Annotated in this window: 49 protein-coding genes and 3 pseudogenes (2 of these 52 only partly in view); 21 read left to right on the top strand and 31 right to left on the bottom strand. The window is 55.7% G+C overall.

Translation table 11 applies throughout. The features are described 5' to 3' along the window. Both mutS and glsA read left to right on the top strand, forming a co-directional pair. Positions 1–571: the 3' portion of a DNA mismatch repair protein MutS gene (mutS, locus tag EBA31_RS03000; RefSeq protein ID WP_020825273.1), read on the top strand. Its footprint begins 1,985 nt before the window's first position; only the last 571 of its 2,556 coding nucleotides appear in the window; the start codon falls outside the window, past its left edge; its stop codon occupies positions 569–571. Positions 572–1,004: 433 nt separating this feature from the next. Continuing rightward, positions 1,005–2,009: a glutaminase A gene (gene glsA, locus EBA31_RS02995; protein ID WP_122077276.1), complete on the top strand. Its 1,005-nt coding sequence runs from the start codon at positions 1,005–1,007 to the stop codon at positions 2,007–2,009. A gap of 206 nt (positions 2,010–2,215) precedes the next feature. Here glsA and rpoS read toward each other — a convergent pair whose 3' ends face one another. The 4 genes and pseudogenes from rpoS to surE all read right to left on the bottom strand — a co-directional run bounded on the left by rpoS (position 2,216) and on the right by surE (position 5,967). Then, entirely contained in the window at positions 2,216–3,214 is a 999-nt protein-coding gene (gene rpoS, locus EBA31_RS02990) for an RNA polymerase sigma factor RpoS (RefSeq protein WP_044554227.1), read from the bottom strand. A gap of 54 nt (positions 3,215–3,268) precedes the next feature. Then, complete coding sequence (gene nlpD, locus EBA31_RS02985) at positions 3,269–4,261, bottom strand: murein hydrolase activator NlpD (RefSeq protein ID WP_162302863.1); 993 nt, start codon at positions 4,259–4,261, stop codon at positions 3,269–3,271. 325 nt (positions 4,262–4,586) lie between these two features. Next, positions 4,587–5,212, bottom strand: a pseudogene (locus EBA31_RS02975) (protein-L-isoaspartate(D-aspartate) O-methyltransferase). After that, on the bottom strand, positions 5,206–5,967 hold the full coding sequence (gene surE, locus EBA31_RS02970) for a 5'/3'-nucleotidase SurE (RefSeq protein ID WP_046374485.1): 762 nt from the start codon (positions 5,965–5,967) through the stop codon (positions 5,206–5,208). The pseudogene EBA31_RS02975 and the gene surE overlap by 7 nt, the downstream one beginning before the upstream one ends. A 107-nt stretch (positions 5,968–6,074) precedes the next feature. Between surE and EBA31_RS02965 the strand changes: the two genes are divergently transcribed. Beyond that, on the top strand, positions 6,075–7,355 hold the full coding sequence (locus EBA31_RS02965) for an acyltransferase (RefSeq protein WP_122077267.1): 1,281 nt from the start codon (positions 6,075–6,077) through the stop codon (positions 7,353–7,355). Between the two features lie 202 nt (positions 7,356–7,557). On the opposite strand, the gene truD is transcribed toward EBA31_RS02965, so the two are convergent. Genes truD through ftsB form a run of 4 tightly spaced genes read right to left on the bottom strand, consistent with a single transcriptional unit; the run spans position 7,558 to position 10,124 of the window. Further along, complete coding sequence (gene truD, locus EBA31_RS02960) at positions 7,558–8,604, bottom strand: tRNA pseudouridine(13) synthase TruD (RefSeq protein ID WP_122077263.1); 1,047 nt, start codon at positions 8,602–8,604, stop codon at positions 7,558–7,560. A 4-nt stretch (positions 8,605–8,608) separates the two neighbouring features. Beyond that, positions 8,609–9,082 carry a 2-C-methyl-D-erythritol 2,4-cyclodiphosphate synthase gene (gene ispF, locus EBA31_RS02955; RefSeq protein WP_122077260.1) on the bottom strand — a complete coding sequence of 158 codons (474 nt, stop codon included), beginning with the start codon at positions 9,080–9,082 and terminating at the stop codon, positions 8,609–8,611. Positions 9,083–9,092: 10 nt separating this feature from the next. After that, positions 9,093–9,800 carry a 2-C-methyl-D-erythritol 4-phosphate cytidylyltransferase gene (ispD, locus tag EBA31_RS02950; RefSeq protein ID WP_046374487.1) on the bottom strand — a complete coding sequence of 236 codons (708 nt, stop codon included), beginning with the start codon at positions 9,798–9,800 and terminating at the stop codon, positions 9,093–9,095. A 3-nt stretch (positions 9,801–9,803) separates the two neighbouring features. Further along, positions 9,804–10,124, bottom strand: coding sequence for a cell division protein FtsB (ftsB, locus tag EBA31_RS02945; RefSeq protein WP_020825266.1), 321 nt, complete (start codon positions 10,122–10,124; stop codon positions 9,804–9,806). Between the two features lie 417 nt (positions 10,125–10,541). Between ftsB and EBA31_RS02940 the strand changes: the two genes are divergently transcribed. The 3 genes from EBA31_RS02940 to EBA31_RS02930 all read left to right on the top strand — a co-directional run bounded on the left by EBA31_RS02940 (position 10,542) and on the right by EBA31_RS02930 (position 12,839). Next, positions 10,542–11,312, top strand: coding sequence for a basic amino acid ABC transporter substrate-binding protein (locus EBA31_RS02940; RefSeq protein ID WP_122077257.1), 771 nt, complete (start codon positions 10,542–10,544; stop codon positions 11,310–11,312). A 101-nt stretch (positions 11,313–11,413) separates the two neighbouring features. Next, the gene (locus tag EBA31_RS02935) at positions 11,414–12,133 is read left to right on the top strand and encodes an amino acid ABC transporter permease (RefSeq protein WP_122080580.1); all 720 of its coding nucleotides are present in this window, start codon (positions 11,414–11,416) and stop codon (positions 12,131–12,133) included. Next, positions 12,117–12,839 carry an amino acid ABC transporter ATP-binding protein gene (locus tag EBA31_RS02930; protein ID WP_046374489.1) on the top strand — a complete coding sequence of 241 codons (723 nt, stop codon included), beginning with the start codon at positions 12,117–12,119 and terminating at the stop codon, positions 12,837–12,839. The genes EBA31_RS02935 and EBA31_RS02930 overlap by 17 nt, the downstream gene beginning before the upstream one ends. A 52-nt stretch (positions 12,840–12,891) precedes the next feature. Here the strand turns inward: EBA31_RS02930 and EBA31_RS02925 are convergent, their stop codons facing one another. The 7 genes from EBA31_RS02925 to EBA31_RS27000 all read right to left on the bottom strand — a co-directional run bounded on the left by EBA31_RS02925 (position 12,892) and on the right by EBA31_RS27000 (position 18,580). Then, positions 12,892–13,209 carry a DUF3561 family protein gene (locus EBA31_RS02925; RefSeq protein ID WP_020825263.1) on the bottom strand — a complete coding sequence of 106 codons (318 nt, stop codon included), beginning with the start codon at positions 13,207–13,209 and terminating at the stop codon, positions 12,892–12,894. A gap of 85 nt (positions 13,210–13,294) precedes the next feature. Continuing rightward, entirely contained in the window at positions 13,295–13,924 is a 630-nt protein-coding gene (gene cysC, locus EBA31_RS02920; protein ID WP_122077254.1) for an adenylyl-sulfate kinase, read from the bottom strand. Position 13,925: 1 nt separating this feature from the next. Then, positions 13,926–15,353 (bottom strand): sulfate adenylyltransferase subunit CysN, encoded by a 1,428-nt coding sequence (gene cysN, locus EBA31_RS02915; RefSeq protein WP_020825261.1) that lies wholly within the window; start codon positions 15,351–15,353, stop codon positions 13,926–13,928. An 11-nt stretch (positions 15,354–15,364) separates the two neighbouring features. Then, positions 15,365–16,273, bottom strand: coding sequence for a sulfate adenylyltransferase subunit CysD (cysD, locus tag EBA31_RS02910; protein WP_020825260.1), 909 nt, complete (start codon positions 16,271–16,273; stop codon positions 15,365–15,367). Between the two features lie 9 nt (positions 16,274–16,282). Beyond that, positions 16,283–17,713: a siroheme synthase CysG gene (gene cysG / locus EBA31_RS02905; protein WP_122077251.1), complete on the bottom strand. Its 1,431-nt coding sequence runs from the start codon at positions 17,711–17,713 to the stop codon at positions 16,283–16,285. A 187-nt stretch (positions 17,714–17,900) separates the two neighbouring features. After that, positions 17,901–18,173: a hypothetical protein gene (locus tag EBA31_RS02900; protein ID WP_122077247.1), complete on the bottom strand. Its 273-nt coding sequence runs from the start codon at positions 18,171–18,173 to the stop codon at positions 17,901–17,903. After that, complete coding sequence (locus EBA31_RS27000) at positions 18,173–18,580, bottom strand: hypothetical protein (RefSeq protein WP_238387519.1); 408 nt, start codon at positions 18,578–18,580, stop codon at positions 18,173–18,175. Before EBA31_RS27000 ends, EBA31_RS02900 begins: the two co-directional genes overlap by 1 nt. Here EBA31_RS27000 and EBA31_RS02895 point away from each other — a divergent pair. Continuing rightward, positions 18,485–19,525 carry an aminopeptidase gene (locus tag EBA31_RS02895; RefSeq protein ID WP_238387494.1) on the top strand — a complete coding sequence of 347 codons (1,041 nt, stop codon included), beginning with the start codon at positions 18,485–18,487 and terminating at the stop codon, positions 19,523–19,525. The two genes, EBA31_RS27000 and EBA31_RS02895, sit on opposite strands and share 96 nt — an antisense overlap. A 61-nt stretch (positions 19,526–19,586) precedes the next feature. Here EBA31_RS02895 and EBA31_RS02890 read toward each other — a convergent pair whose 3' ends face one another. From EBA31_RS02890 to cysJ, 3 genes are all read right to left on the bottom strand, one after another. Beyond that, a complete protein-coding gene (locus tag EBA31_RS02890; protein WP_020825257.1) occupies positions 19,587–20,321 on the bottom strand; it encodes a phosphoadenylyl-sulfate reductase in 735 nt (244 codons plus the stop codon). 70 nt (positions 20,322–20,391) lie between these two features. Continuing rightward, on the bottom strand, positions 20,392–22,107 hold the full coding sequence (gene cysI, locus EBA31_RS02885; protein WP_046374493.1) for an assimilatory sulfite reductase (NADPH) hemoprotein subunit: 1,716 nt from the start codon (positions 22,105–22,107) through the stop codon (positions 20,392–20,394). After that, positions 22,107–23,906: an NADPH-dependent assimilatory sulfite reductase flavoprotein subunit gene (cysJ, locus tag EBA31_RS02880; RefSeq protein WP_041414210.1), complete on the bottom strand. Its 1,800-nt coding sequence runs from the start codon at positions 23,904–23,906 to the stop codon at positions 22,107–22,109. Before cysJ ends, cysI begins: the two co-directional genes overlap by 1 nt. Before the next feature lie 437 nt (positions 23,907–24,343). Here cysJ and queD point away from each other — a divergent pair, with 437 nt between their 5' ends. Continuing rightward, complete coding sequence (queD, locus tag EBA31_RS02875; RefSeq protein ID WP_020825254.1) at positions 24,344–24,703, top strand: 6-carboxytetrahydropterin synthase QueD; 360 nt, start codon at positions 24,344–24,346, stop codon at positions 24,701–24,703. Between the two features lie 29 nt (positions 24,704–24,732). Here queD and queE read toward each other — a convergent pair whose 3' ends face one another. Then, the gene (queE, locus tag EBA31_RS02870) at positions 24,733–25,404 is read right to left on the bottom strand and encodes a 7-carboxy-7-deazaguanine synthase QueE (protein WP_115060067.1); all 672 of its coding nucleotides are present in this window, start codon (positions 25,402–25,404) and stop codon (positions 24,733–24,735) included. Between the two features lie 321 nt (positions 25,405–25,725). On the opposite strand from queE, the gene EBA31_RS02865 reads away from it, so the two are divergent. From EBA31_RS02865 to hutH (EBA31_RS02830), 8 genes are all read left to right on the top strand, one after another. Next, complete coding sequence (locus EBA31_RS02865) at positions 25,726–27,072, top strand: aromatic acid/H+ symport family MFS transporter (RefSeq protein WP_046374496.1); 1,347 nt, start codon at positions 25,726–25,728, stop codon at positions 27,070–27,072. 464 nt (positions 27,073–27,536) lie between these two features. After that, the gene (gene hutU / locus EBA31_RS02860; RefSeq protein ID WP_122077240.1) at positions 27,537–29,228 is read left to right on the top strand and encodes a urocanate hydratase; all 1,692 of its coding nucleotides are present in this window, start codon (positions 27,537–27,539) and stop codon (positions 29,226–29,228) included. Next, entirely contained in the window at positions 29,225–30,760 is a 1,536-nt protein-coding gene (gene hutH, locus EBA31_RS02855; RefSeq protein WP_122077237.1) for a histidine ammonia-lyase, read from the top strand. The genes hutU and hutH (EBA31_RS02855) overlap by 4 nt, the downstream gene beginning before the upstream one ends. Positions 30,761–30,860: 100 nt before the next feature. Further along, positions 30,861–32,252: an amino acid permease gene (locus EBA31_RS02850; RefSeq protein WP_122077233.1), complete on the top strand. Its 1,392-nt coding sequence runs from the start codon at positions 30,861–30,863 to the stop codon at positions 32,250–32,252. 52 nt (positions 32,253–32,304) lie between these two features. Next, positions 32,305–33,270 (top strand): ABC transporter substrate-binding protein, encoded by a 966-nt coding sequence (locus EBA31_RS02845; protein ID WP_122077229.1) that lies wholly within the window; start codon positions 32,305–32,307, stop codon positions 33,268–33,270. 67 nt (positions 33,271–33,337) lie between these two features. Continuing rightward, a complete protein-coding gene (locus EBA31_RS02840; protein WP_122077226.1) occupies positions 33,338–34,183 on the top strand; it encodes a proline/glycine betaine ABC transporter permease in 846 nt (281 codons plus the stop codon). 5 nt (positions 34,184–34,188) lie between these two features. Then, complete coding sequence (locus tag EBA31_RS02835; protein WP_122077223.1) at positions 34,189–35,046, top strand: glycine betaine/L-proline ABC transporter ATP-binding protein; 858 nt, start codon at positions 34,189–34,191, stop codon at positions 35,044–35,046. A 10-nt stretch (positions 35,047–35,056) separates the two neighbouring features. Beyond that, positions 35,057–36,580, top strand: coding sequence for a histidine ammonia-lyase (gene hutH, locus EBA31_RS02830; protein ID WP_122080579.1), 1,524 nt, complete (start codon positions 35,057–35,059; stop codon positions 36,578–36,580). A gap of 35 nt (positions 36,581–36,615) precedes the next feature. Here the strand turns inward: hutH (EBA31_RS02830) and EBA31_RS02825 are convergent. The 8 genes and pseudogenes from EBA31_RS02825 to rlmD all read right to left on the bottom strand — a co-directional run bounded on the left by EBA31_RS02825 (position 36,616) and on the right by rlmD (position 47,774). Further along, a pseudogene (locus EBA31_RS02825) lies at positions 36,616–37,805 on the bottom strand (methionine gamma-lyase). Positions 37,806–37,851: 46 nt separating this feature from the next. Then, positions 37,852–38,223, bottom strand: a complete 372-nt coding sequence (locus EBA31_RS02820; protein ID WP_122077220.1) for a hypothetical protein — start codon at positions 38,221–38,223, stop codon at positions 37,852–37,854. Positions 38,224–38,233: 10 nt separating this feature from the next. Next, complete coding sequence (locus EBA31_RS02815) at positions 38,234–39,424, bottom strand: FAD/NAD(P)-binding oxidoreductase (RefSeq protein ID WP_122077217.1); 1,191 nt, start codon at positions 39,422–39,424, stop codon at positions 38,234–38,236. 297 nt (positions 39,425–39,721) lie between these two features. After that, positions 39,722–41,017 (bottom strand): phosphopyruvate hydratase, encoded by a 1,296-nt coding sequence (gene eno / locus EBA31_RS02810; protein WP_020825242.1) that lies wholly within the window; start codon positions 41,015–41,017, stop codon positions 39,722–39,724. 203 nt (positions 41,018–41,220) lie between these two features. Beyond that, positions 41,221–42,858 (bottom strand): glutamine hydrolyzing CTP synthase, encoded by a 1,638-nt coding sequence (gene pyrG / locus EBA31_RS02805; protein ID WP_020825241.1) that lies wholly within the window; start codon positions 42,856–42,858, stop codon positions 41,221–41,223. A gap of 375 nt (positions 42,859–43,233) precedes the next feature. Further along, positions 43,234–44,028 carry a nucleoside triphosphate pyrophosphohydrolase gene (mazG, locus tag EBA31_RS02800; RefSeq protein WP_116691278.1) on the bottom strand — a complete coding sequence of 265 codons (795 nt, stop codon included), beginning with the start codon at positions 44,026–44,028 and terminating at the stop codon, positions 43,234–43,236. 155 nt (positions 44,029–44,183) lie between these two features. Then, positions 44,184–46,415, bottom strand: coding sequence for a GTP diphosphokinase (gene relA / locus EBA31_RS02795; protein WP_020825239.1), 2,232 nt, complete (start codon positions 46,413–46,415; stop codon positions 44,184–44,186). Positions 46,416–46,424: 9 nt separating this feature from the next. After that, the gene (gene rlmD, locus EBA31_RS02790) at positions 46,425–47,774 is read right to left on the bottom strand and encodes a 23S rRNA (uracil(1939)-C(5))-methyltransferase RlmD (RefSeq protein WP_122077214.1); all 1,350 of its coding nucleotides are present in this window, start codon (positions 47,772–47,774) and stop codon (positions 46,425–46,427) included. A gap of 68 nt (positions 47,775–47,842) precedes the next feature. Here rlmD and barA point away from each other — a divergent pair. Then, positions 47,843–50,574, top strand: a pseudogene (gene barA / locus EBA31_RS02785) (two-component sensor histidine kinase BarA). Positions 50,575–50,633: 59 nt separating this feature from the next. On the opposite strand, the gene degP reads toward barA, so the two are convergent. Both degP and dgt read right to left on the bottom strand, forming a co-directional pair. Beyond that, a complete protein-coding gene (gene degP, locus EBA31_RS02780; protein WP_020825236.1) occupies positions 50,634–52,073 on the bottom strand; it encodes a serine endoprotease DegP in 1,440 nt (479 codons plus the stop codon). Positions 52,074–52,263: 190 nt separating this feature from the next. After that, the gene (dgt, locus tag EBA31_RS02775; protein WP_020825235.1) at positions 52,264–53,781 is read right to left on the bottom strand and encodes a dGTPase; all 1,518 of its coding nucleotides are present in this window, start codon (positions 53,779–53,781) and stop codon (positions 52,264–52,266) included. 129 nt (positions 53,782–53,910) lie between these two features. On the opposite strand from dgt, the gene mtnN reads away from it, so the two are divergent. The 4 genes from mtnN to EBA31_RS02755 all read left to right on the top strand — a co-directional run bounded on the left by mtnN (position 53,911) and on the right by EBA31_RS02755 (position 56,509). Further along, the gene (gene mtnN, locus EBA31_RS02770; protein WP_020825234.1) at positions 53,911–54,612 is read left to right on the top strand and encodes a 5'-methylthioadenosine/S-adenosylhomocysteine nucleosidase; all 702 of its coding nucleotides are present in this window, start codon (positions 53,911–53,913) and stop codon (positions 54,610–54,612) included. A 1-nt stretch (position 54,613) separates the two neighbouring features. Beyond that, positions 54,614–55,420, top strand: coding sequence for a vitamin B12 ABC transporter substrate-binding protein BtuF (btuF, locus tag EBA31_RS02765; RefSeq protein ID WP_122077211.1), 807 nt, complete (start codon positions 54,614–54,616; stop codon positions 55,418–55,420). Continuing rightward, complete coding sequence (locus EBA31_RS02760) at positions 55,420–56,034, top strand: TRIC cation channel family protein (protein ID WP_020825232.1); 615 nt, start codon at positions 55,420–55,422, stop codon at positions 56,032–56,034. The genes btuF and EBA31_RS02760 overlap by 1 nt, the downstream gene beginning before the upstream one ends. A 226-nt stretch (positions 56,035–56,260) precedes the next feature. Further along, complete coding sequence (locus EBA31_RS02755) at positions 56,261–56,509, top strand: hypothetical protein (RefSeq protein ID WP_115060077.1); 249 nt, start codon at positions 56,261–56,263, stop codon at positions 56,507–56,509. A gap of 58 nt (positions 56,510–56,567) precedes the next feature. On the opposite strand, the gene erpA is transcribed toward EBA31_RS02755, so the two are convergent. Together erpA and clcA are read right to left on the bottom strand one after the other, a co-directional pair. Continuing rightward, on the bottom strand, positions 56,568–56,912 hold the full coding sequence (gene erpA, locus EBA31_RS02750) for an iron-sulfur cluster insertion protein ErpA (RefSeq protein ID WP_004950184.1): 345 nt from the start codon (positions 56,910–56,912) through the stop codon (positions 56,568–56,570). Between the two features lie 89 nt (positions 56,913–57,001). Next, positions 57,002–57,671 carry the 3' portion of a H(+)/Cl(-) exchange transporter ClcA gene (clcA, locus tag EBA31_RS02745; RefSeq protein WP_048762936.1) on the bottom strand. It continues 770 nt past the right edge of the window, so 670 of the gene's 1,440 nt are visible here — the last part of the coding sequence; its start codon lies off the right edge, out of view; it ends in the stop codon at positions 57,002–57,004.

The following is a 57,671-nucleotide window of genomic DNA, read 5'->3' as shown; positions in this document are numbered from 1 at the left end:
TCTGGCCTCCGGCCGCTCCACCTTTATGGTGGAGATGACAGAAACCGCCAATATCCTGCATAACGCCACCGAACACAGCCTGGTGCTGATGGACGAGATTGGCCGCGGCACCTCGACCTATGACGGTTTATCCCTGGCCTGGGCCTGCGCCGAAAATCTGGCCAGCCGCATCAAGGCCATGACTTTGTTCGCCACCCATTACTTTGAGCTGACCACCCTGCCGGAAAAAATGGAAGGCGTGGTTAACGTGCATTTGGATGCGCTTGAGCACGGTGACACCATCGCCTTTATGCACAGCGTGCAGGACGGTGCCGCCAGCAAAAGTTACGGGCTGGCGGTTGCCGCACTGGCCGGGGTGCCACGTGAAGTGATCAAACGCGCGCGCCAGAAATTGCGTGAACTGGAAGCCATCTCCAACCACACCGCCAGCGGTACCGTTGACGCCACCCAAATGACGCTGCTGAACGAGGAAACCTCTCCGGCGGTTGAAGCGCTTGAGGCCCTGGATCCGGATTCACTGTCTCCGCGCCAGGCGCTGGAATGGATTTACCGCCTGAAGAATATGGTCTAACTCGACGCATAAACGGCAAACGGTGAGCATCACGCTCACCGTTTTTATTTAATAAGGTTTATCGTTATTGTTACACAATGAAAGTAACAATGTTTCATATCCTGTTTTTGATTCGCCATGACTATTAGCCAATGTGTATTAATTAAAATAATCAATTGGACGTGATGCAAGTCGAAGCGAATAATTAGGCCTCAATATATCCAGTCAGTTGATAATGTGGGATCGCCCGCTGCTACTGCATTGGAGACAGCACAACCTTTCCTACGGTGCTCTGCACCACCACGCTGTTATTAAAATTCTTTTAAAACAGTACCGCTATAGCTGCATGTATTTACATCAATAAAGCATTCTCACATTCACAATACCCATTGTAATACTCACGTCAGTAACTTCATTTAATACAAACACCTATCCATCCTGTAGGAGTCATTTTATGAAACCTAAGCTTTTTGCTATACTTTTTTCCATTCCGTTCATTTCCCTGACAAGCACCGGTGCCTTAGCTGCGGACTCTCCCGATTATGCTGCCATTGTGCAATCGGCTTATCAGAAATTTAAAAATGATAATCGTGGTAAGGTGGCCGATTATATTCCTGCATTGGCGGCTTACAGTGATAAGAATTACGCTATCGCGATTGCCACTATAGATGGAAAACTCTACACAGCCGGGGATACACAAAAAACATTTCCACTGGAATCATTAACCAAAATATTCTCTTTATCTATCGCATTAAATCAACATGGCGCAGACAAAGTACTGAATGAACTGGGCGCCAACTCAACCGGATTACCCTTTAATTCCGGCCTTGCCATCGAACTGCGTCCAGAGCGTCCGCAGAACCCATTGGTTAATGCCGGCGCCATTAGCACCGTCAGCTTTATCAATGCGAAAAATGCCAACGATCGCTGGCAGCAGATTATCGATAATATGAACGCCTACGCCGATGCTAAATTGAGCATTAATCTGGAGGTTTATCATTCCGAATCCGTGACTAACCAGCATAACCAGGCGCTGAGTCGCTTGATGATGTCTTATGGCCGCATGTACAGCAACGCAGACGAAGCGCTCGATATCTATACCAAACAGTGTTCGGTCAGTGCCACCACTGAGCAACTGGCCAAGATGGGGGCCGTATTGGCTAACGCAGGGAAATCTCCCTACACCGGCAAGCAGTTACTGCAGCAACAATACGTCCCTAACGTGCTGACAGAAATGGCGATTGCAGGTCTCTATGACGGCTCAGGCCAATGGCTATACAACGTGGGTGTCCCAGCCAAAAGCGGTGTTGGCGGCGGTATGGTCGCAGTGGTCCCAGGCCAATACGCCATTGCAGTCTACTCACCCCCCCTGGATAAAGCCGGCAATAGTGTCCGTGCACAGGAAGCAATCAGTTACGTCGCGCACGCAACCAAAGCTAACCTTTACGACTCTCACTGATCTCATTCCCGTCGTGCCTGCGCATCGGCGACTTCTAAGAATGTTCTATAGGCTGACAGAAAAAAGTTCACATTGACCCTCACCCACCAAGTCGGTGAAGGTTTTCTCTAAACACGGCCTTTATCCGCATCAGGGGTATTCGTTAGAAAAAAAACGGCGAGCATTATGCTCACCGTTTTTATTTTGATGCGGTTCAACTGCCGACGTTACTCGCGGAACAGTGCCTCGATACTCAGGCCCTGCATCTGCAGTATTTCACGCAGGCGGCGCAAACCTTCAACCTGGATCTGACGTACTCGCTCGCGAGTCAGGCCAATTTCGCGGCCCACATCTTCGAGCGTCGCCGCTTCGTAGCCCAACAGGCCAAAGCGACGCGCCAGCACCTCACGCTGTTTGGCGTTCAGTTCGAACAGCCATTTCACGATGCTCTGTTTCATGTCATCGTCTTGCGTGGTGTCTTCCGGTCCGTTGTCTTTCTCGTCTGCCAGAATGTCCAGCAACGCTTTCTCCGAATCCCCACCCAACGGCGTATCCACAGAAGTGATACGTTCGTTCAGGCGCAGCATGCGGCTGACGTCATCCACCGGCTTGTCGAGTTGCTCTGCAATCTCTTCAGCGCTCGGTTCATGATCCAGTTTGTGAGAAAGCTCGCGCGCGGTGCGCAAATAGACATTCAGTTCTTTAACTATGTGGATAGGCAAGCGAATGGTACGGGTTTGGTTCATGATCGCCCGTTCAATCGTCTGCCGGATCCACCAGGTAGCGTAGGTCGAGAAACGGAAACCGCGTTCTGGGTCAAACTTTTCCACTGCGCGGATCAGTCCGAGGTTGCCCTCTTCAATCAGATCCAGCAGCGCCAGGCCGCGGTTGCTGTAACGGCGGGCGATTTTCACCACCAGCCGCAGGTTGCTTTCAATCATTCGGCGGCGGGACGGCACGTCACCGCGCAGTGCACGCCGCGCAAAATAAACCTCTTCCTCTGCGGTAAGCAGCGGAGAATAACCGATTTCGCCCAGATAGAGCTGCGTCGCATCCAATACGCGTTGGGTCACGCCTTGTGACAACAACTCTTCTTCCGCTAGATCATTCTCACTGGCCTCTTCTTCTACCAGTGCTTTTTCGTCGAATGATTCCGCTTCCGTTGCGTTCTCGTCGAAATCCGCATCATCATGTAACTCGTTAACTTTCAGCGTATTTTGGCTCATATGCTGCTCCTACCCGTGATACCGCGAGCAGAATAACAGCGTATTCTGCCCAATCTATCGCTGCGGAAGATAACGCAGCGGGTTTACGGATTTCCCCTTGTAACGAATTTCAAAATGCAAACGTACTGAACTGGTTCCGGTGCTACCCATGGTGGCTATTTTTTGACCCGCCTTCACTTCTTGTTGTTCCCGGACCAGCATTGTGTCGTTGTGAGCGTAGGCGCTCAGGTAATCATCATTGTGTTTGATGATGATTAGATTACCGTAACCCCGTAAAGCGTTGCCTGCGTACACTACACGACCATCGGCGGTAGCGAAGATAGGCTGCCCACGAGACCCGGCGATATCGACACCTTTATTCCCACCTTCTGATGAGGAAAAGTTATCAATAATCTTCCCGTCAGTCGGCCATCTCCAGGTACTTACCGGAGCGCTGTTGCTGACGGTGCTGCTCACTGGAGGAGCAACAACCGGTGCGGTAACAGGGGCTGTTGCGGTAGTTGCCGCCACTGCGCCTGCTGCAGGTAACATCTTACCTACATTCTGTTTACCCGAATTATCAGAATACGCGTTAGTTGATTGAGAATCAACCGTTGCAGTTTGTATCTGGGAGGTCGATGGCGGCTTAGGTACGCCGCCGCTGGTTGCGTCTGTCGCCGCCAGCATACCGCCATTTCCGCTAGCCGAACCATTACCAAGCTGAATGTTTTGACCCACATTCAGGCTGTAGGGTTCAGGAATATTGTTACGCTGAGCCAGGTCACGGTAATCATTTCCGGTGATCCAGGCGATGTAAAACAGCGTGTCTCCGCGCTTAACCGTATAGGTATTACCGCTGTAGCTCCCTTTGGGGATCGAAGTATAACTGCGGTTGTAAACAATGTGCCCCTCAGAGCCCACCTGCGCCCCAGCATTGCTGGATGCAGCGGCTCCGGCACCACCGCCGTCCACGCTACTGATAGGGGCCGATGTCGACGCAGTGTTTGTACAACCCGCCAACCACAAACTTACCATCGTACACACCGCAACCCGGCGTAATGTAATCATTGGGCTTCCCGTGCTCATGCTTCCCCCATGACAGCAATATCAGCGATATATCCAAAATACCCTTTACATCGTAGCTGAGCTTTTAACATTCTCTACGTTCCTACAATGAAAGGTGCCCGCGGCCGATTTCTGAACGTCAGAAAACCTCATACCGGAGCCTCAAAACAGCGCGCCAATGCTAACCACATTAGCGCTGCTGCACCATAAGACAACTGCGCAGAAAGGCAATTGTATTGAAAATTAGTTTTATTGAAACGCTAAAACCTTAACCGGAGTGAATGAAAGTGCAACAGATTTCATTTCCTGCCGAAAATTCAGACAATCGCTAGGCCAGCTCGCCCTTCACCAGAGGAACAAAGCGTACCGCTTCGACGGTATCGATAACAAATTCGTTCCCCTGACGCTGAATACGTTTGAGGGTTTGGGCCTGCTCACCGACCGGCAGCACCAAAATGCCACCATCGTCCAACTGTTCCATCAGCGCCGGGGGATTTCCGGCGGTGCGGCGGTGACAATAATGGCATCGAACGGCCCCCGCGAAGCCCACCCCTGCCAACCGTCACCGTGACGAGTAGAAACATTATGGAGATCGAGTTGCTTCAGGCGGCGCTTCGCCTGCCATTGCAATCCCTTGATACGCTCAACCGAGCACACGTGCTGCACCAGATGCGCCAGGATGGCGGTCTGATAGCCGGAACCCGTGCCAATTTCAAGAACTCGGGAAGTGGGCGTCAGGTTCAGCAGTTCGGTCATCCGTGCCACCATATAGGGCTGGGAGATCGTTTGCCCCGAGCCGATCGGCAGCGCGGTATTCTCATAAGCCTTGTGCTCAAGCGCTTCATCAACAAAGCGTTCACGCGGCACTGCCTCAATGGCCCGCAGTAATCGTTCGTCCTGGATCCCTTGTTGACGCAGTTGCGTCAGCAATGTTTGCATACGCTTGTTCACCATTCCCCGCCAACCCCTGCTTTGGTTAACCACGTTTTTACTACATCCTGGGCCGCATAAGCGGTCAAATCCACCTGCAAGGGTGTAATCGCGACATAACCCTGTTCTACCGCAGCGAAATCCGTGTCCGGCCCGACATCAAACTTATCACCCGGAGGCCCAATCCAGTAAAGGTTTTGCCCACGAGGATCCTGTTGGCAGAACACTTTGTCGGCCGGATGGCGACTGCCGCAGCGGGTCACGCGAATGCCTTTTATCTCATCCAACGGCAAGTCCGGCACGTTGATATTCAGAATTTTTCCGGTGCGTAACGGTTCACGCAACAGGGCACGCAGCACCCGGCAGGTGATCGCCGCCGCGGTTGCATAATGCTGATGACCGTTCAACGACACGGCCAGCGCAGGCAAGCCCAAATGGCGCCCTTCCATGGCGGCAGCCACGGTGCCGGAGTAGATCACGTCATCGCCCAGATTGGGGCCGGCATTGATACCGGAAACCACGATATCCGGCGCAGGTTGCATCAGGGCATTCACTCCCAGATATACGCAATCGGTCGGTGTTCCTTGCTGTACGGCGATATCCCCATTGGGCATCGTCAGGGTGCGCAATGGGGATTCCAACGTCAGCGCATTGGAAGAACCGCTGCGGTTACGATCGGGTGCCACAACCTGCACCTCAGCAAACTCTCGCAGCGCTGCCGCCAGCACCTGAATGCCTGGGGCGGTAACACCGTCGTCATTACTCAGCAATATCCGCATAAGAGGTTGTCTTCTTTTTATCTCTCAACCAGGCACCGCTAAACGCAGCCTGGGATTTAACTACTCGGTATGACCGCCCAAAAGGAGGCGCTTAATCAGCAGATATTATGTTTACTGCCCCCGCCATGTCCAGTGACCATGGGAAAAGCCCCCAATGCTACCCACAGTTCCACGGGGAAGACCTGAAGATCATCACACAATCCTTACGAAAATCTGACAATACAGTCGCACTCAAGTATAATTTTAGGTCAATGAATTCAAGGTTTATCTGCCCAATGTCAATAATAAGACTAAAATACTTAGATGGTTTACGTGGTGTATTTGCGTTAACTGTCGCGCTAAGCCATTTTTTTGGTAGCCAATATAGCTGGCATAACTATCCATTCCAAAATGCATATATCTCCGTTGATTTCTTTTTTATCCTCTCGGGTTTTGTATTGTCACACGTTTATAGCCAAGCCATATCATCAGGCTTAATGAGTGATAGAAAATTTATCTTTTATCGCTTTGCACGTATGTACCCGCTGCATATTGCCACTATGGCTATAGTTGGTATCATTTATCTGCTGACGCTACGCGGGTTTCCCTTTGACGAGCCATTTATTTCTGGCATTGCTAATATCTTTCTTCTTCAGAATATGGGTTTTGTCAACAACTGGAGTTGGAATGATCCTAGCTGGTCAATCTCGGTTGAGTTTTGGGTTTCCGTCTTTTTGGTTCCCTGGTGTATCCGTCGCGTAAAAACCAATATGCTGCTATTCATTTCTTTAATGTGTTACACCGTTTTATATACATCATTCGGTTCATTGATGATCGCTCATGAAATGATGTACGGTATTGTCACCTCAGGTTTTGTTAGATGCATCGCTGGCGTCACGCTGGGGATCGCAGTTTGTCGAATGGCGCAAGGAATGAGGCAGGTAGAACTTAACCACATACAGAAATCTATCATTGGTTGCATTGACGTCATTCTTTTCGCAACCGTTGTATACCTAGTTTATCAAAAAAATCCGATTGGAAAATTCAGCTTCTTACCTATTCCACTTATCGCATTGCTCATTTTAAGTTTGGCGACTCTGAGTTCATGGTTTCATCAGGTTATCAGCAGCCGAATTCCAGCCTGGCTCGGTGATATCAGCTACTCTGTTTACCTTATACATACTCCTATTATTTTGATTATGGGGGCAGCACTCTCTCCACTAAATTTACCATTCGTAATAAAACTGCTGATCTTTGTTGCGTTGACGTTACTCCTATCACAACTTACTCATCGCTTCTTTGAGAAGCCCTGTTATGAATGGTTAAAAAATCGCTTTTCCGATCAATCACAAGCCAATGTGAAGGAAATAAAATTAAAAGAAGAAAAAAAATTTGCCAATCAACGCTAAAGTCTCAGATAAGAAACCTGCTTACGCAGGTTTGAGACAGCTGACAGACATATAATATTTGGCGGCAGGCGCTAAAGGTTTTTAAAATAGATCAGGGAAGTCAATTTATTGATTTCGGGTGATAACACAAAGGAGGAAAAACCACGGTTTTATCCCCCTTTGTCAATAGTCAAGAAACCTGCTTGCGCAGGTTTCTTGATTATTACTCGCTAATATCCGCATCGCTACTGTCCTGCCGCATAATTTCGCGCACCACGCTGGTGGCGAAACTGCCGGCCGGGAGCCAGAAACGAAGTTCGACGGTGGCATCGTCCCACCAGTCCCACTGCATATCTTTCGGCTGTAACAGCAAGGCTCGGCGGGCCGGATCTACGCGTTCGCGCTTTAAAAGCGACATCAGCTCCGGCTGTTCCAGCAGACACTGCTGTTCAAAGCTCAACGCTTCCCCGGCGGTGCCCGGTTCACCATCACCGGGTAAAGGAGCGGTGATCATCAGCTCACCGGCTTCCAGGCGTTGCTGCAACGCTTCCAGCTCTTCCGGTTTGGCAACAAACCAACTGCCCCGACCGCTAAGCTGAAGGGCATCCCCTTCCAGCACGGTATGTTGCTGCTGGTTGGCCAATCGCCGGCTGGCGATCAGGTTAAACAGCGCGCTGCGGCTGGCAGAAAGATAAAAGCTACGCTTGCTGCGTTCTTTCACCCGGATCTCGTCATTCGCCCAACGGCGCGCCATCACTAGGTTGTTACCGCCGCGCCCAAAGCGCTGACTGCCGAAGTAATTCGGTACACCGCCGGCCTCAATCGCCTGCAGGCGTTGTTCTACATCCTGACGATCGGAGATATGACGCAGCACCAGAGTAAAGGCATTGCCTTTCAAGGTGCCAATCCGCATTTTGCGCAGGTGGCGGGCGCTGGCCAGCACTTCACAGCCTTCCAGTGAGAACTGGGTAAAGTCCGGCGTCTCTTTTCCTGGCAGATGCAAACAGAACCACTGTACGGTTACCGCATGACGATCTTTTAAGCCCGCGTAGCTGACGGAGCGGGCATGAATACCGGCAAAGCGCGCCAGATAATCGGCGACGAACTGGGTGTTACAACCGTTTTTGCGGATGTTCACCAGCACGTGTTCGCCTTCGCCATCCGGCTCAAAGCCCAGATCTTCCACCACCACGAAATCTTCCGGGTTGGCCTTCAGCACGCCGGTGCTTTGTGGCTGGCCATGCAGCCAGGTCAGGTTAGCCATATCCATGCGCTTAGTCCTTGATCAACAAGGCAACCGCTTCGCAGGCAATACCCTCGCCACGCCCGGTGAAACCGAGTTGTTCGGTGGTGGTAGCCTTAACGTTAACGTCGTCCATATGGCATTGCAGGTCTTCCGCCAGGAAAATGCGCATCTGCGGGATATGCGGGGCCATCTTAGGGGCCTGGGCAATAATAGTGATGTCCAGGTTGCCCAGACGATACCCCTTGGCACGGATGCGTTTCCAGGCTTCGCGCAGCAACTCGCGGCTATCGGCACCTTTGAAGGCCGGGTCAGTATCCGGGAACAGCTTGCCGATATCCCCCAGCGCCGCCGCGCCCAGCAGGGCATCGGTCGCGGCGTGCAGTGCTACGTCGCCATCGGAGTGGGCCAGCAAACCTTTTTCATAAGGAATACGAACGCCACCGATCACCAACGGGCCTTCGCCGCCAAATTTGTGTACGTCAAAACCGTGGCCGATACGCATGATGCGCTCCTTAATTGTCTAACTGAGTTAAATAGAATGCTGCCAGCGCCAAATCTTCCGGCCGCGTGACCTTAATATTGTCCGAACGCCCATTGACCAGCAGCGGATGATAGCCGCAGTGCTCCAGGGCCGACGCCTCGTCGGTCACCGTCGCCCCGTCATCCAGCGCGCGCTGCAGGCACTGCTTGAGCAACGCCAGTGGGAACAGCTGCGGCGTTAACGCATGCCACAGGTCCTGACGTTCTACCGTATGAGAAATGGCCCCGTGGCCAGGCTCTGCGCGCTTCATGGTGTCACGCACCGGCGCCGCCAAAATCCCCCCCACGTCGCTATGTTCGGTAATCGCCAACAGGCGGTCGAGATCGTCGGCATGCAGACAGGGGCGCGCCGCGTCGTGCACCAGCACCCATTTTGCCTCGCCAGCCAGCTGCAAGCCGGCCATTACCGAGTCGGCGCGTTGCTGCCCGCCAATGGTAGCCTGCACGCGGGGATCCTGCGCTATTGGCAACTGGTGGAATTGCTGATCGTCGGGACCTATCGCCACAATCACCTGCGAAATACGCGGATGGCGCAGCAGCGCGTGGATCGCGTGTTCGAGAATGGTTTGATGGCCGATGGTTAGATATTGCTTTGGGCAATCAGCCTGCATGCGGCTGCCAATACCGGCAGCGGGCAGGACGGCGATCACCGATGGAAAGGTTCCTGCGGAGTGATTCATGCGTTACTTTTGTAAGTTATTTTGCGAGGCGGACGCCGCGTTGCGTCTGGATTGGTCAGGAACCAGACGATAGAAAGTCTCACCGGGCTTAATCATGCTCAGCTCATTGCGCGCACGCTCTTCGATCGCTTCCTGACCGCCGTTCAAATCGTCGATCTCGGCAAACAGCTGATCGTTACGCGCTTTCAATTTAGCATTGCTGCCCTGTTGGAGCGCAACATCCTCATTGACCCGCACGTAATCGTGAATACCATTTTTGCCCAGCCACAGTGAATACTGTAACCAACCGAGCAATGCCAGCAATAGCAGCGTAAGTTTTCCCATCTCCGCCCCCTGAAAAACCGACCAATCATCCCACAACTTTTCGTTGGACTCCACACAGAGAACGGCATTTCGCCGCCAAATTCAGAGTAGGATGATAATTTCCTGAGTTTATAACCTAAATTCACTTCGAAAGCGGCAAAAAAAACCACTTTCATCACAGAAAAACCACCCTGGGCTGCAACATTTTCCCCTTCAACTTCCCCTTCAACGTTTTTTCCGGTTATGCAGTAAGAAAAACTGGCTACCCGCTGATTTCACCAAAGCATTCGCCAGCGACAAGCATAAACTGCATATTTAACACCATTAAAAATTTCATCATCAGGTAGGAGTTGTGTTTTTATTCATTAAAGATTATTTTTATGCACTCATAGTGCATAAATAAATCCAATGGATCATTTTTAATTACCGGGGATAGCGATGTTTAAATCTTTAGTTGTGATTGGCGCCTGTCTGGCTGCCACCCTGTCGGCCTCCGTCCTGGCGGCTGAACCTACCTACGTCGTCGGCTCTGGCGGCACCTACCGTCCGTTCGAATTCGAAAACAGCAGTAAACAGCTGGAAGGCTTTGATATCGATATCATCAAGGCGGTAGCCAAGGCCGAGAGCTTTCAGGTCAAACTGGTGAATACGCCGTGGGAAGGTATTTTCGCCACGCTGAACTCCGGCGATCGTGACATCATTATTTCCGGCATCACCATTACCGATAAACGCAAACAAATGGTTGATTTCTCTGCACCTTACTTCCCGGCAGAGCAGGCTATCGTGGTCCCCAAAGACTCTGGCGTAGACTCCATTGCCGCCTTGAAAGCGCTGAAGGTCGGCGTAGTCAACTCGAGCACCGGCGACATCGTGGTGTCCGACGTGTTAGGCAAAAACAACACCGCCATCAAACGTTTCGACAATACCCCGTTAATGCTGCAAGAGCTGTATGAAGACGGTATCGGCGCGGCCGTGGGCGACGTCGGCGTGGCCAAGTTCTATATCAAAACCCATCCGGAAAAAGAGTTCAAACTGGTGTCCGATGCCAAATTCGAACGTCAGTATTTCGGTATCGCCGTGGCCAAAGGCAATGACGAACTGCGCGGCAAAATCAACGCCGGCCTGAAGAAAATCATCGCCGACGGCACCTACGCCAAAATCTACCAGACCTGGTTTGACAGCAACGTCCCCACGCTGCCCGCCGAATAATCGATCGTCGTTCGTCAACACAGCAGTCTGAAGACTTTTTTAAGAAGGATCCGACCTTGAATTTCCGTTGGGAGATAATCCAGGAGTACGCCCCGCTGTTTATGGAAGGCGCCTGGATGACCATCAAATGCACCATTATCTGCGTGATACTGGGCACCACCTGGGGGCTGCTCCTCGGGCTCGGTCGTCTGGCGCAGGCATCACACGGCATCTGGAAACCGATACTGCATTATGGCGTTCAGTGGCCGGTGCGCATCTACATCAGCGCCTTCCGCGGTACGCCGCTGTTTGTCCAGATTATGGTGGTGCATTTCGCGCTGGTACCGCTGTTTATCAACCCACGTGACGGCCTGCTGGTCACCAGCGGCCTGATGAGCACCGATTTCGCCCGCGCGTTGCGCTCCGATTACGGCGCATTTCTCTCCTGCGTGGTGGCGATTACGCTGAACGCGGGTGCTTACGTCTCGGAAATTTTCCGCGCCGGCATTCAGTCTATCGATCGCGGTCAGATGGAAGCTTCGCGTTCGCTGGGCATGAGCTACGGCAAAACCATGCGCAAAGTGATCCTGCCGCAGGCGTTTCGCCGCATGCTGCCGCCGCTGGGCAACAATGCCATTGCCATCGTCAAAGACTCTTCGCTGGCCTCCGCCATCGGTCTTGCCGATCTGGCCTATGCCGCCCGCACGGTTTCCGGCGCCTATGCCACCTATTGGGAGCCCTACCTGACCATTTCGCTGGTCTATTGGGTCCTCACCTTCCTGCTTTCGCTGATGGTGCAACACATGGAAAAGAGGTTCGGGAAAAGTGATTCGCGTACATAACCTGCAAAAACAATTCGGCGAAAGCCACGTGCTGCGTGGTATTTCCTGCGAAATCGCAGCCAACGAAGTGGTCTGCGTCATCGGCCCGTCCGGCTCCGGTAAAAGTACCTTCCTGCGCTGTATCAATGCGCTGGAAACGCTGTCCGGCGGTGAGATCCTGGTGAATGGTTTTGCCATACACAGCCAGAAAACCGATCTCAATAAAATGCGTGAGAGCGTCGGCATGGTGTTTCAACGCTTTAACCTGTTCCCGCACATGACGGTGCTGGAAAACATCATCATGGCGCCGATGGGCGTGAAAAAGCTGTCGCGCGCAGAGGCCATACTGCGGGCAGAGGCGCTGCTGCAAAAGGTGGGCCTACTGGACAAAATCGACGCTTATCCCAACAGCCTGTCCGGCGGTCAGCAACAGCGGGTCGCCATTGCTCGCGCGCTGGCGATGGAACCGAAAATCATGCTGTTCGACGAACCGACCTCCGCACTGGATCCCGAGCTGGTCGGCGAAGTGCTGGCGGTGATGAAGTCATTGGCGCACGAAGGCATGACGATGGTGGTGGTGACGCATGAGATGGGCTTTGCCCGTGAAGTGGCCGATCGGGTGCTGTTTATCGATCAGGGGATCATTCAGGAAGAAGGTTCGCCACAGCAGATTTTCAGCCAGCCGGCCAATCCGCGCACTCAGGCTTTTCTGAGCAAAGTTTTGTAACCTTCGGCACGGCTTTGCAATGCTTCGGGCGCAGGCGACTGCGCCCTTCCCCTCACCAACCGGTCAAAAAGCTGAACACCAGCCAGAACAGGCACAGAACGATGGTCCCGGTCAGCAACAGCGTAAAAATCAACCGACCACGCAGCAGCATGCTGAGCGTGATGCCAATCAGCACCGAAACCGGCATCAGCGCCAGGAAGAACGGCCAGGTGTAGAGCAGGAAGAAAAGGGTGTTGGAGCCGTAAACCAAAAACGGCACTGCGAAGGCCAGCCAGTAGAAAACAAAGCCGCAGACACCGCCCAGGAACGAGTAAGAGGGCTCCTCTTTCTCCTGGTTTGCGTCAATCAAGATAGGCGAGACATTTTGCATAGCGATCCCTGGTTATTCGGCGCGCTCTCCGGCGGGCTTAGCGTAAAAAGCGTATGGCGCAAAAACGCCACACGCTTTTCTGAATTCAGGGTTTGATAATAGCCCGACCACGCAGCACGTCTAACAATTGCGCAATCAAATTTGTTACCAATTGTTGGCCATCAAGGTGAATATCCGGCCGTTGCGGCGCCTCGTAAACCGAGTCGATACCGGTGAAATTACGCAGCTCGCCGGCACGGGCTTTTTTGTACAATCCTTTCGGATCGCGCACTTCACAAACCGCCAACGGCGTGTCGACAAACACCTCGATAAAACGATCTTCATCCAGCAGTTCTCGCACCATCTGCCGTTCGGCGCGATGTGGGGAAATGAAGGCGGTCAACACCACCAGGCCGGCGTCCACCATCAGTTTCGCCACTTCGCCCACGCGACGAATATTCTCGCGCCGGTCGTCGTCGGAAAAACCCAGGTCGCGGCACAGGCCGTGACGCACGTTGTCGCCATCCAGCAGATAGGTGCTGACACCATAGGCGTGCAGTGCCTGTTCCAGCGCGCCGGCAACGGTAGATTTGCCCGAGCCGGACAGCCCGGTAAACCACAGCACCACGCCTTTGTGGCCGTTGCGGACTTCGCGATCCGCACGCGTTACCGCATGCGGATGCCAGACCACGTTGTCATCATCCGGCCCGGTCGGCCGCAGTTGAGCGTCGGTCACGTTATTTTCCCCCAATCAGGTCGCGCGCGCCCCAATGTGGGAAGTGTTTACGCACCAGAGCATTCAGTTCCAGTTCAAATGCGCTGAAGTCGCCGGCTGATGCCTGAGCGTCCTGCAAGGTTTCGCGGATCAAACCAGCCCCCACGGTGACGTTGCTCAGGCGATCGATAAAGATCAGCCCACCGGTATCGTGGTTGCGTTGATAGCTGTCCAGCACCAGCGGTTCATCGAAGGTCAGTTCGACCAGACCGATGCCGTTGAGCGGTAAAGTGTCCGCCTGATGCTGCGCCAGCGAGTTGATTTCCACCTGGTGGCGTATGCCTTCTACCCGCGCACGGGTCTTTTTGCCGGCCACTTTGATGTCATAGCTTTGGCCCGGCAACAACGGTTTTTCAGCCATCCACACCACGTCCACCAGCGCGCTTTGCGCCGCTTTCAGGGTTTCCCCGGCATCGACCAGCAGATCGCCGCGGCTAATATCCACTTCATCTGCCAGCACCAGCGTGATCGCCTCGCCCGGCACCGCTTCCTGCAGATCGCCATCAAAGGTCACAATACGCGCTACGGTAGATTCCACGCCGGAAGGCAATACCTTCACGCGTTGCCCTACGCGCACTACACCGGCGGACAGCGTGCCCGCATAGCCCCGGAAATCCAGGTTAGGACGGTTGACATACTGCACCGGGAAACGCAGCGGTTGCGTCTCGCGTTCGCTGATCACATCCACGCTCTCCAGCACCTGCAGCAGCGTCGGGCCGCTGTACCAAGGCATCTGGGCGCTTTCACTGGCCACGTTGTCGCCATCCAGCGCCGACAAAGGCACAAACTTGATGTCGAGATCGTTCGGCAACTGCTGCGCGAAGGTCAGATAGTCCTGTTTAAACTGTTCGAACACCGACTCTTGGTAATCCACCAGGTCCATTTTATTGACCGCCACCACCAGATGGCGAATGCCCAACAGCGTGGCGATAAAACTGTGCCTGCGGGTTTGATCCAGAACCCCTTTGCGTGCGTCGATCAACAGGATCGCCAGATCGCAGGTCGAGGCCCCGGTCGCCATATTGCGGGTGTACTGCTCATGCCCCGGCGTATCGGCAATAATAAATTTACGCTTTTCGGTCGAGAAATAACGATAGGCTACGTCGATGGTAATGCCCTGCTCGCGCTCGGCCTGCAGGCCATCGACCAGCAGCGCCAAATCCAGTTTCTCGCCCTGGGTGCCGATGCGTTTGCTGTCGCTGTGCAGCGTAGACAGCTGATCTTCGTAGATCTGACGGGTATCATGCAGCAAGCGACCGATCAGGGTGCTTTTGCCGTCATCGACGCTGCCGCAGGTCAGGAACCGTAACAGGCTTTTGTGTTGCTGCGCATGCAGGTAAGATTCGACCCCACCCTGCTCAGCGATTTGTTGTGCAATTGCATTGTTCATCCGGCGGCTCCTTAGAAATACCCTTGACGCTTTTTCAGCTCCATCGAGCCGGACTGATCGCGGTCGATCATCCGTCCCTGGCGCTCACTGGTGGTGGAGACCAACATCTCTTCGATGATCTCCGGCAGCGTCTCCGCTTCGGAATCCACCGCACCGGTCAGCGGCCAGCAGCCCAGCGTGCGGAAACGCACCATGCGCTGGCTGATCACTTCGCCAGGCTGCAGATCGATACGATCGTCGTCCACCATCAGCAACATGCCGTCGCGTTCTACCACCGGACGCGGTTTTGCCAGATACAGCGGCACGATGTCGATTTTTTCCAGGAAAATGTATTGCCAGATATCCAGCTCGGTCCAGTTCGACAGCGGGAACACGCGAATGCTCTCGCCCTTGTTGATTTGGCCGTTGTAATTGTGCCACAGCTCCGGGCGCTGGTTTTTTGGGTCCCAACGGTGGAAGCGGTCACGGAATGAATAGATACGCTCTTTGGCGCGTGACTTCTCTTCGTCACGGCGGGCACCGCCAAAGGCGGCATCAAAACCGTATTTGTTAAGCGCCTGCTTCAGGCCTTCGGTTTTCATGATATCGGTATGCTTGGCGCTGCCGTGAACGAACGGGTTGATGCCCATCGCCACGCCTTCCGGGTTCTTGTGGATCAGCAGTTCAAAACCGTACTCTTTCGCAGTGCGATCGCGGAATTCGTACATTTCACGGAATTTCCAACCGGTATCCACATGCAGCAACGGGAACGGCAGCGTACCCGGGAAAAAGGCTTTACGCGCCAGATGCAGCATCACGGAAGAGTCTTTACCGATGGAGTAGAGCATCACCGGGTTGCCGAATTCAGCGGCGACTTCACGGATGATATGGATACTCTCCGCCTCCAATTGCCGCAAATGAGTGAGTCGTTTTTCGTCCATAACAGATCCTTAAGCCAAATTCACGACGGCGGGACGAGAGGCCCCTTCCGTCTGCGGTTGATGCCCAAACCAGGCAATTTGATGATGCAGCTCTACCACTTCGCCGATCACCAGCAGCGCCGGCAAAGGTGCCTGTTGAGCCAATTTTTCAAGCTGTTGCAGCGTGCCGGTTTGCACCAGCTGATCCGCACGCGTGCCGCGGCTGATCACCGCCACCGGCGTGGTGGCCGCGCGTCCGTGGGCTATCAGGCGCTGGCTGATGTCCGCCGCCTTCATGGTGCCCATGTAGATAGCCAGAGTCTGACGCGCTCGCGCCAAGTCTGCCCAGTCCAGCCCGTCCCCGTCGGGACGGCAGTGGCCGGTAATAAAAGTCACGCTCTGCGCATGATCGCGGTGCGTCAGCGGAATGCCGGCATAGGCCGTTGCGCCGGCCGCCGCGGTAACGCCCGGCACCACCTGGAACGGAATGCCCGCAGCGGCGGCCACCTGCAGCTCTTCGCCGCCGCGGCCAAAGATAAAGGGATCTCCGCCTTTCAATCGCACCACGCGCTTGCCCTGCTGCGCCAGTTCCACCAACAGGCGGTTGGTTTCTTCCTGGATCACCGAGTGTGCCCCGGCACGTTTGCCCACGCAGATGCGCTCGGCATCGCGACGCACCAGATCCAGAATCTCATCGCTGACCAGATGATCGTAGAGCACCACATCGGCCTGCTGCATCACCTGCAGCCCGCGCAGGGTCAATAACCCCACGTCGCCCGGCCCTGCGCCCACCAGCGAAATTTCGCCCTGGGTGCCTTCGCCGCCCTGGGCAAACTGCTGTAAATCCTGCTCCAACTGCCGCTCGGCCTGTGCGGACTGGCCATTGGCCACCAGCGTGGCAAAACGTCCGCCGAATGTTTTTTCCCAGAAGCGACGACGTTCGCCGAGCGCATTCAGTCGCTGTTTTACCTGGCCGCGCCAGCGCCCGGCCACCTCCGCCATCTGCCCCAGGCTGGCGGGCAACAAAGCTTCGAGTTTTTCACGCAGCATACGTGCCAGCACCGGTGCCTGGCCGCTGGAAGAGACGGCAACCACCAGCGGTGAACGATCGATAATCGACGGAAAGATGAACGAGCAGCGCGGCTGATCGTCGACCACGTTAGCCAGCACCCGGCGTTTATCCGCTTCGGCAAATACCTCGGCATTCAGCGCGCTGTCGTCGGTTGCGGCAATCACCAGGAACACCTCATCCAGTTGCTGAGCGGCAAAAGCCGGCCCCTGCCAGCGGATGAGCCCCTGCTGATGCAGTTCTTCGAGTATGGGTGAGAGTGACTGCGCAACTATCCGTATTTCAGCCCCGACGCGCAGGAGAAGATCCACTTTGCGCGCAGCCACTTCGCCGCCGCCAACGACCAACACCGGGCGTTGTTTCAGGTCGGCAAATATAGGTAGATAGTCCACAACAGCCTTTTCATATATGCAGAATGATAGTGTGACTATACGGGCTGAGATTTGGCCTCTGAAATGACGAAAAGGAATGACTAGTTCAATAATGGAATAAGGCGCAGTGCGTCGGGGTTTGCGGCAGTTATGCGCCGGACAAGGCCGTGATCATTATTCTGACCAGGCATGCGTCAGGAGGCAGATGTTAAAACCAAAACTTCGCGGCGGTCATGCACAAAGCAGCGGCGGCCAATATAGTGCTAACCATCCATTTGGTCTGACTGGCTACCTCCTTATGAACTAAACCGATCTCCCGGTGCAGCAATCCCACTTCCTTATGCAAATCGCCTTTGGTGACAAACTCCACTGAACGTGTGGTCAGCGTGGCCAAATCGGTTTTGAGCTGATTAAGAGCATGATCCACATACTCGGCTTTTTTCTCTATCAGGCCGATCCTGTTATCACATTTGTCCAACATCAGGGTTTCTCCTTCGATCCGTAAGAACCGTACCGCCGAATCATAAACCACTCTACTGGCAGGGTTAAATAGTGATTCTCGTAATATGCCAAGCATTTCGCAAAATGCGCCGCACGGGCCATCAATCGATATTCATCGTTGCGCACAGCGCCGAAACTTTGCCCAGGCAGCACCAAATTTAAGAGCGGGAGAAATTGTTTAATCTTGCCGACCGTCTCATACTGGACACCGCAAAAATAATCGGTCTCGTCGATATCAAAGAAGGATTTTTCGGTATGTTTTCCCGCTTTTACCTGAAAACCGGCCTGCTGGTGGCAGCGCTCGGCGGTGTTTTCAGCGTTTCTGCCGCCACTCAGCCCGCAAAAGAGGCCCCGATGGGCAAATTCGCCGCCGAGCAGACTCGCCACATCGCCACTTATTTTCCTGGCCGCATGGCCGGTAGCCCGGCGGAATTGCTCACCGCAGACTATCTGAAACAGCAGTTCAGCAAGATGGGGTATCAGAGCGATATCCGCAGTTTCAACACCCGCTATCTGTACACCAGTAAAGACGGCAAGAAGAACTGGAATAACATCACCGCCAGCTCGGTGATCGCCGCTAAAAATGGCAGCCTTCCTCAGCAGATTCTGCTCGTGGCGCATTTCGATACCTACACGCCGCGAAGCGACGCCGATCTGGACAACAATCTCGGCGGCTTGACGCTGCAGGGCGTCGACGACAATGCCTCTGGCGTCGGCGTGATGCTGGAACTGGCGGAACGCCTTAAGAACATCCCCACCGCTTACGGCCTGCGCTTTGTCGCCACCAGCGCCGAAGAACTGGGTTCGCTAGGCGCGCAGAACTACCTGCAGCGCATGAGCGACGAAGAGAAACGCAATACCCTACTGGTGATTAACCTCGACAGCCTGATTACCGGCGATCGCCTGTATTTCAACGCCGGTCTCAATACGCCGCCAAAGCTGGCGAAACAGAGCCGCGATCGCGCACTGGATATTGCCCACCGCTACGGCATCGCTGCCGCCACCAACCCGGGCAGCAAAGCACACCCGAAAGGCACCGGCTGCTGTTCCGATCAGGAAGTGTTTGATAAAGCAGGCATCCCGGTGCTGTCGGTCGAAGCCACCAACTGGTCACTGGGCGATAAAGATGGTTATCAGCAACGCGCCGTGAGCCCGCACTTCCCGCAGGGCATCACCTGGCATCGCCCGCAGTACGATAACCTGCAATATCTGGAACGCAATCTGCCAGGGCGTATCGACAAGCGCAGCCGCGAGAGCGTGCAGATTTTGCTGCCGCTGATGATAGAACTGGCTCAGGCGCACCCACCCAAAGCACAAAAACAGAAAAAGTAGTCTCTCTGAAAACGCCAAGGGCCCAGCGAATGCTGAGCCCTTTGACGATGTTGATACGTGATTAGCCTTCGTGCAGGCCACACTCACGCTTCAGGCCAAAGAAACGGGTTTCTTCTTCACTCATGCCTGGTTCCCACTTCTGCGTGGTGTGAGTGTCCCCCACTGACAGATAGCCTTGTTCCCACAGCGGGTGATAACTGAGGCCGTGCTCGGTCAGGTATTGATAAATCTTGCGGTTGTCCCAGTCGATAATCGGCAGGATCTTGAACACCCCACGTTGCACCGCCAGTACCGGCAGATTGGCGCGGCTGCCGGATTGTTCGCGGCGCAGGCCAGCGAACCAGGTTTGCCCGCCCAGAGTTTCCAATGCGCGGTTCATCGGCTCAACCTTGTTGATCAGGTTATATTTTTCGATACCTTCAACGCCCTGCTCCCACAGTTTCCCGTAGCGAGCCTCCTGCCAGGCGGGCGACTGCTCGGCACGAAACACCTGCAGGTTCAGCTTCAGTTTGTCGACCAGCTGATCGATAAACTGATAGGTTTCCGGGAACAGATAGCCGGTATCGGTGAGGATCACCGGAATGTCCGGTTTGATCCGCGTAACCAAATGCAGACATACCGCTGCCTGAATGCCGAAACTTGAAGAGAGCACAAACTCACCGGGCAGATGTTCCAGCGCCCATTCCACGCGTTGCTCGGCGGAAAGCGTTTCCAACTGGCCATTAACTACCGCCAGTGCCAACGCCTGCCCAGACTTGGGCAGCGCATTCAGCGCCGCCAGATCGAATTCAGCCATGTTGCCAGCCTCCTGATGCTTGAATCATACCGCGCGGATCGGCCCCCGGTGAAAGCGGGGCCAAACGGCGTCAGTCCCAGAAATCCTGCGCCGAATCAATTACCGGCTTAACCACCCCGGCGCGAATAGTGAAATCACCAAAGCCTTCGCCCGCGTTACGCTCTGTGGCCCAGCGGCCCACCAGTTGGTCAATCTCTCGCAGAATTTCTTCTTCGTTGATATTTTCACGGTACATGCGCGGAATACGCGTACCTTCACGGTTGCCACCCAAATGCAGGTTATAGCGGCCAACCGCTTTACCCACCAGGCCAATCTCCGCCAACAGCGCGCGGCCACAGCCGTTCGGACAACCAGTAATGCGCAATACGATGTGCTCGTCACCCACACCGTGGCTGTGCAGGATCCCTTCCACTTTAGTGACGAACGCCGGCAGAAAACGCTCGGCCTCCGCCATCGCCAATGGGCAGGTCGGGAAGGATACGCAGGCCATCGAGTTTTGACGCTGCACGCTGACCCCGTCGTCGATCAATCCGTGTTCACGAGCGATCGCTTCGATCTTCGCCTTCTCGCTTTCCGGTACGCCGGCAACGATCAGGTTCTGGTTGGCCGTCAGACGGAAATCCCCTTTGTGGATCCTGGCGATCTCGGCAACGCCGGTTTTCAACGGGCGTCCCGGATAGTCCAGAAGACGACCATTCTCGATAAACAGCGTCAGGTGCCACTGGTTATCAATGCCTTTAACCCAACCAATGCGATCGCCGCGGCCGGTAAATTCGTACGGGCGGATCGGTTCAAAGGTGATACCGGCCCGTTTTTCCACTTCGGCACGGAAGGTATCAACCCCAACGCGTTCCAGCGTGTATTTGGTTTTGGCGTTCTTGCGATCGGTACGGTTACCCCAGTCGCGCTGAGTGGTTACCACCGCTTCGGCGACCGCCAGCGTGTGCTCCAGCGGGATATAGCCAAATTCGCTAGCCTTGCGCGCATAGGTTTTCTTGTTGCCGTGTTCAATCGACAGGCCGCCGCCTACCAGCAGGTTAAAGCCCACCAGCTTGCCGTTTTTGGCAATAGCGACAAAGTTCATGTCGTTGGCGTGCAGATCGACGTCGTTTTGCGGTGGGATCACCACCGTGGTTTTGAATTTGCGCGGCAGATAAGTCGCCCCGAGGATCGGTTCTTCGTCGGTGGTCGCCACTTTTTCCTGATCCAGCCACACTTCAGCATAGGCGCGGGTACGCGGCAGCAGATGTTCGGAGATCTTTTTCGCCCACTCGTAGGCTTCCTGGTGCAGCTCGGACTCCACCGGGTTAGAGGTGCAAAGCACGTTGCGGTTGACGTCGTTAGCCGTAGCCAGCGCGTCCAATCCCAGACGACCCAACAGCTGGTGAACCGGCTTAACGTTGCCCTTCACAATGCCATGGAACTGGAAAGTCTGACGGTTGGTGATGCGGATGCTGCCGTACAGCGTGCTTTCCTGCGCGAACTTATCAATGCCCAGCCACTGCTGTGGGGAGATAATCCCCCCCGGCAGACGGCAACGCAGCATCATGGCGTGGCGCGGTTCCAGCTTCTGTTCGGCGCGTTCGGCGCGGATATCACGGTCGTCCTGCTGGTACATTCCGTGGAAGCGGATCAGCAGGAAGTTGTCACCGTTAAAACCGCCGGTCAGGCCGTCCTTCAAGTCTTCGGCGATGGTGCCGCGCAGGAAGTTACTTTCTTTCTTCAAACGCTCGGCATCGGCCAATTTGCCTTCGACCACCAGAGGCCCCGGGTGTTTATCACTCATCAGTACACATCTCGCTGATAACGGCGCTCAAGGCGCAGCTCACTTAAAAATTCATCCGCCAGCTCGGTATCCATGCCACCGTGCTCGGCCACCAGTTCTAATAATGTGTTTTCCACGTCTTTTGCCATGCGGTTCGCATCGCCACAGACGTAAATGTGCGCGCCTTCCTGGATCCAACGCCACACTTCCGCGCCCTGTTCGCGCAGTTTGTCCTGGACATAGACTTTATGCTGCTGGTCGCGTGACCAGGCCAGATCGATGCGGGTCAGCAGGCCATCTTTCACATAGCGCTGCCATTCGACCTGATACAGGAAATCTTCAGTAAAGTGCGGGTTACCGAAGAACAACCAGTTCTTGCCGCCGGCACCGTCAGCATCACGCTGTTGCATAAAGGCGCGGAACGGCGCAATGCCCGTGCCTGGCCCAATCATGATCACCGGAGTTTCCGGGTTGGCCGGCAGGCGGAAATTGTCGTTATGTTCGATGAACACCCGCACGTCACCATCTTCTTCCAGCCTATCGGCCAGGAAACTGGAGGCACCGCCTGCGCGGGCGCGCCCTTCGATGTCGTAACGCACCACGCCGACGGTCACGTGCACTTCGTTTTCAGTCTCGGCTTGCGACGAGGCAATGGAATACAGGCGCGGCGTCAACGGACGCAGCAGGCCAATCAACTGCTCGGCGTTAAGATCGGCAGGCGCCTGTCGCACCATGTCGACAATCGGCGTGTTGTGCGCGTAATGCTGCAGCGCGGCTTTATCCGCTAACAAACCAATCAGCTTCTCGTCGCGCGACAGAGCCGCGTATTTATCGACGATTAGCGTGGTGTTCTGCGTCAGTTCAAAATGGCTGCGTAACGCTTGCGAAAGCGGCAAGGTTTTTCCTTCCACTTCCACCGGTTCGTCGCCCTTCAGCCACAGCAGTTGCACCAGTTCATCCACCAGCGCCGGGTCGTTATCGAACCACACGCCCAGCGCATCGCCCGGTTGGTAACGCAGACCAGAATCACCCAGGTCGATTTCAATATGGCGCACGTCTTTGTCTGAGGCCCGGCCGGTAATTTTTTGCTTCACTGCCAGTTGTGCGGTCAGCGGCTGTTCTTTGCTGTACGGGCTGCTGTCGATCAGGTCAATCGCACCGCTGGCCAGCACGCCCGGTGCGGCGTTTTCAGCCGGTGCGCGCGCTTTCAACACCTCCACCACCTGTTTACGCCAGGCGGTAGCCAGCTCCTGATATTCCACGTCGGCATCTACCCGCTCGACCAGACGCTCAGCACCCAGTTCGGCCAGCTTGCCGTCGAAATCTTTACCCGACTGACAGAAGTTTTCGTAGGAAGTGTCCCCCAGGCCAAAGACCGCAAACGCGGTTTCGTTAAGCTTCGGCGCTTTCTTGGAGAACAGGAATTTATGCAGGGCAACCGCCTCTTCCGCCGGCTCACCTTCCCCTTGGGTGGAGGCAACGATCACCAGCAGACGTTCCTGGGCAATTTGCTTGAATTTGTAGTCGCCGGCGTTAACCAGCGTGACGCTCAGCTTGGCGGCCAACAGATCGTCGCGCAATTGTTCCGCCAGGCGGCGAGCATTGCCGGTCTGCGAGGCGGAAATCAGCGTGATGCTGGCGGCAGCGGCGGCAGGCGGCGCAATGGCTACCGCACCAGGCTGTTGATTAACCATTCCCCAGAAATAACCTGACAGCCACGCCAGCTGCGTCGGTGAATATTCACCAATCGCCGCCTGCAGGCGCGCCAGCTGTTCGGGTGTCAGCGGGAGCATCGATGTTGGAGGAGCCTGAGTCGTCATTGCAGTACTTATTTCCTATACTTGGCACCTATCCAGCCAGGTGCTCGCCAGTGTCAGTCGCTGTCTTTTCGTTCAGTCTGCGGTCCTGAAAAGATCAGGAGAGTTTGTAAGGTTACCGAGCACAATAGCAACGATTAAATAAGGGATAGAAATAATTAATAACCAAAATGACTAAGCTGTTTTTCTGGTAACGGATAGTGCTTAAAGCGCTAAGCAGAGATTTTTATCGCACTGAAAATAAAGCTGTTTTTTTAACGTTATTTGAATGAATCGCATTTACCACTCATTACCCCAACCGATAGGTCCAGTCGGTACCAAACAAAAAAAGTGTTAACCGTGCATTGACCACAGCAGCGGTAGACCATAGCGGTATAAATGGCAAGCAGGCTCCGTTTCCGGTAAACTTCGGCGGTTTTTGAGTCAATGAGGCCGTAATAATGGCAACCACGCTGTTTAAAGATTTTCAGTTTGAAGCCGCACACCGTTTGCCGCACGTACCTGAGGGCCATAAATGTGGCCGTTTGCACGGGCATTCGTTTATGGTGCGTCTGGAAGTAACCGGTGAAGTGGATGCACATACCGGTTGGGTGATGGATTTCGCCGAGCTTAAAGCCGTGTTCTCCCCTATTTGGGAGCGCCTGGATCACCATTATCTGAACGATATTCCAGGATTGGAAAATCCCACCAGCGAAGTGCTTGCCGCCTGGATCTGGCAACAGCTCAAACCCCAGTTGCCGGAGCTGACTGCGGTGATGGTGAAAGAAACCTGTACCGCGGGATGCGTGTATAAAGGTTAAAGAAAGGGCGCCCAATGGCGCCCTGAATTTTATGCGATGTTCAGATATTTATGGGTCTGCATCGACAGGCGCCAGTTGCGCGCAATGCAGGTTTCGATGCACAGGCGAGTCGCCTCTTCCTTCTGGCTGATCGGCTGCAGCGCGATAATACGCGGCTTCTCATCATGCAGCGTCGCCAGCAGCGCATCCAATGCTTCGATATCACGCTCACGCCCAACCGGGTGCTTCACTTCATCAGCGCGCTGCAAAGCCTGATCCAACACCTTCATGCCGCCGCGCATATTCACCTTGGGGGATACCGTCACCCAGGTTTTCGCCGAACACCGGATTTCGTGGGTGCCGCTGGTCTCAATCTGGCAGCCGTAGCCGTTGTCTTCCAGCAACTGGGTCAGCGGAGTCAGATCATAGATGCAGGGCTCGCCGCCGGTGATTACCACGTGGCGTGCGGTATAACCCTGTTGACGCATCACCGCCAACAGCTGCTCGGCGTTGGCGCTGCCCCAGGCGTCGCTCTCTTCGGTTTTCACCAGGATCCGCTGCATATCGACTTCCCGATTGGCTTCCTTTTCCCAGGTATGTTTGGTGTCGCACCAGCTGCATCCTACCGGGCAGCCCTGCAAGCGAATAAAGATGGCTGGAACGCCGGTGAAAAAGCCTTCGCCCTGCAAGGTTTGGAACATTTCATTAATCGGGTACTGCATCGGTTTCTCAATCTGGAAAGGTAAAAAGGGATTATCGCAGATTCCAGCCCGGCGACCAAACGGGCGAAATTGTATTAAATTTTATCCTACCCGCCTTCGCCAGCGTATCTCACCGGCTATCCGCTTCATTTTATTTGCTTACTGAGCAATCTCCTTGTGTTTACGATGTAATCTGCTTCGCAAAAACAACATTTATTTAACGCATAAGATAAATATATTTGACATAAAGCGCCTGCGCGCAGATGTATAGACAGGCAAGCACAAGCCGGGCATCAGTTCCGGCGATTTATCCACACAATCACATCTGCGTTAGAGGTTGCCATGGCTCATTCCACCGAGTTGAATATTCAGCAGGCCATCGATGACAGCAAATTTTCGCTGTTTCACTGGACCTTGATCATTTTGGGATTCCTGATCCTGGCCATTGATGGCTTTGACACGGCGGCCATGGGGTATATCGCTCCTTCGGTCGCCAAAGACTGGGGCATTGTTAAACAGGATCTGGGCCCGGTGCTGAGCGCCGCGCTGCTGGGCCTGTCCCTTGGCGCTCTGGTCGCCGGACCGATTTCCGATCGTATCGGCCGCAAACGGGTGCTGGTGTTTTCTTGTCTGTTCTTCGGCCTGTCAAGCCTGGCTACCGCCTACGCTGGCTCGCTCAATAGCCTGACGCTGTGGCGCTTCCTCACCGGCCTGGGATTAGGGGCGGCGATGCCGAACGCCATCACGCTGATTTCCGAATATGCGCCACAACGCTGCCGTTCCCTGGCGATTAACACCATGTACTGCGGCTTCCCGCTGGGTGCGGCCGGCGGTGGTGCGATTTCGTCTTGGCTGATCCCGGCGTATGGCTGGCATAGCGTGCTGTTGCTGGGGGCGATCGCTCCGTTGGCGCTGACGGTATTGTTGATCCTGTTCCTGCCGGAATCGGTGAAATATATGGTGAACCGCGGTAAAGATGCGGCAAAAATCAAACGTATTGCCCAGCGTTTTGTCAGCCAGAATCTCGATAACGTGACGCGCTTTTATCTGTATGAAGAGAAATTGGCACAGTCCAAAACCAGCGTCGGCCTGTTGTTCACCCGCCCTTATCTGACCGGCACGCTGATGCTGTGGCTGACGTACTTTATGGGCCTGGTGATTTATTACGTGCTGCTGAGCTGGATGCCGATCCTGATGCAGGGTCTGGGTTATCAACTGGAGCAGTCGGCCATTTTGACCTCGCTGTTCACCTTCGGCGGCACGCTTGGCATTCTGGTGGCCGGCTGGCTGATGGACCGCTGGAACGCCCATAAAGTGGTGTCGAGCGGCTTTGTCATTACCGCCCTGCTGATTGTGGCAATGGCGACCGAGGACAGCCATATCGTGCTGCTGGGTACCTTTATCTTCCTGATGGGCATCACCATGAACGGTGCGCAATCCGGTCTGCAAACGCTGGCAGCCACTTTCTACCCGACCCACAGTCGCGCAACCGGCATAGCCTGGATGCAGGGCATCGGCCGCTTTGGCGGCGTGGCGGGCACCATGATGGGGGCACAGTTGCTGGCCATGCAATGGGAAGTGCAGAGCATTTTGATGTTCCTGTGCGTGCCGGCGCTGATCGCCGCCATCGCTACAGTTTTCAAAATGACCCGAAGAGCGACGCTGCAACCGGCTGACAAACCCGTATAAGGGCTAAACCGGTAGGGGGTCGAACATGTTCGACCCGATTTAACCCATTGATTATGCTATTGGGCGCAGCATGCGGCGCCCCTACCACAAAACAACACAGCACTCTGTCAATAGCTTCTCTCCCTCCAGCGATAGGACTTTTTTATCGCTCGCCCTAACTTGTAATGGGTATGTAAATTTATTGTGATTGGCCGCTCAAAAATGACCCATTTTTAATTCATTTTTGTTGAATAGCTCACTGTTCTTCAGTGCGAGCCTAATAGCTCAGGCGTCAAAATGAAAACTATCACATTGATTTAAAACAAAAATAACTTTCCCTTATGCCTTTTTAGCCGCTCACTGGTCGGTGTTGCATATGCTTGTACATACAAGTATATGTTAATAAACCCTACGCATTGTTATGGCGTGGTGATTCACCCCACCGCACCATGGGATCTGCACCGATACTGTTTGAGGAAAATGCTGTGACTGCAAATAACAAAGTTCGCAATGTCGATGTACGCGCGCCACGCGGCACAAAATTAAATGCAAAAAGCTGGCTGACCGAAGCGCCGTTGCGCATGCTGATGAACAACCTCGATCCGGAAGTGGCGGAAAACCCGCATGAGCTGGTGGTGTACGGCGGTATTGGCCGCGCCGCGCGTGACTGGGACTGCTACGACAAAATTGTCGCCACCCTGAAAACGTTGGAAGAAGACGAAACGCTGCTGGTTCAGTCCGGCAAACCGGTCGGGGTATTCAAAACCCACAGCAACGCGCCACGCGTACTGATTGCCAACTCTAACCTGGTGCCACATTGGGCCACCTGGGAACACTTTAACGAACTGGACGCCAAAGGCCTGGCCATGTACGGCCAAATGACCGCCGGCAGCTGGATCTATATCGGTAGCCAGGGCATCGTCCAGGGCACCTACGAGACCTTCGTGGAAGCGGGTCGCCAGCATTACGACGGCAGGCTGCAGGGCCGCTGGGTGCTGACCGCCGGTCTGGGCGGTATGGGCGGCGCGCAACCCCTGGCCGCTACGCTGGCAGGCGCCTGTTCACTGAACATCGAATGCCAACAAAGCCGTATCGATTTCCGTCTGAAGACCCGTTATGTCGATGAACAAGCGACAGATCTGGACGACGCGCTGGCTCGCATCAAGAAATACACCGCCGAAGGCAAAGCCATCTCCATCGCCCTGTGCGGCAATGCGGCAGACATTCTGCCAGAACTGGTGCGCCGCGGCGTGCGCCCGGACATGGTCACCGACCAGACCAGCGCCCACGATCCGCTGAACGGCTATCTGCCAAAAGGCTGGAGCTGGGAAGAGTACCGCGAACGTGCACAGACCGAACCTGCGCAGGTGGTGACCGCTGCCAAGCAGTCGATGGCTGAACACGTAGAAGCCATGCTGGCCTTCCAGAAGATGGGCGTACCGACCTTCGACTACGGCAACAACATTCGTCAGATGGCGAAAGAAATGGGCGTCAACAACGCCTTCGATTTCCCAGGCTTCGTGCCTGCCTATATCCGTCCGCTGTTCTGTCGCGGTATCGGCCCGTTCCGCTGGGCTGCACTGTCCGGCGATCCGCAAGACATCTACAAAACCGACGCCATGGTTAAAGAGCTGATCCCGGATGACGAGCATCTGCATCGCTGGCTGGATATGGCGCGCGAACGCATCAGCTTCCAGGGCCTGCCGGCACGTATCTGTTGGGTCGGTCTGGGCCAGCGCGCCAAGCTGGGCCTGGCTTTCAACGAAATGGTACGCAGTGGCGAACTGTCCGCACCGATCGTGATCGGCCGTGACCATCTGGACTCCGGCTCGGTCGCCAGCCCGAACCGCGAAACCGAATCTATGCAGGACGGTTCGGACGCCGTTTCCGACTGGCCGCTGCTTAACGCCCTGCTCAATACCGCCAGCGGGGCGACCTGGGTTTCCCTGCACCACGGCGGTGGCGTCGGCATGGGCTTCTCGCAGCATTCCGGTATGGTTATCGTTTGTGACGGCACCGACGAAGCCGCCGAACGTATCGCCCGCGTGTTGCATAATGACCCTGCCACTGGCGTGATGCGTCATGCCGATGCCGGTTACGACATTGCGATTGAATGCGCCCGTGAGCAAGGTTTGAACCTGCCGATGGTGGCCGCGACTCAAGGAGACAAAGCATGAAAGCGCTGACTATCCGCCCAGGCCAACTGACTCTGGCTCAACTGCGCGACGTTTATCAACACCCGGTGACCCTGACGTTGGACGACAATGCCTACGCCGCTATCCAGCAGAGCGTGGCCTGCGTTGAACGCATTGTCGAAGAAAACCGCACCACCTACGGCATCAATACCGGTTTCGGCCTGCTGGCGTCTACCCGCATTGCACCTGAAGACCTGGAAAATCTGCAACGTTCGATCGTGTTGTCACATGCTGCTGGCGTTGGCGCGCCGACCGACGACAACCTGGTTCGCCTGATTATGGTGTTGAAGATCAACAGCCTGTCGCGCGGTTTCTCCGGCATCCGTCTGGAAGTGATCCAGGCGCTGATGGCCTTGGTCAACGCCGAAGTCTATCCGCATATCCCGCTGAAGGGCTCCGTGGGCGCCTCCGGCGATTTGGCTCCGCTGGCACACATGAGTCTGGTGCTGCTGGGCGAAGGCAAGGCCCGCTATCAAGGCGAATGGCTGCCTGCCACCGAGGCACTGGCCAAAGCAGGCCTGAAGCCGCTCACGCTGGCGGCCAAAGAAGGCCTGGCGCTGCTGAACGGCACCCAGGTTTCCGCCGCCTTCGCGCTGCGCGGCCTGTTTGACGCAGAAGACCTGTACGCCGCAGCCACGGTCACCGGCAGCCTGACGGTGGAAGCCGCTCTGGGTTCTCGCAGCCCGTTTGACGCACGTATTCACGCCGTACGCGGCCAACGTGGCCAGATCGATGCCGCCGCCGCTTACCGCCATCTGCTGGGCGAACGCAGCGAAGTGTCCGACTCGCATCGCAACTGCGAAAAGGTACAAGATCCCTACTCCCTGCGCTGCCAACCGCAGGTGATGGGTGCGTGCCTGACGCAGATCCGCCAGGCCAGCGAAGTGCTGGAGGTCGAAGCCAATGCGGTATCCGACAACCCATTGGTATTCGCAGAACAGGGCGATGTCCTGTCCGGCGGCAACTTCCACGCCGAACCGGTCGCGATGGCTGCCGACAATCTGGCGCTGGCATTTGCCGAAATCGGCTCGCTGTCCGAACGTCGTATCTCGCTGATGATGGATAAACACATGTCGCAACTGCCCCCATTCCTGGTGGACAACGGCGGCGTGAACTCCGGCTTTATGATTGCCCAGGTTACCGCCGCGGCACTGACCAGCGAAAACAAAGCGCTGGCGCATCCGGCCAGTGTCGACAGCATCCCGACCTCCGCCAACCAGGAAGACCATGTTTCCATGGCACCGGCTGCAGGACGCCGCCTGTGGGAAATGGCGGATAACGTGCGCGGTATTCTGGCCGTCGAATGGCTGGCGGCCTGCCAGGGATTGGATTTGCGCAAGGGCCTGAAAACCACCGAAAGTCTGGAGCAGGCACGCCGCGTGCTGCGCGAGCAAGTCAGTTACTATGACAAGGATCGTTTCTTCGCCCCCGACATTGAAGCTGCCAGCCTGCTGTTGGCGACCGGTCATCTGACCTCGCTGATGCCTGCGGCATTGCTGCCTAGCCAGGCATAAATAAAACCTACCACGCAGTTTGTTCTGTCCCACCGGGTGCGTTCCACCCGGTGCGGATAGCGCGTGCCTGTTCTGCCGTAAAAACTCGACGGGAAGCAACATGCATAACGAAACAAAACAACTCAGACGCGGACTAAACGCGCGGCATATCCGCTTTATGGCGCTCGGCTCGGCCATCGGCACCGGTCTGTTCTACGGCTCCGCCGGAGCCATCCAGTTGGCCGGTCCTGCGGTGCTGCTGGCTTATCTGGTCGGCGGCGCGGCGGTCTTTATGGTGATGCGCGCGCTGGGTGAAATGGCGGTGCATCAGCCGGTCTCCGGCTCCTTCGGTCATTATGCCAGCCATTACCTTGGCCCCTTGGCCGGTTTCCTCACCGGCTGGACCTATACCTTCGAAATGGTGATTGTTGCCCTGGCTGACGTCACCGCCTTCGGCATCTATATGGGGCTGTGGTTCCCGGACGTTGCCCAATGGGTGTGGGTACTCAGCATCATCATGTTCATCGGCGCGCTCAACCTGTGCAGCGTGAAAGTGTTCGGCGAAATGGAGTTCTGGCTGTCGTTGATCAAGGTGGCGGCAATCGTCGCGATGATCATCGGCGGCGCGGCGGTGATGCTGTTTGGCTTCGGTCAGACTCAGCATGCCACCGGCTTCAGCAACCTGTGGCAGCACGGTGGCTTTATGCCTAACGGCATCGGCGGCGTGGTTGCCTCGCTGGCGGTGGTGATGTTTGCCTTCGGCGGCATTGAGATCATCGGCATTACCGCCAGCGAGGCGAAAGACCCCGCGAAGGTGTTGCCGAAAGCGATCAATGCGGTACCGATTCGCATTCTGCTGTTCTACGTGCTGACGCTGCTGGTGCTGATGGCGATCTATCCCTGGAACAGCATCGGCCAAAACGGCAGCCCGTTTGTTGAGATCTTCAGCAATCTGGGGATCAGTTCCGCCGCCAACGTGCTGAATGTGGTGGTGATCACCGCCGCCATTTCCGCCATCAACAGCGATATCTTCGGTGCCGGCCGCATGATGTACGGCATGGCGCAGGAAGGTCAGGCACCCAAAAGCTTCACTCGCCTGACCGGTAACGGCGTGCCCTGGATGACGGTGCTGGTGATGTCCATTGCCCTGCTGTTGGGGGTGGTGCTCAATTACCTGATCCCAAAACAGGTGTTTATGATCATCGCCTCCATCGCCACCTTCGCCACCGTTTGGGTTTGGCTGATGATCCTGCTGTCACAAATTGCCATGCGCCGCACGCTGACGCCACAAGAGGTCAGCAAGCTGAGCTTCCCGGTTCCCTGGTGGCCGGTCGCACCGGCACTGGCGACGATATTTATGCTGTTCGTCATCGGCCTGCTCGGTTACTTCGAAGACAGCCGCATTGCCCTGTACGTGGGGTTGGTGTGGGTAGCCTTCCTTACCCTGGCTTACTGGTTGTGGGTACGTAAAAAAGGCGGGGGTTCACCCGTCACGTCCTCACCACAGTATTAGTCTCACGAGCCCGCCGTTCCCGGGCTCTTCGTCATTAACGTGGAGTATCAACATGCAAACACGACACAAATTATGGATACCGCTGATCGCGCTCGGGCTGATGACAGGCAGCCTCTCCGCACGCGCAGCAGGCTGGTGCGAATCCGGCAAACCGGTCAAGTTCGCCGGACTGAACTGGGAAAGCGGCATGCTGCTGACCGACGTGATGCAATACGTACTGCAAAAGGGTTACGACTGCAAAACCGACACCCTGCCGGGCAACTCCATCACCATGGAGCAGGCGGTCGGCACCAACGACATTCAGATTTTCGCCGAAGAGTGGATCGGCCGCAGTGAGGTCTGGAATAAGGCCGAGAAAGCGGGTAAAGCGGTCAGCGTCGGCGCCCCCATTGTCGGCGCAGTTGAAGGCTGGTACGTGCCACGTTATGTGATTGAAGGCGATGCCAAGCGTAAGTTGAAACCGCTGGCGCCGGATCTGAAAAGCATCCCGGATCTCGCCAAATACGTGCAGGTGTTTCGCGATCAGGAAGAGCCGGACAAAGGCCGCTTTTACAACTGCCCCGCCGGCTGGACCTGCGAACTGGACAACAGCGCGATCCTGAAAAAATTCAAGTTGGACGACAAATTCACCAACTTCCGCCCAGGCACCGGCCCGGCGCTGGATACCGCTATTCTTTCCAGCTACCGTCGCGGCGAACCTATCCTCTTCTACTATTGGTCCCCTACCCCGATCATGGGCCAGCTCGATCTGGTGAAACTGGAAGAACCGGGCGTGGACAAGAATATCCACATCAAGGTCGGCATTTCCAGCGTGTTTAACCAGCAGGCGCCTGAGCTGGTGCAGGTGTTGTCAAAAGTAAATCTGCCGCTCAGTCTGATTAACCAGAATCTGGCGCGCATGAGCAAGGAACGCATCAGCTCCCAGAAGCTGGCGCTGGAGTTCTTCAAGCAGCACCCGGATATCTGGAAACAGTGGGTCAGCGAAGACGCAGCGAAAAAAATTGAGGCTTCCTTGTAAGCGCTTTGGCATTCCGTGAACACCCACCCGTAATCGGATAGGTTTCGGGCCAGACAGGGGAAAATTTATGTTTCCAGAACGCTTTACCTTTTCCATCGCCGATTGGATCAACCGCTGGGTCGACGTGTTGGTCACCAACTATGGCGATATGTTCCGCAAGATCTCCGACACCTTGCTGTGGGCGGTGATCCACCTCGAAAGCCTGCTGCGCGCCACCCCATGGTGGGTGATGCTGGCCGTGGTCGGGCTACTGGCCTGGCACGCCACCCGCCGTTGGCTGCCAACCCTGGTGATCGTCGGCCTGTTGCTGCTGGTCGGTACCGCCGGGATGTGGGACAAATTGATGCAAACCCTGGCGCTGGTGCTGGTCGCCACGCTGCTGGCGGTGATTATCGGCATTCCGCAAGGCATATTGGCGGCGCGTAGCGATCGCGTACGGGCGGTAATGATGCCGCTGATGGACGTGATGCAAACCATGCCGAGCTTCGTCTACCTGATCCCGGTATTGATGCTGTTCGGCCTGGGCAAGGTGCCGGCCATTCTGGCGACGGTGATCTATGCCACGCCACCGCTGATCCGCCTGACCGATTTGGGCATCCGCCAGGTGGACAAGGAAGTGATGGAGTCCGTCACCGCCTTTGGCGCCAACCGCTGGCAGAAGTTGTTCGGCGTCCAGTTGCAGCTGGCGCTGCCGAGCATCATGGCCGGTATCAACCAGACCACCATGATGTCGTTGTCGATGGTAGTGGTCGCGTCAATGATCGGCGCTCGTGGGCTGGGGGAAGACGTGTTGGTGGGCATTCAGACGCTGAACGTCGGGCTGGGACTGGAAGCCGGGCTGGCGATCGTCATTCTGGCCGTGGTCATTGATCGCATTACTCAGGCTTACGGCCACACCGCCGTTGCGAGGTAACCCCGATGAACAAAATAGAAATCAAAAGCGTCTACAAGATCTTCGGCCATAAAACGGCGGCGGCGCTGGAACTGAGCCAACAAGGAAAAACCAAGCAGGAAGTGCAGGCCGCGACGGACTGCGTGATCGGCGTGCACGATCTGTCGATGTCGATCGAAGCCGGTGAGATCTTCGTGATCATGGGCCTGTCCGGATCGGGAAAATCCACCTTGGTACGCCACTTCAACCGTCTGATCGATCCCACCAGCGGCCAGATCCTGGTAGACGGTGAAGATATCCTGCGCTACGACGAAAAGCAGCTTGAGCACTTCCGTCGCCACAAGATCAGCATGGTGTTTCAGAGCTTTGGCCTGCTGCCGCACAAAACGGTGCTGGACAACGTGGGCTACGGCCTGAAAGTGCGGGGGGAGAATAAAGAGGTGTATCAGGAGCGTGCGCTGCACTGGATCAACACCGTAGGGCTGAAGGGCTATGAGAAATCCTATCCGCATCAACTCTCCGGCGGCATGCGCCAACGCGTCGGGCTGGCGCGTGCGCTGGCCACCGATACCGACATCATTTTGCTGGACGAAGCCTTCAGCGCACTGGATCCGTTGATTCGCGCCGAGATGCAGGATCAACTGCTGGCGCTGCAAAAAGAGCTGCACAAAACGCTGGTGTTTATCACCCACGATCTCGATGAGGCGGTTCGCATCGGCAACCGGATCGCGATCCTCAAGGACGGCAAACTGATCCAGGTCGGCACGCCGCAGGACATTCTTAACAACCCGGCCGACGAATACGTTAACCGCTTCGTGCAACGCCGTCTGGCGCTGGATGAAAATGTGCAAAAGCCCCGCCCGATGAGGGTGGCCCATGCTTGAGGAAACCCAAATGCACTATCCTTCGTCAGTAGAGATCGACCGCCAGCCGCTGCGCTGGCAGGACGTGGTGGCGGTGGCGCGCCATAGGGTGCCGCTCAGCCTGTCTGACGCGGCCTGGGCACGTATTGAGAACGCGCAGGCTATCGTTCAGCAAATCGTAACCAGTGAACAACGCGCCTACGGCGTCAATACCGGCCTGGGCGCGCTCTGTAACCAGGCGCTGCACGGCGAACAGTTGGCACAGCTATCGCGCAATACCCTGATGAGCCACGCCTGTGGGGTAGGTACACCGCTGAGCGACGAACAGACCCGCGCCATTATTTGCTGCGCTATCGTGAACTACAGCCACGGTAAATCCGGCATCCACCGGTCGGTGGTTGAGGCGCTGCTGGCGCTGCTTAACCACGGCGTCACGCCTCAGGTGCCGTCGCAGGGATCGGTCGGCTATCTGACCCATATGGCGCACGTCGGCGTTGCCCTGCTCGGGCTCGGCGAGGTCAGCTATCGCGGGAAAATCGTCCCCGCCGCTCAGGCGCTGGCGGAAGAAGGCATAGCGCTGCCACCGCTCGGGGCCAAAGATGGCCTGTGCCTGGTCAATGGTACGCCCTGCATGACCGGACTGAGCTGCCTGGCGCTGGCCGACGCCTGGCGACTGGCACGTTGGGCAGACGTATTGGGTGCCATGAGCTTTGAAGCCCTGCGTGGACAAATTGCCGCCTTCGACGAGGAAATACTGGCGTTGAAACCGCACCCTGGCATGCAACGGGTGGGCGCCAATCTGCGGGCGCTACTGCACGGCAGCGAGGTGATTGCCGCCAGCAAAGGTATTCGCACTCAGGATGCGCTGAGCATCCGCTCGATTCCACAGGTGCACGGAGCCTGCCGCGATCAAATGGCTCATGCCGAACGACAGATTGAAACCGAGCTGAACGGCACCACCGATAACCCGTTGCTGCTTGGTACGCCGGATAACTTCCGCGTCATGTCACAGGCCAATCCGCACGGCGAATCGGTCGCGATGGCCGCCGATGTGCTGGCGATCGCTATCGCCGAACTCGGCGGTATTGCGGAACGGCGCATCGATCGTCTGATTAACCCGCTGGTCAGCGGTTTGCCGCCATTTTTGGTCAGTGAGCCGGGCGTCAACTCCGGCATGATGATCGCTCAATACGTGGCGGCATCGCTGTGCGCAGAGAACCGTCAGCTGGCCCAGCCTTGCGTAGTGGATAATTATGTCACTTCGGCGCTGCAGGAAGATCACCTCAGTCTGGGAACCGGTGCGGCATTGCGGCTGCATAAGCTGTTGGCCAACGTTAACCAGATCCTGGCGATTGAATATCTGTTGGCGGCGCAGGCCTTCGAGTTTTTGCAACCGCAACGCGTCGGCGAAGGTACCGGGCGCGCCTGGCGACTGCTGCGTCAAAGGGTAGAACCTTACCATCAGGATCGCTGGCTGGCGCCCGACATTGCCAGCAGCGCCGCGTTGTTGCAGGACGAACAGGCGCTGGCGGAGATTGCCCCTGCGCTAGGTTAACGCTTGCCCCTTCCCACTGGGCGGGGGCATCAAGGCTAGCTTTGCGCCAAGGCCTGGCGGATATCGGCCTGCAGGTCGCCAAGATCTTCCAGACCGGCGGACAAGCGTATCAGCCCGTCGCTGATATGGTGACGCTGCCGCTCTTCGGGGCTGTAGGCCGAGTGGGTCATGCTGGCGGGATGCTGCGCCAGCGATTCGCAATCCCCCAGGCTGACCGCGCGCAAGATCAAACGCAGCGCATTGAGGAAGCGAATGCCCGCCGCCATGCCGCCTTTAAGTTCAAACGCCAGCATGCCGCCCGGCCGCGCCATTTGCCGCTGCGCCAACTCATACTGGGGAAAATCCTCCAGCCCGGGATAATAGACACGTTCTACCGCCGAGTGCTGAGCCAGCATTTCCGCCAAACGCTGGGCGTTGTCGCAATGGCGTTCCATACGCAACGGCAGGGTTTTCAGCCCGCGCAGCAGCAATGCCGCATCCTGAGCCGACAGCACCGCACCGTTCATGTCTTTCAGCCCAACTAAACGGATGTCCTGCGCCAAATCCTGCCGCGTCACCACCAGTCCGGCCAACAGATCGCCATGCCCCCGATGTATTTGGTAGCGGAGTGCACCACTATATCGGCCCCCTGTTCCAGCGGCCGTTGCAGATACGGGGTGCAATAGGTGTTATCCACCAGCAACAGCGCCTGTTGGCGGTGAGCAATTTCGGCGACTGCGGCAATATCGACCAAACGCATATTCGGGTTGGCCGGCGTTTCGCAATACACCATGCGGGTCCGGGGGCCGATCGCCGCCGCCAGACGCTCCGGGCGGGTCAGGTCGACGTGAGTGATTTTCACACCGTAGCGCGCCAATCCGTGATGAAAATAACTGAAGGTGCAGCCGTAAATCGTCTCGTCAACGATCAGCTCGTCGCCCGGATTGAGCAGTGTCCAGCAGCAGGCGGTAATCGCGCCCATACCGGAGGAAAACGCCACCGCAGCTTCGCCCCCCTCCAGATTGGCTATCCGCTGTTCCAGCAGGTTGAGGGTCGGGTTGGCGATGCGTGAATAAAAATACCCCGGCTCAGTGCCTTCAAAGCAGGCACCGCCATATTCCGCCGTCGGGAACGTAAAGGTCGAGCTCATAAACACCGGGGGACAGAGCGCTCCCAGATACTGCTGGGGATCGTAACCGTGATGGATCGCGCGTGTTGCAAAGGCTTGCCTGAAGATGGCAGACATGACAACTCCTTACCTGAGTGAGTGAAAACAATGATGCTTAGTTCGTTCAAACGTCCGTGGGCAGTGCGCTGCTGCGCATACGCTGGCCAACGATTTGCAAAGTACGCAGCACCAGCATCAGGCCCAGTAAGGTATCCGGCTGCCGCAACAAGGCGTACAGCGCACGAAAATTGACGGGTGAGGGATCCAACTGCAACTCGGTATGCGCCATTTTCAGCGCCATTCCGCCCTCCCATCCCGCAGCCACCAGGCCTTCAAAGACGCCGGAGAGTTTTTCCACCAGCGCGTTATCGGCGATATCCACCAGATCAGACAGCAGCGACAGCAGATCGACCACGTTATCGAGCCGACCACCGGCCAGCAGCGGCTGTAGCTTCTCCAGCAAAGCCGCCAGGGGTTCATGTTCAGATACGTTCATAGGCCCTCCGTTAAATCAGCCCGCGTACCGTCGCCCAGTAGAGTCCGCGATTAAAACCGTTGCGCAGCATGCCGCCGACTTTGGTTGAAGGCGTCGGCAGCACATCGTTGCGGTAGTCGTAAACCAGCGGCATCCCGGCTTGCAGCCCCATTTGAGCAATGGCCTGCACCTTGCCGTCGTAGTGGCTAACGGTCTGGCCCAGCCTCAGTTCCGCCACGATATTGTCGGCAATCACCGGCGCCTGATTGTGGCAGGAGCCACCGGCCTTGCTGACCGGCAAATCTACCGTATCGCCGATAACATAGACCCCTTGCTGACCGTAGACCTGCAGCGTCTGATGGTCGGTCGGCAACCAGCCTTCCCCTTTATGCCCCTCGCTCAGCCCCGTGTTCCGCACCGCCTCTACCGCACGAATTGGCGGAGTCGCCATCAAAATATCGAACGGCTGTTGCTCACCTTCGGCGGAATAAGCGATTTTCTGCTGCTCATCCACCCGGCTGAGAGTAAACCCGCGCTGATGGCGAATATTCCGCGCGGCGAAAATACCGGGCAAGGCCTCTGCGGTTGGACGCTGTAAAAACAGGCAATTACGCAGCAACTGCGAAACACTGGGGTAGGTATAAACAATTTCAACCGCTTTACGCACTCCGCGTCGACGCAGGTAATCATCGAGCATCAGGGTGGTTTCTATCGGGGCAATACCGCACTGGTGCGGCACATTGGGCGTTTCGGGGAAGGAGACGGTGATAAAAATTCGGCCTTTTTCGATGCTCGACAGCTTTTGTGCCAGCTGGCGGGCGGCCTGATATTGGTAAAAATGATCGCCTGCCCGCGCCAACCCTTCGATACGCTCCGGCCAGGGCACGCAGCCGGTGGCAAACACCAGAAAATCATACGGGTACTGTTTGCCACTGCGGGTATGGATCACTCGCTGAGTTAAATCAAAGCGCTCCGCTTTATCGACCATAAACTGAATTTCCGGACGCAGCAGGCTTTGCTGTGAGCGGGTTAATTCCTGTTTGAAAAAAGCGTTAAAGGCAACGTACATAAAAGCGGGTTTATAATAATGAATCGGAGAATCCGAAATCATCAATAACTCAACTTTATTATTCAATATTTCCCGATGTAATTTCGTGGCCAGTAAATTGGCCAATATGGTCCCTCCGGTACCCCCACCGACTATCACAATCCTGTTTCGCATCAAGCCCTCACCCAGCCGAGTCGCGGCTCGGCAATTTTTAGGGAAACGAATGGAGGCAGGAATACAGGCTTAATTCTTCTGCCTTACTGGCAGTCTAGTAACGAAAAAATATAAAGCAATAGAAAAGAGAATATATAAAATAGGAATTTTATTATTATAATTAATACATCAAGTTAAAAAACAGATAATACGATATTAGTTCAATAATAATAAATAACTCACTATCACTTATGTAAATAACCAGTGATAAAAAAACCCGCCGGAGCGGGTTTCATTTAGCAACGAACCAAACCGTTATTACTGACCTTTAACTTCTTTCAGGCCATTGAACGGAGCGCGTGCACCCAGCGCTTCTTCGATACGGATCAGTTGGTTGTATTTAGCAACGCGGTCAGAACGGCTCATAGAACCGGTTTTGATCTGGCCAGCCGCAGTACCCACAGCCAGGTCGGCGATGGTTGCGTCTTCGGTTTCACCTGAACGGTGAGAGATCACCGCGGTGTAGCCTGCGTCTTTCGCCATCTTGATAGCAGCCAGAGTTTCGGTCAGAGAACCGATCTGGTTGAATTTGATCAGGATGGAGTTAGCGATGCCTTTCTCGATGCCTTCTTTCAGGATCTTGGTGTTGGTAACGAACAGGTCGTCGCCCACCAGCTGGATTTTGTCGCCCAGCACTTTGGTCTGGTATGCGAAACCATCCCAGTCAGATTCGTCCAGGCCGTCTTCGATAGACACGATTGGATATTGTTTGGTCAGCTCTTCCAGGAAGTGAGTGAACTCTTCGGAAGTGAAGGCTTTGTTGCCTTCGCCAGCCAGGACGTATTTACCGTCTTTGTAGAACTCGGAAGCCGCACAGTCCATCGCCAGAGTCACGTCTTTGCCCAGTTCGTAGCCTGCTGCTTTTACCGCTTCAGCGATAACAGCCAGCGCTTCGGCGTTGGAACCCAGGTTTGGTGCGTAGCCGCCTTCGTCACCTACAGCAGTGTTCAGGCCTTTGGCCTTCAGCACTTTCGCCAGGTGATGGAAAACTTCAGAACCGATGCGAACGGCTTCTTTCAGGGTTTTCGCGCCAACCGGCTGAATCATGAATTCCTGAATGTCGACGTTGTTGTCAGCATGCTCGCCGCCGTTGATGATGTTCATCATAGGCAGTGGCATAGAGAATTTGCCTGGAGTGCCGTTCAGCTCAGCGATGTGCTCATACAGCGGCATACCTTTGGAAGCTGCAGCCGCTTTAGCCGCTGCCAGGGAAACCGCCAGAATGGCGTTAGCGCCGAACTGGGATTTGTTCTCAGTACCGTCCAGGTCGATCATGATCTTGTCGATGTTAGCCTGGTCTTTGGCATCTTTGCCCAATACTGCCTGAGCGATCGGGCCGTTTACTGCAGCAACGGCTTTCAGTACGCCTTTACCCAGGAAACGAGACTTGTCACCGTCACGCAGTTCCAGTGCTTCACGGGAACCGGTAGAAGCACCTGACGGCGCAGCAGCCAGACCTACGAAACCGCCTTCCAGATGCACTTCGGCTTCAACAGTCGGGTTACCGCGGGAGTCGATGATTTCACGACCGATGACTTTAACGATTTTGGACATTAGGTTTTCCTCAGTACAAGTTAAACTAAAACTCCAGACAAACAGCGCGCATACCCTTCATACTTGAGGCTACATCTGTGTTGGCTACGTTCATTCACCCGAATCACTGACTTATGTCAGCTCATCGGGACTCAGTCTCTTGCCGCCTTGATGTAACCCCAATTATTTGGGGTAAATATACTGCGCGCCGCCTACCAAATATTTTATTTCACCTGGCGCTTCTGATACTCACCAGCGGCCTTCACAAAGCCGGCGAACAGCGGATGACCATCACGCGGCGTCGAAGTAAATTCCGGGTGGAACTGACAAGCTACAAACCACGGGTGATTCGGCAGTTCGATAATCTCAACCAGCTTGTTGTCTGCGGAACGGCCGGCAACCAACAGCCCGGCGGCTTCAATTTGCTTCAACAGCATGTTGTTAACTTCATAACGGTGACGATGACGTTCAACAATGGTCGGTTCGCCGTACATCTGACGTACCAGGCTATTGTCGGTCAGGTGACATTGCTGGCCACCGACACGCATCGTGCCACCCAAATCGCTTTCTTCGGTACGGACTTCGACGTTGCCGTCTTCGTCACGCCATTCGGTGATCAATGCCACCACCGGGTACTTACAGTCTGGCACAAACTCGGTTGAGTTGGCGTTCTCCATACCCACAACGTTGCGGGCGAACTCCATCAGCGCCACCTGCATACCCAGGCAGATGCCCAGATAAGGGATGTTGTTTTCACGCGCATAACGCGCGGTCATCACCTTGCCTTCTACGCCACGGTAGCCGAAGCCGCCTGGGATCAGGATCGCATCCAGACCTTTCAGCACTTCTACGCCGCGGGTTTCAACATCCTGCGAGTCGATCAGCTTGATGTTCACGGTCAGACGATTTTTCAGGCCGCCGTGTTTCAGCGCTTCAATCACCGACTTATAAGCATCCGGCAGTTCGACATATTTGCCGACCATACCGATAGTCACTTCGCCGCCCGGATTGGCTTCTTCGTAAATAACCTGCTCCCACTCGGCCAGGTTGGCTTCCGGCGCGTTGAGGCTGAATCGTTTACAAATATAATCATCAAGCCCCTGAGATTTCAATAGGCCTGGGATTTTATAAATAGAATCAACGTCTTTCAGGGAGATAACGGCTTTTTCCGGCACGTTACAGAAAAGTGCGATTTTCGCGCGTTCGTTAGCAGGAACTGTGCGATCGGAACGGCAAATCAGCACATCTGGCTGAATACCGATGGAAAGCAGTTCTTTTACGGAATGCTGAGTAGGTTTGGTTTTCACTTCACCGGCAGCGGCCATGTACGGCACCAGAGTCAAGTGCATGTACAGGGTGTGCTCGCGGCCCACTTCCACGGCCATCTGGCGGATGGCTTCCAGGAACGGCAGCGATTCGATATCGCCGACGGTACCGCCGATCTCAACCAACACCACGTCGTGGCCTTCGCCGCCTTCGAGGATGCGCTCTTTGATCGCATTGGTGATGTGCGGGATGACCTGTACGGTTGCGCCCAGATAATCGCCACGGCGTTCTTTACGCAGAACGTCGGAGTAAATGCGACCGGTGGTGAAGTTGTTGCGGCGCGACATTTTGGTGCGGATGTAGCGCTCGTAGTGACCCAAATCCAGATCGGTTTCTGCGCCGTCTTCGGTGACGAAAACTTCCCCATGCTGAATCGGGCTCATGGTGCCCGGATCCACGTTGATGTACGGGTCCAGTTTCATGATGGTAACGTTGAGGCCACGGGCTTCAAGAATAGCCGCCAGAGAGGCTGCGGCAATGCCTTTACCCAGAGAGGATACGACCCCGCCGGTCACAAAAATATAATTAGTTGTCATGCTGAACCTGAGAGTTTAGGTTTAAAGACGATGGAAGAACCAAGACGGGAAAGTAGTATACCCGAACCTCTCCAGACCTACAAACGATCGTTTTACTGTCCATCATCTCTGTCACCATCAAGGGTTCATCAGGGTTTACTCTATCGGCCTGCCAGAGCCTGTCTTTTTAAAACAATGAGTTAGCACAGAAAAATTTATTTTTCCGCCCTTTCGAGACAATAAAACGCCTTAGATTTCAGTTTGTTGGCGTTTTGATGTCGGTAAGCCACGGTTCAGCAAACTATGGCTCTGAGCTTAACCGTTTCAGCTTGGGTGAACCTTGTCGCCGATCAAGATTAAGCTACTGCGGCAATCCTAGGACACCCGAGCGGCAGATTAGTTTTCCTGGCGCTTAACCTGCTGCCACGCCTCTTCCATCTGCTCCAGCGTGGCTTCGCCCATCTGCAGCCCACGCCGTTGGATAATCTCTTCTACCTGACGGAAACGGCGCTCGAACTTGCGGTTGGCTGCCTGCAACGCATTTTCTGCCTTATGGCCAAGATGGCGCGATAAATTCACCGTGGCGAACAGCAGATCGCCGATTTCCTCTTCCAGTTTCTGTTCGTCGACTACCGCCTGCTGCGCTTCATGCATCACTTCGTCGATCTCTTCGTACACCTTGTCCAGCACCGGGCCCAACGTATGCCAGTCAAAACCGACCGAAGCGCAGCGTTTCTGAATCTTGTGCGCCTTCATCAGTGCCGGCAGCGCCTGAGGAATGTCATCCAGCGCAGAATGCAGCGCTTTCTCTGCACGCTCACCGGCCTTCAACTGCTCCCAGCGGGCCGCAACGGCCTCGCTGTCGGCAGCCTCGGCTTCCCCGAAAATGTGCGGATGACGGCGTTCCAGCTTGTCGCTGATGGCGTTACACACCTCGTCGAAGTCAAACAGCCCCTGCTCCTGGCCCATCTGGGCGTAGAACACCACCTGGAACAGCAGGTCCCCCAGTTCGTCACGCAGATCGCCGTAGTCCTGACGTTCGATAGCGTCCAGTACCTCGTAGGTTTCTTCCAGCGTGTAAGGGGCGATGGTGGCGAAGGTTTGTTTGCGGTCCCATGGGCAACCGACCTGCGGATCGCGCAGCGTTTTCATGATGTTCAACAAGCGGTGCAGTGGAGAAGATTGGGTCATAAGAAAGTCTCTGACAAAAGAATCGGCGCCGGTCATTAATGTAGCGGCGCAGCGTGCTGCGCCCGGGTCAATCGGGGCGAATAGGTTCGCCCCCTACGATAACTGAAGCCACGGAGCCTGGCCAACAATGATGTGGCCCGAAAGACGCAGGTGAGTTAGCTGCCGTGCAGGCGTTTGGCGTCTATCACATCCGGCAGTTGATTGAGCTTGGCTAACACCCGGCCCAGTACCTGCTGGTTGTAGATTTCAATGTCCATATCGATGGTTGCCAGCTGTTTTTTGGTGTCGCTGCGGCTGGCGACGCCCAGCACGTTGACCTTTTCGTTGGCCAAAATGGTGGTGATGTCACGCAACAGGCCGCTGCGATCGTTGGCCATCACGCGCACCACCAGCGAGTAACCGCTGGAATAGCTTTCGCCCCACACTGCATCCACGATACGTTCCGGCGCGTGCGATTGCAGATCCACCAGTTGGTCACAGTCCGCACGGTGAATGGAGATGCCGCGCCCCTGGGTGATAAAACCGATAATATCGTCGCCCGGGATCGGCTGGCAGCAACGGGCAATGTGGTGCATCAGGTTGCCTACCCCTTCCACCACCACCCGGCCGTTGTCCTTGCTGCGGGTTGCCGGCGGCGCTTTCTGCTGCACCAACTGCCGCAGCGCTTCGCGATCCTGCTCTTCGGCGCTCGGTTTGTTGAACTTGCCCTGCAGGAAATTCACCATCTGATTCAGGCGAATATCACCGCCGCCAATCGCCGCCAGTATTTCATCCAGCGAATTCATGTTGTAACGCGGGATCAGCAGCTTCTCGGCCTCTTTCAGGCTGATACCGAGGTGTTCCAGCTCGCTGTCCAGCATCTGGCGACCGGCAAGGATATTTTTATCGCGATCCTGCTTGCGGAACCAGTTGTGGATCTTGGAGCGTCCACGGCTGGTGGTGATATAACCGAGGTTCGGGTTCAGCCAGTCGCGGCTTGGGTTCGGCTGCTTCTGGGTGATGATTTCAATCTGGTCTCCCATCCGCAGCTGGTAGGTAAAGGGCACGATGCGGCCGCCAATTTTGGCACCGATGCAACGGTGGCCGACATCGCTGTGAATATGGTAAGCGAAGTCGAGCGGCGTAGAGCCGGCCGGCAGATCCACCACGTCGCCTTTCGGGGTGAATACATAAACCCGATCGTCGAACACCTGGCTGCGAACCTCGTCGAGCATCTCGCCGGAGTCCGCCATCTCTTCCTGCCAGGCGATCAGTTTGCGCAGCCAGGCGATACGTTCCTCGTAGCCTGAGCGAACCGTCGCAACCGCACCCTCTTTGTATTTCCAGTGCGCGGCGACACCCAGTTCTGCATCTTCATGCATCTGCCGGGTGCGGATCTGAATTTCCAGCGTTTTCCCGCGCGGACCCAGTACTACGGTGTGGATCGACTGATAACCGTTGGGTTTCGGGTTGGCGACATAGTCGTCGAACTCATCCGGCAGATGGCGGAAGTGGGTATGCACAATCCCCAGCGCGGCATAGCAGTCCTGCAAGCGTTCGACCACTACGCGTACCGCGCGCACGTCAAACAACTCGTCAAACGCCAACGCCTTCTTCTGCATTTTGCGCCAGATGCTGTAAATGTGTTTTGGACGACCGTAGATGTCCGCCTTGACGCCTTCATCGACCATCGCATTACGCAGCGAGGCGACGAAATCGTCAATAAACTGTTCGCGATCGATGCGGCGTTCGTGCAGCAGCTTGGCGATGCGTTTGTACTCGTCCGGATGCAGGTAGCGGAAGCAGAAATCTTCCAGCTCCCATTTGAGCTGCCCGATACCCAGACGGTTAGCCAGCGGCGCATAGATATTCGAACACTCTTTTGCCGCCAGCACGCGCTCGTCTTCCGGCGCATCTTTCACTTCGCGCAGGTGAGCGATACGCTCCGCCAGCTTGATGACCACGCAGCGGAAATCCTCCACCATCGCCAACAGCATGCGGCGCACGTTGTCGACCTGTTCGGAGGCCATCGAATCGTTTTGAGTGGCTTTCAGTTGGCGGATGGCGTCCATATCGCGTACGCCATGCACCAGATAGGTGATGCCCTTGCCGAACTCTTCGGTCAGGGTTTCTTCCTGCACGATGCCGGCGTCCACCAGCGGGAACAGCAGCGCGGCGCGCATGCTGTCGTTATCCATGCTCAGAGTAGAGAGGATCTCGACCATTTCCAGCCCGCGCCACAGCAACAGCGGCGCATTAGGATGGTTCTGGGTCTGCTGCTCACAGTAACGCCAGGTTGCGGCTAATCGCTCACATGACTGCGGGTTAGGTAGCCCCAAGCTGGCAATCCACTCGTCGAGAGCAAATTCACCAGCCGTGTTCAGATGTGCACTTCTTACCGCAACCATACCCTCTCCCTACTTTGCAGCGACCTCTGGCGCAGAACCGTTAATAAACAGCGCCATTGACTCAAGATGCCCCGTATGCGGAAACATATCCAACATCCGCACACGTGCAAGACGATAACCGGCGCTCAGCAGCACTTTGCTGTCGCGTGCCAGCGTGGTCGGGTTACAGGAAACATAAACCACCCGCTCTGGCGCCAGTTTAACAATATGTGACATCACTCCGGCCGCGCCCGCACGGGCAGGGTCCAGCATCACTTTATCAAATCCTTGTGCTGCCCAAGGTTGTTGCTCAACGTCCTCTTCCAGATTTTCATGGAAGAAGCTGGCGTTATTCAGCCTATTCTTATGTGCATTATATTGCCCATTCGCTACCAGTGTGGCAACACCTTCTATGCCTACCACCGCAGCGGCGCGTCGCGCCAACGGCAGGGTAAAATTGCCCATGCCGCAGAACAGATCCAATACCCGATCATTGGGTTGAATACTGAGCCATTCAAGGGCCTGGGCCACCATTTGCTGATTTACGTGGTCATTTACCTGAATAAAGTCACGCGGACTGAAGTCTAAGCGTAGCCCGTCGACCTGATAATACGGCGTTTCACCGCACAGTTTTTCGAGACTATCGCTGTCCGGCGCCAAATAAATGGTTACGTTTTTTGTCCGCGCAAAAGCCTGCAAGGCCTGGCGGTCATCCTCTTTCAAGGCGTCGAGATGGCGCAGAACCAGTACCGGGCCGTTATCTGCCAGCACCAGTTCGACATGCCCGAGTCGTCTGGCGACCTGCAATGCGCTCAGACAAGATCGCAACGGCGTCAGTAATTGTTCCAGTTCAGGATGCAGCACCGGGCACTGTGTCACCGGCACCAGATCGCTGGACGCTGCCTGGCGAAAGCCCATCACCAGACGCTGCTGTTTGGGCTGCCACAACAGCCCGAGACGGGCGCGACGGCGATAGCCGTATTGTGGACCCGCGATCACCGGCTCCTGCTGCGGCGTAACGCCGGTTTCGCGAGCGATCATTCGCACCAGGGCCGCCGCCTTGCTCTGCTGCTGCAGGCTTTCATCCGCGTGTTGCTGCTGGCAACCGCCGCACACGCCAAAGTGTGGGCAGCGCGGTTCGACACGTTGCGGGCTGCGGCTGAGCAGGCGCTTTAACCTGCCTTTGGCAAACTTGTTTTTTTCTTCCGTGAGTTGGACTTCCGCCTGCTCGCCCGGCAATACCCCGGGGACGAAAATCGCTTTGCCGTTGTGGTGCGCCACGCCCTGACCAAAGGGATCGAGGTTGTCTACCGTCAGTGTTAGCACGGGAGAATTTTGCCGGGTCGTCACGCGACGTTTCGGAGAGTAGAATTGCGCCATATTTGTCGATTGAGTGCTGGTTCATTTAAAGTAGAGATTGTCCGGCAATTCTCCCACATTGGAAACCCATGACCAAATACAGCCTGCGGGCGCGCATGATGATCCTGATTCTGGCCCCAACGCTGTTGATTGGTCTGTTGCTCAGCACTTTCTTCGTAGTGCATCGCTACAATGAATTGCAAGAACAACTGGTTGACGCCGGCGCCAGCATTATCGAACCGTTGGCAGTGGCCAGCGAGTACGGCATGACGTTCCGCAGCCGCGAGTCGGTCAGGCAGTTGGTCAGTCTGTTACACCGCCGTCATTCAGATATTGTGCGTTCAATTACGGTATTTGATGCGCAGAATAATCTGTTTGTCACCTCCAATTACCATCACAACTTTACCCAGTTGCAGTTGCCGAAGGGGGTTCCGATCCCCACGGATCTGATGCTGACCCGGCGCGGTGACTCGCTGATCCTGCGCACCCCGATCCTGTCAGAGAGCCAGTACCCGGACCAGGCTGCCAGCAGCGATCTCCAGCAGGACAACCGCCTGGGTTATGTGGCGATCGAGCTGGATCTGCAGTCGGTTCGCCTGCAGCAATACAAAGAGGTCTTCGTTTCCACCCTGCTGCTGCTGTTGTGCATGTGTATCGCCATTCTGTTCGCTTACCGTCTGATGCGCGACGTCACCGGCCCGATCCGCAATATGGTCAATACCGTCGATCGCATCCGCCGCGGTCAGCTCGACAGCCGCGTCGAAGGCTTTATGCTGGGCGAACTGCATATGCTGAAGAACGGCATCAACTCAATGGCGATGTCGCTCACGGCCTACCATGAAGAGATGCAGCAGAACATCGATCAGGCGACCTCCGACCTGCGCGAAACCCTGGAGCAAATGGAGATCCAGAACGTCGAGCTGGATCTGGCGAAAAAACGCGCCCAGGAAGCGGCCCGCATCAAATCCGAATTCCTGGCGAACATGTCGCACGAGCTGCGTACTCCGCTCAACGGCGTGATTGGCTTTACCCGCCAGATGCTGAAAACAGAAATGAGCGTCACCCAAACCGACTACCTGCAAACCATCGAGCGCTCGGCCAACAACTTGCTGACCATCATCAACGACGTGCTGGACTTCTCCAAACTGGAAGCCGGCAAGCTGGTGCTGGAACATATTCCGTTCTCGCTGCGTGAAACCCTCGACGAGGTCATTGTGCTGTTGGCACCGAGCGCCCACGAAAAAGGGCTGGAGCTGACGCTGGACGTGCACAACGACGTTCCAGAGCAGGTGATCGGCGATTCGCTGCGGTTACAGCAGATCATTACCAACCTGCTGGGCAACGCGATCAAGTTTACCGAAACCGGCAACATCGATATCCGTGTCGAACTGCGCGGCTTGCAAGACCGCCAGATTGAGCTGGAAGTACAAATCCACGACACCGGCATCGGCATCTCCGAACGACAACAGTCACAGCTGTTCCAGGCGTTCCGTCAGGCGGACGCCAGTATTTCACGCCGTCACGGCGGCACCGGCCTGGGGCTGGTGATCACCCAGAAGCTGGTGAAAGAAATGGGCGGCGATATCTGCTTCCACAGCCAGTTGAATCGCGGCTCGACCTTCTGGTTCCACATCACGCTCGATCTGCACGAAGGCATGCTGTCGCTGCCGCCAAGCCTGCCGGATCTGCAAGGCAAGACGTTGGGGTATATCGAAGCCAACCCGATGGCAGCACAGGCGACGCTCAATATGCTGAACGTCACCCAACTGGTGATTACCCATTCACCTACGCTGGCCCAACTGCCGAAGAAACATTACGATTTCCTGCTGGTGGGCGTGCCAATCCCCTTCCGCGACAATATGGCCCAGCACGAAAGCAAGCTGCTGGCGGCTTTGAAAGTCGCCGACCGGGTGATTCTGGCGCTGCCTTGCCAGTCGCAAATCAACGCCGAAATACTTAAACAACAGGGCGCCGCTGGTTGCCTGATCAAGCCAATCACCAGTAATCGCCTGTTCCCGCTGCTGCGCATGGAAACACCGCCGCGCATCACTGCGCTGCCGGAACGTAAACGCCTGCCGCTAACGGTGATGGCGGTTGACGATAATCCGGCCAACCTGAAACTGATCGGCACCCTGCTGGCCGAACAGGTGGAAAAGACCCTGCTGTGTGAAAGCGGGGAAGAAGCGCTGCTGCTGGCGCGCGATAACGTGCTGGATTTGATCCTGATGGATATCCAGATGCCCAACATTGACGGTATTCGAACCAGCGAGCTGATCCGCCAACTGCCGCACCACAATTCAACGCCGATCGTCGCCGTCACCGCCCATGCGGTCAGCGGCGAACGCGAACATTTGCTGCAGGCCGGCATGGATGACTATCTGGCCAAACCGATTGACGAAGCCATGCTGACCCGCGTGTTGGCCCGCTATCACAGCGGCGAACCCGACCCGGTAACGCCGGCACCCGTTCCCGTTAATGAACCGCCGTTGTCGCTCGACTGGGCCCTGGCGCTGCGTCAGGCGGCCAACAAGCCCGATCTGGCCCGTGACCTTTTGCAGATGCTGCTCGACTTCCTGCCACAGGTTAGCGAACGCGTGCAAGCGATGCTCGACGGCACGCCGGACGCCGACATTCTGGATTTGATCCACAAACTGCACGGCAGTTGCAGCTACAGCGGCGTACCGCGTCTGAAACAGCTGTGTTTCTACATTGAACAGCAGCTGCGCCGGGGGTAAGCAGCAATGATTTGGAGCCGGAATGGCTGGAGCTGCTGGATGAGATTGAGCTGGTCTGCCAGGCCGCGCGCGCTCATTTGGCCTGAAGTAACAGGCAATAAAAAGGCACGCCGTAGCGTGCCTTTTTGGTAAAAACCTGGGGTCATTACTGCATCAACAGGTACAGGCTGGTGTCGCCACGCAGGATATTCAGCGCCAGCACCGAAGGCTTGCTGTCGAGGATCTTGCGCAGTTCACCCAGGTTCTGGATTGGCTGTTGGTTAACGCCCAGGATCACGTCACCTTTTTTCAGCCCAATACGGGCGGCAGCGCTGCCGGCTTTAACGCTATCTACCTTCACGCCTTTCTGGTTGCCGACCTGGCCATTGCTCAGTTCGGCACCTTCAATACCGGTGTAAATATTGCCGGACTCAACCTGAGTCTGGGCGCTTTGTTCCAGCGTAACGTCCACGGTAACAGGCTTGCCGTCGCGCAGAATGCCCAACGACATTTTGCTGCCTACCGGCAGAGTGCCGATCTCCGCGCGGAACGACGCAAAGCTGGAAATCGCTTTACCGTTCATGGTGACAATCACGTCACCGGCCTTGATACCCGCCTTGGCGGCGGAAGACTTCGGCATCACCTGGCTGACGAATGCCCCGCGCTGCGCGTCCACTTTCATCGCTTTCGCCAGTTCAGAGTTCAGTTCGGTACCCATAATGCCCAATTCACCGCGTTTGACCTGACCGTACTCGACCATTTGCGCGGTCAGGTTTTTCACCATATTGCTCGGGATAGCGAAACCGATACCGATGTTGCCGCCGTCCGGCGCCAGGATCGCGGTGTTAATGCCGATCAGCTCGCCGTTAAGGTTCACCAAGGCGCCACCCGAGTTACCGCGGTTAATCGCCGCATCGGTCTGGATAAAGTTCTCGTAGTTCTCGATATTCAACCCACTGCGGCCCAGTGCAGAAACGATACCGGAAGTGGCTGTTTCACCCAGTCCATACGGGTTGCCGATCGCCACGGTGTAATCACCGACTCTCAGTTGCTCGGAGTCCGCCATCTTGATCGCCGTCAGGTTCTTAAAATCTTTCAGTTGGATCAACGCAATATCGGAACGCGGATCCTTGCCGATCACCTTGGCGTCAAATTTGCGACCGTCGCTCAGTTGAACCTGGATTTTGTTGGCGTTATCCACCACGTGGTTGTTGGTGACGACGTAGCCCTTGGCCGCGTCAATCACTACCCCGGCGCCCAGCGCCTGGAATTTTTGCTGCGTGCCCTGATCAGGCGCCCCCGGTTCAGCGCCAGCGCCGCCCTGGCACATCGGCGAGCCCTGGAATGGCGAACCGTCCTGGCAGAACGGTGAATCCTCACCAAAGAACTGTTGGAACTGCTGCGGCATTTTCGGCGTATTGACCGTGGTGCTGCCTTCAACATTAATGCTCACCACGGAAGGCATCACTTTTTCCAGCATCGGTGCCAGGCTTGGCAATTGCTGGGTGCTGGAAGACGCGGTTTCTGCGGCGACGGCCGTCATCGGGCCCATCGCCATACCAATACTGAATGCCAATGCGCTCAGAACTAATGCGGTTTTTTTCATCTGTGTGTCTCTTCTAAAGTCGATCAGAAAGTATTAGGGTCTTTGTGCATAGTGAGAGCCTATTAATAACCCGAAGTTCCGGCGCAGATTATTGGTAATAGTAAACAAATATTGTCCGTCTTTACAAAACTCCAAATAAGCTCACGGCGCCAAGCAAACTGCTTAAAATAATATTTATTAGCGGAATGAATTATTCCGCTGCCATTAATCTGCGGTATTCGTCATAGGCATAAAGATCGGTCATACCGCTGATATAATCCTGCAGCAAACGCGCACGGAAATAATACTCCCGGATCGCCAATTGCTCGGGCGACAGGTGCTGCAAACCTTCAATCGCTTCGATATACGCCAGACGATGTTTGGTCGAAAGCTTGTGAAACAGGCGCGTTTCTATCGGATAAGCACGATGGCTGTCTTCCTGTACCAGCCGGGTAAAGTCCGCCAAAGACATTGCCAGCAACGGGCTATAGATATCCAGCAGGCCGCTGATCACCCGGTAGCCCTGCAGCTCCAGCTGTTCGACTTCAGGATGGTTGAAGACGTGTTTGAAGGCCACATTCTTGAATATTTTCAGCAGTTGGTAAGCCGGGCTGGAATCTTCCAACAGCGCCTGATTAAAGTTTCCCTGGAAAACCGCATCCAGATTATCAATAAAACGCTGCGCCGCATGCGGGACCAAACGCGCCACGGTGAAAACTCGTAAATACATGAAGAATTGATCTTCGGTGCTGCGACGCGCCCCCCCGCGATCGATCTTGCGAAAAGCACTGGCCACGGTTTTATCAAACAGATCGCCCGGCGTTACCTCACCCCACTCCTGAGTTAAATGCTGGTAAAGCTGTTCGACGGTGAAAATGTTTTTTTCCACCGCGTCTTCCAAATCCGCCACGCAGTACGAAATATCATCAGCGGCTTCCATAATATAGGTCAGAGGGAAACGGTCGAACTCGCCCATATTCAACTCACGCCGCAACCGATCGACAAATGCCTCTTCCGCCAGATAAAAGCCCGGTTTTTTCATCAGGTAGTTGTGGCTGGCTGGAATATCGCTGGCCCAGTAGGCCGGGCGGGTATATTTCAGGATACAGCCCACCTGTGCATAGGTCAGGTTAAGCTTCAGCAGGGTATACACCAACCGGATTGCCTGGGCATTACCTTCGAAGTGGCTGAGATCGTGACGAATGCGGCTGCGCAGGCGGTTAAGATCGCTCTCACCTTCGTGCAGACGCAATACGCTGACCTGGCAGCGATCGTTACTGGCGGGCTCACTGCCGCAGCTGGCAGGATCCAGCCGTTGCGCAAACCAGTCGTTAATTGCCGACTCGCCAAAATGGCCAAAAGGCGGATTACCGATGTCGTGCATCAAGCAGGCCATTTCGACAATGCTTTCAAAAGGATCGAGCAGTTTGGTCAGGCCGAGTTCGTCGATCCGCCCTGCCTGTTTGAAACGATTAAGGATCTCTTTGGCGATATGCCGCCCTACCTGTTGCACTTCCATGGAGTGCGTCAGGCGGCTGCGCACCGCGGCGTTGCGTTCGAGCGGGAACACCTGAGTTTTTTGCTGCAGACGACGAATGGCGGCGGAATTGACAATACGCCCGCGATCGCTCTCGAACTGCCGCACTATGTCGTATTCTTCTTCGGCTTCAATGGGGTTGCTGAAGGGCCGTTGGAAGCTGATTTTCTGCTTAAAGTCGATCCCGGACATCTGTTTCTCCGCCGTTGCGCCCAGCCCCCGTGATAACAATTCCCGACGGCATATGCAACGCATTATCTCTCTATGAGAGCCATGATAGACTATGGCGCAATTCCCACACCCAATCAGCGAGTGTTATTTATGAAAGTAGGCATCATCGGCGCAATGGAGCAGGAAGTCACCCTGCTGCGCGATCAAATCGAAAACCGTCAGACCATTCAACGCGCGGGCTGTGAAATCTATACCGGCCAGATCGGCGGCGTTGACGTGGCGTTGCTGAAGTCCGGCATCGGTAAGGTTTCTGCGGCCATGGGGACCACCCTGCTGCTGGAACACTGCAAGCCGGACGTGGTGATCAACACCGGTTCTGCCGGTGGCCTGGCCAGCACGCTGAAGGTCGGCGATATCGTGGTGTCCGAAGAAGTGCGTTATCACGATGCCGACGTGACCGCTTTCGGTTACGAACCAGGCCAAATGGCCGGCTGCCCGGCGGCGTTTGTCGCGGACGACGCGCTGATTGCCCTGGCAGAAAGCTGCATCAAGCAACTGGATCTGAACGCCGTACGCGGCCTGATCTGCAGCGGCGATGCCTTCATTAACGGCGCAGAGCCTTTGGCCCGCATTCGCGCGACTTTCCCGAGCGTGGCGGCAGTAGAAATGGAAGCGGCGGCCGTGGGCCACGTTTGCCACCTCTTCGGCACCCCGTTTGTCGTGGTACGCGCAATCTCTGACGTTGCCGACAGTGAGTCGCACATGAGCTTCGACGAGTTCCTGGTGGTGGCCGCTCAGCAATCCACGCTGATGGTTAACGCCATGCTGCAGACCTTGGCTAAGCGCGGTTAATGTGACGCGACGCTTTTCAGCCCTGTTGTGGCTGCTGGCATTATGGGTGGCGCTGCCTGTCGGCGCTGCCCAGCGCGTGATCAGCCTGGCACCCAATACCACCGAACTTGCCTATGCCGCCGGCATGGGCGACACGCTGCTGGCGGTGAGCGCCTATTCAGATTATCCGCCAGCAGCCAAGAAACTCGAGCAGGTCGCCTCCTGGCAAGGCATCAATCTGGAGCGGGTACTGGCGCTAAAGCCGGATCTGATCCTCGCCTGGCGCGGTGGCAATCCGCAGCGAGTGCTGGATCAGCTCGCCACATTCGGCATTCCGATTTTCTATGCCGACGCCACTACTCTGGATGATATCCCCCGCTCGCTGGATCAACTGGCCCAATACAGCCCGCATCCTGAACAGGCGCATCTGGCCGCAGAGGCTCTTCGTCAGCAAATTGCCGACCTGAAAAACAAATATCCTCACACTCAGCCAAGACGGGTCCTGCTGCAATTCGGCACCCAGCCCTTGTTCACCACTTCCGGTGCCACCCTGCAAAGCCAGGTGTTGTCGCTGTGCGGTGCGGAAAACATCTTTGCCGACAGCCGCATGCCATGGCCGCAAATCAGTCGTGAGCAGGTGTTGGCGCGTCAACCCCAGGCCATCGTTATTACCGGCGACCAAAAAGAGATCGCCAGCGTGAAGGCCTTCTGGGCGCCGCAACTGCAGGTACCGGTGATTGCGCTCAATGGCGACTGGTTCAACCGCGCTGGCCCCCGCATCATGCTGGCTGCGCAACAGCTGTGCAGCCAACTGGCGGAGATCCGTTAATGCTGGTGTTTTGGTTGGATATTCTGGGTACGGCGGTTTTCGCCATTTCCGGCGTATTGCTGGCGGGCAAGCTGCGGATGGATCCCTTTGGCGTGCTGGTGCTTGGCGTGGTCACTGCGGTCGGTGGCGGCACCATTCGCGACATGGCATTGGCTAACGGGCCGGTATTTTGGGTAAAGGATCCAACCGATCTGGTGGTGGCGATGATCACCTGCGTACTGACGCTGCTGCTGGTTCGCCAACCGCGCCGTTTGCCTAAATGGATCTTGCCGGTGCTGGATGCCGTCGGGCTGGCGGTGTTCGTCGGCATCGGGGTAAATAAAGCCTTTGCCGCCGATGCCAGCCCATTAGTGGCAATCTGTATGGGCGTGATCACCGGCGTTGGCGGCGGCATTATCCGCGATGTACTGGCGCGTGAAATCCCCATGATCCTGCGAACCGAAATTTACGCTACTGCCTGTATTATCGGCGGCATCGTACATGCCACGGCCTTCGCCACTTTCGGTATGCCGCTGCAGCAGGCGATGATGCTTGGCATGGTCATCACGCTAGCCATCAGGCTGGCGGCCATTCGCTGGCACCTGAAACTGCCCGCATTTATCCTCGAGCGCTAATCCCACCCCGCCCGATACCGGGCGGAGTTTTATCACACCCCAACTCCCTAGAGCAGAATATTCGACCAATTAATAAACAAATGCTATTATCTGCGCCTGAAAAAATCAGGGAAAACAATGTAATGAACTTTTTAAGTTCAAGTTAACCATTCTCCCGCCCTGTTAAATTTTATTAACTTTTTGCCGATAAGCCATTATGTGATTGCTTACGGATGGCTTTGTCCTAATGATGAAAAATATTATCTTATTGTTCAGCGTACTGCTGTGCAGCTCTCTCGCTTACGCCGGTACCACCAGCGGCAAAATCGGCGTCAGCCTGACCTTAATGCCTATGTGCAGCGTAGATGTCAGCGACACCGTCCCTCAGGTGAAATGCGGCAATGCGACCGACGCCCAACCTAAGGTAACCCGTAGCAGGTTACAAAACGAAAGCGGCAGTGAAACCTACCGAGAATTGGTCACCGTAGAATGGTAGCCATAAAAAAACCCGCAAACCGGTGAGATTGGCGGGTTTAGTACTGCAGCACGCAGGATCAGACGCTGAAGGAAGATCCACAGCCGCAGGTGGTTTTGGCGTTCGGGTTAGTCACCACGAAGCGCGAGCCTTCCAGGCCTTCGGTATAGTCGACCGAGCCGCCCACCAGATACTGCAGGCTCATCGGGTCAACCACCAGCGCGACGCCCTGCTTCTCGATAGTCATATCACCATCGTTGACCTTGTCGTCAAAAGTGAAGCCGTATTGGAATCCGCTGCAACCGCCACCGGTAATGTAAACCCGCAACTTCAGATTCGGATTTTCTTCATCAGCAATCAGGACTTTAACCTTGCTTGCTGCTGCCTCGGTAAATTGCAGGGGCAGTGCTGTTTCATCACTCATACTCTTTACTCCCAACATTGTTCTGCATCAGGTCGCTACAATGGCGGCCGGATTAATGTTAATGATTATCCAATACCTGAGTGTTGCGTTCAAGTATTCACCGCATTTGTTGTATTTTCTTTACCTGTTTTATCGGCCGCCTCGCTGGCCTGCGACGCTTCCTGCCGTTGTAAGGTGCGGGCTAATATGGAGGAATACAACGGCTTGCCCCCGAGGAACTGCGCCACCAGCGTAGCACCCAGACAGGTAATTATCATTGGCAGGATGAGCTGGTAATTGTCGGTCATCTCCAGCACCAGCACGATCCCGGTCAACGGCGCACGCACCGTGGCAGCAAACAGGGCGCCCATGCCGGCAATAGCGAAGGTGCCGGCTTCGATGCCGTACTCGGGGAACAAATGCCCGCCAGCCAGGCCAAAGGCGGTGCCAAACAGCGTGCCCAACGCCAGCATTGGCGCAAAAATGCCGCCCGGTGCGCCGGAACCGAAACACAACAGTGTGGTGATCACTCGGGTGATAAAAATAAACATCAGCATGCCGACGCTATAGTTGCCCGCTGCGGCGATCGGGATCAGGCCAAAACCGCCGCCAGCGGCTTCGGGCTGGATCAGCCCCAGAATGCCGCAAATACCCCCGAGCAAACCGCCCATCAACAAAATTTTGCGCATTTTTCCGCCGTGCAGGCGAGCGAACATATCTTGCGTGCGGAAGACCAACGCGTTGAACATCACCCCCACCGCACCAAATATCGCCCCCAGC

Source organism: Serratia sp. P2ACOL2, assembly GCF_003691565.1.
Classification (GTDB): Bacteria; Pseudomonadota; Gammaproteobacteria; order Enterobacterales; family Enterobacteriaceae; genus Serratia; species Serratia liquefaciens.
This window is presented reverse-complemented; position numbering and strand designations above follow the sequence as displayed.

Coding starts and splice junctions, on each gene's coding strand:
- glsA (WP_122077276.1), top strand. CDS start 1,005: ATGAAACCTAAGCTTTTTGCTATACTTTTTTCCATTCCGTTCATTTCC.
- rpoS (WP_044554227.1), bottom strand. CDS start 3,214: ATGAGCCAAAATACGCTGAAAGTTAACGAGTTACATGATGATGCGGAT.
- nlpD (WP_162302863.1), bottom strand. CDS start 4,261: ATGATTACATTACGCCGGGTTGCGGTGTGTACGATGGTAAGTTTGTGG.
- surE (WP_046374485.1), bottom strand. CDS start 5,967: ATGCGGATATTGCTGAGTAATGACGACGGTGTTACCGCCCCAGGCATT.
- EBA31_RS02965 (WP_122077267.1), top strand. CDS start 6,075: ATGTTTACTGCCCCCGCCATGTCCAGTGACCATGGGAAAAGCCCCCAA.
- truD (WP_122077263.1), bottom strand. CDS start 8,604: ATGGATATGGCTAACCTGACCTGGCTGCATGGCCAGCCACAAAGCACC.
- ispF (WP_122077260.1), bottom strand. CDS start 9,082: ATGCGTATCGGCCACGGTTTTGACGTACACAAATTTGGCGGCGAAGGC.
- ispD (WP_046374487.1), bottom strand. CDS start 9,800: ATGAATCACTCCGCAGGAACCTTTCCATCGGTGATCGCCGTCCTGCCC.
- ftsB (WP_020825266.1), bottom strand. CDS start 10,124: ATGGGAAAACTTACGCTGCTATTGCTGGCATTGCTCGGTTGGTTACAG.
- EBA31_RS02940 (WP_122077257.1), top strand. CDS start 10,542: ATGTTTAAATCTTTAGTTGTGATTGGCGCCTGTCTGGCTGCCACCCTG.
- EBA31_RS02935 (WP_122080580.1), top strand. CDS start 11,414: ATGGAAGGCGCCTGGATGACCATCAAATGCACCATTATCTGCGTGATA.
- EBA31_RS02925 (WP_020825263.1), bottom strand. CDS start 13,209: ATGCAAAATGTCTCGCCTATCTTGATTGACGCAAACCAGGAGAAAGAG.
- cysN (WP_020825261.1), bottom strand. CDS start 15,353: ATGAACAATGCAATTGCACAACAAATCGCTGAGCAGGGTGGGGTCGAA.
- cysD (WP_020825260.1), bottom strand. CDS start 16,273: ATGGACGAAAAACGACTCACTCATTTGCGGCAATTGGAGGCGGAGAGT.
- EBA31_RS02900 (WP_122077247.1), bottom strand. CDS start 18,173: ATGTTGGACAAATGTGATAACAGGATCGGCCTGATAGAGAAAAAAGCC.
- EBA31_RS02890 (WP_020825257.1), bottom strand. CDS start 20,321: ATGGCTGAATTCGATCTGGCGGCGCTGAATGCGCTGCCCAAGTCTGGG.
- cysI (WP_046374493.1), bottom strand. CDS start 22,107: ATGAGTGATAAACACCCGGGGCCTCTGGTGGTCGAAGGCAAATTGGCC.
- cysJ (WP_041414210.1), bottom strand. CDS start 23,906: ATGACGACTCAGGCTCCTCCAACATCGATGCTCCCGCTGACACCCGAA.
- queD (WP_020825254.1), top strand. CDS start 24,344: ATGGCAACCACGCTGTTTAAAGATTTTCAGTTTGAAGCCGCACACCGT.
- queE (WP_115060067.1), bottom strand. CDS start 25,404: ATGCAGTACCCGATTAATGAAATGTTCCAAACCTTGCAGGGCGAAGGC.
- EBA31_RS02865 (WP_046374496.1), top strand. CDS start 25,726: ATGGCTCATTCCACCGAGTTGAATATTCAGCAGGCCATCGATGACAGC.
- hutH (WP_122077237.1), top strand. CDS start 29,225: ATGAAAGCGCTGACTATCCGCCCAGGCCAACTGACTCTGGCTCAACTG.
- EBA31_RS02850 (WP_122077233.1), top strand. CDS start 30,861: ATGCATAACGAAACAAAACAACTCAGACGCGGACTAAACGCGCGGCAT.
- EBA31_RS02845 (WP_122077229.1), top strand. CDS start 32,305: ATGCAAACACGACACAAATTATGGATACCGCTGATCGCGCTCGGGCTG.
- EBA31_RS02840 (WP_122077226.1), top strand. CDS start 33,338: ATGTTTCCAGAACGCTTTACCTTTTCCATCGCCGATTGGATCAACCGC.
- EBA31_RS02835 (WP_122077223.1), top strand. CDS start 34,189: ATGAACAAAATAGAAATCAAAAGCGTCTACAAGATCTTCGGCCATAAA.
- hutH (WP_122080579.1), top strand. CDS start 35,057: ATGCACTATCCTTCGTCAGTAGAGATCGACCGCCAGCCGCTGCGCTGG.
- EBA31_RS02820 (WP_122077220.1), bottom strand. CDS start 38,223: ATGAACGTATCTGAACATGAACCCCTGGCGGCTTTGCTGGAGAAGCTA.
- EBA31_RS02815 (WP_122077217.1), bottom strand. CDS start 39,424: ATGCGAAACAGGATTGTGATAGTCGGTGGGGGTACCGGAGGGACCATA.
- eno (WP_020825242.1), bottom strand. CDS start 41,017: ATGTCCAAAATCGTTAAAGTCATCGGTCGTGAAATCATCGACTCCCGC.
- pyrG (WP_020825241.1), bottom strand. CDS start 42,858: ATGACAACTAATTATATTTTTGTGACCGGCGGGGTCGTATCCTCTCTG.
- mazG (WP_116691278.1), bottom strand. CDS start 44,028: ATGACCCAATCTTCTCCACTGCACCGCTTGTTGAACATCATGAAAACG.
- relA (WP_020825239.1), bottom strand. CDS start 46,415: ATGGTTGCGGTAAGAAGTGCACATCTGAACACGGCTGGTGAATTTGCT.
- rlmD (WP_122077214.1), bottom strand. CDS start 47,774: ATGGCGCAATTCTACTCTCCGAAACGTCGCGTGACGACCCGGCAAAAT.
- degP (WP_020825236.1), bottom strand. CDS start 52,073: ATGAAAAAAACCGCATTAGTTCTGAGCGCATTGGCATTCAGTATTGGT.
- dgt (WP_020825235.1), bottom strand. CDS start 53,781: ATGTCCGGGATCGACTTTAAGCAGAAAATCAGCTTCCAACGGCCCTTC.
- mtnN (WP_020825234.1), top strand. CDS start 53,911: ATGAAAGTAGGCATCATCGGCGCAATGGAGCAGGAAGTCACCCTGCTG.
- EBA31_RS02760 (WP_020825232.1), top strand. CDS start 55,420: ATGCTGGTGTTTTGGTTGGATATTCTGGGTACGGCGGTTTTCGCCATT.
- EBA31_RS02755 (WP_115060077.1), top strand. CDS start 56,261: ATGATGAAAAATATTATCTTATTGTTCAGCGTACTGCTGTGCAGCTCT.
- erpA (WP_004950184.1), bottom strand. CDS start 56,912: ATGAGTGATGAAACAGCACTGCCCCTGCAATTTACCGAGGCAGCAGCA.